General features: G+C 72.2%; 45 protein-coding genes (1 of these 45 running past the window's edge). 34 read left to right on the top strand and 11 right to left on the bottom strand.

Translation table 11 applies throughout. From position 1 onward, the window contains the following. Positions 1–427: the 5' end (the start) of a glycoside hydrolase family 3 C-terminal domain-containing protein gene (locus tag F1615_RS17260; protein ID WP_149549887.1), read on the bottom strand. It extends 2,414 nt beyond the left edge of the window; 427 of the gene's 2,841 nt are visible here — the first part of the coding sequence; the start codon lies at positions 425–427; the stop codon falls past the left edge of the window. A 359-nt stretch (positions 428–786) separates the two neighbouring features. Between F1615_RS17260 and F1615_RS17250 the strand changes: the two genes are divergently transcribed. The 8 genes from F1615_RS17250 (at position 787) to F1615_RS17215 (ending at position 12,757) form a co-directional block, all read left to right on the top strand. Beyond that, positions 787–2,472 carry an extracellular solute-binding protein gene (locus F1615_RS17250; RefSeq protein ID WP_149549886.1) on the top strand — a complete coding sequence of 562 codons (1,686 nt, stop codon included), beginning with the start codon at positions 787–789 and terminating at the stop codon, positions 2,470–2,472. Between the two features lie 26 nt (positions 2,473–2,498). Next, positions 2,499–3,554: an ABC transporter permease gene (locus F1615_RS17245; protein ID WP_149549885.1), complete on the top strand. Its 1,056-nt coding sequence runs from the start codon at positions 2,499–2,501 to the stop codon at positions 3,552–3,554. Beyond that, positions 3,551–4,510, top strand: coding sequence for a carbohydrate ABC transporter permease (locus F1615_RS17240; RefSeq protein ID WP_149549884.1), 960 nt, complete (start codon positions 3,551–3,553; stop codon positions 4,508–4,510). Before F1615_RS17245 ends, F1615_RS17240 begins: the two co-directional genes overlap by 4 nt. Before the next feature lie 70 nt (positions 4,511–4,580). Further along, positions 4,581–6,776 carry a sialidase family protein gene (locus F1615_RS17235; RefSeq protein WP_149549883.1) on the top strand — a complete coding sequence of 732 codons (2,196 nt, stop codon included), beginning with the start codon at positions 4,581–4,583 and terminating at the stop codon, positions 6,774–6,776. Continuing rightward, positions 6,776–8,761 carry a beta-galactosidase gene (locus F1615_RS17230; protein WP_149549882.1) on the top strand — a complete coding sequence of 662 codons (1,986 nt, stop codon included), beginning with the start codon at positions 6,776–6,778 and terminating at the stop codon, positions 8,759–8,761. Before F1615_RS17235 ends, F1615_RS17230 begins: the two co-directional genes overlap by 1 nt. Then, entirely contained in the window at positions 8,758–10,977 is a 2,220-nt protein-coding gene (locus tag F1615_RS17225) for a glycosyl hydrolase family 95 catalytic domain-containing protein (RefSeq protein WP_149549881.1), read from the top strand. Before F1615_RS17230 ends, F1615_RS17225 begins: the two co-directional genes overlap by 4 nt. A 35-nt stretch (positions 10,978–11,012) precedes the next feature. Continuing rightward, on the top strand, positions 11,013–11,726 hold the full coding sequence (locus F1615_RS17220; RefSeq protein ID WP_149549880.1) for a glycoside hydrolase family 12 protein: 714 nt from the start codon (positions 11,013–11,015) through the stop codon (positions 11,724–11,726). 185 nt (positions 11,727–11,911) lie between these two features. After that, positions 11,912–12,757, top strand: a complete 846-nt coding sequence (locus tag F1615_RS17215; protein ID WP_149549879.1) for a carbohydrate-binding protein — start codon at positions 11,912–11,914, stop codon at positions 12,755–12,757. A gap of 70 nt (positions 12,758–12,827) precedes the next feature. On the opposite strand, the gene F1615_RS17210 is transcribed toward F1615_RS17215, so the two are convergent. The 3 genes from F1615_RS17210 to F1615_RS17200 form a co-directional block, all read right to left on the bottom strand. Continuing rightward, positions 12,828–13,841: a LacI family DNA-binding transcriptional regulator gene (locus tag F1615_RS17210; RefSeq protein WP_149549878.1), complete on the bottom strand. Its 1,014-nt coding sequence runs from the start codon at positions 13,839–13,841 to the stop codon at positions 12,828–12,830. A gap of 173 nt (positions 13,842–14,014) precedes the next feature. Beyond that, positions 14,015–14,650, bottom strand: coding sequence for a response regulator (locus F1615_RS17205; protein WP_149549877.1), 636 nt, complete (start codon positions 14,648–14,650; stop codon positions 14,015–14,017). Beyond that, positions 14,651–15,889, bottom strand: coding sequence for a sensor histidine kinase (locus F1615_RS17200; protein ID WP_244328773.1), 1,239 nt, complete (start codon positions 15,887–15,889; stop codon positions 14,651–14,653). Positions 15,890–16,059: 170 nt separating this feature from the next. On the opposite strand from F1615_RS17200, the gene F1615_RS17195 reads away from it, so the two are divergent. From F1615_RS17195 to F1615_RS17155, 9 genes are all read left to right on the top strand, one after another. After that, a complete protein-coding gene (locus F1615_RS17195) occupies positions 16,060–17,151 on the top strand; it encodes an ABC transporter permease (protein ID WP_149549876.1) in 1,092 nt (363 codons plus the stop codon). Next, positions 17,148–17,831 (top strand): ABC transporter ATP-binding protein, encoded by a 684-nt coding sequence (locus F1615_RS17190; protein WP_149549875.1) that lies wholly within the window; start codon positions 17,148–17,150, stop codon positions 17,829–17,831. Before F1615_RS17195 ends, F1615_RS17190 begins: the two co-directional genes overlap by 4 nt. A gap of 124 nt (positions 17,832–17,955) precedes the next feature. Then, on the top strand, positions 17,956–19,896 hold the full coding sequence (locus F1615_RS17185; RefSeq protein WP_149549874.1) for an acyl-CoA dehydrogenase family protein: 1,941 nt from the start codon (positions 17,956–17,958) through the stop codon (positions 19,894–19,896). Between the two features lie 125 nt (positions 19,897–20,021). Beyond that, the gene (gene dxr, locus F1615_RS17180) at positions 20,022–21,284 is read left to right on the top strand and encodes a 1-deoxy-D-xylulose-5-phosphate reductoisomerase (RefSeq protein WP_149549873.1); all 1,263 of its coding nucleotides are present in this window, start codon (positions 20,022–20,024) and stop codon (positions 21,282–21,284) included. Between the two features lie 8 nt (positions 21,285–21,292). Next, on the top strand, positions 21,293–22,585 hold the full coding sequence (locus tag F1615_RS17175; RefSeq protein WP_149550051.1) for a M50 family metallopeptidase: 1,293 nt from the start codon (positions 21,293–21,295) through the stop codon (positions 22,583–22,585). Between the two features lie 191 nt (positions 22,586–22,776). Next, positions 22,777–23,934 (top strand): flavodoxin-dependent (E)-4-hydroxy-3-methylbut-2-enyl-diphosphate synthase, encoded by a 1,158-nt coding sequence (ispG, locus tag F1615_RS17170; protein WP_149549872.1) that lies wholly within the window; start codon positions 22,777–22,779, stop codon positions 23,932–23,934. A 158-nt stretch (positions 23,935–24,092) separates the two neighbouring features. After that, positions 24,093–24,941: a GNAT family N-acetyltransferase gene (locus F1615_RS17165; protein ID WP_167533780.1), complete on the top strand. Its 849-nt coding sequence runs from the start codon at positions 24,093–24,095 to the stop codon at positions 24,939–24,941. A gap of 27 nt (positions 24,942–24,968) precedes the next feature. After that, entirely contained in the window at positions 24,969–25,535 is a 567-nt protein-coding gene (locus tag F1615_RS17160; protein ID WP_149549870.1) for a GNAT family N-acetyltransferase, read from the top strand. Between the two features lie 78 nt (positions 25,536–25,613). Then, a complete protein-coding gene (locus tag F1615_RS17155) occupies positions 25,614–27,314 on the top strand; it encodes a proline--tRNA ligase (RefSeq protein WP_149549869.1) in 1,701 nt (566 codons plus the stop codon). 219 nt (positions 27,315–27,533) lie between these two features. Here the strand turns inward: F1615_RS17155 and F1615_RS17150 are convergent, their stop codons facing one another. From F1615_RS17150 to F1615_RS17140, 3 genes are read right to left on the bottom strand one after another with little or no spacing between them, the layout of a single operon-like run. Continuing rightward, a complete protein-coding gene (locus F1615_RS17150; protein ID WP_149549868.1) occupies positions 27,534–28,442 on the bottom strand; it encodes an aminoglycoside phosphotransferase family protein in 909 nt (302 codons plus the stop codon). Positions 28,443–28,493: 51 nt separating this feature from the next. Then, on the bottom strand, positions 28,494–28,967 hold the full coding sequence (locus tag F1615_RS17145) for a ferritin-like domain-containing protein (RefSeq protein WP_149549867.1): 474 nt from the start codon (positions 28,965–28,967) through the stop codon (positions 28,494–28,496). Next, positions 28,964–29,509: a hypothetical protein gene (locus F1615_RS17140; protein WP_149549866.1), complete on the bottom strand. Its 546-nt coding sequence runs from the start codon at positions 29,507–29,509 to the stop codon at positions 28,964–28,966. Before F1615_RS17140 ends, F1615_RS17145 begins: the two co-directional genes overlap by 4 nt. Before the next feature lie 211 nt (positions 29,510–29,720). On the opposite strand from F1615_RS17140, the gene rimP reads away from it, so the two are divergent. The 9 genes from rimP to F1615_RS17095 all read left to right on the top strand — a co-directional run bounded on the left by rimP (position 29,721) and on the right by F1615_RS17095 (position 41,951). Beyond that, complete coding sequence (gene rimP / locus F1615_RS17135; RefSeq protein WP_149549865.1) at positions 29,721–30,242, top strand: ribosome maturation factor RimP; 522 nt, start codon at positions 29,721–29,723, stop codon at positions 30,240–30,242. Between the two features lie 2 nt (positions 30,243–30,244). Beyond that, positions 30,245–31,231 (top strand): transcription termination factor NusA, encoded by a 987-nt coding sequence (nusA, locus tag F1615_RS17130; RefSeq protein ID WP_037861923.1) that lies wholly within the window; start codon positions 30,245–30,247, stop codon positions 31,229–31,231. 102 nt (positions 31,232–31,333) lie between these two features. Then, positions 31,334–31,615 carry a YlxR family protein gene (locus F1615_RS17125; RefSeq protein WP_149549864.1) on the top strand — a complete coding sequence of 94 codons (282 nt, stop codon included), beginning with the start codon at positions 31,334–31,336 and terminating at the stop codon, positions 31,613–31,615. 184 nt (positions 31,616–31,799) lie between these two features. Further along, entirely contained in the window at positions 31,800–34,874 is a 3,075-nt protein-coding gene (infB, locus tag F1615_RS17120; protein WP_149549863.1) for a translation initiation factor IF-2, read from the top strand. Positions 34,875–35,069: 195 nt separating this feature from the next. Beyond that, positions 35,070–35,363 carry a DUF503 domain-containing protein gene (locus F1615_RS17115; protein WP_149549862.1) on the top strand — a complete coding sequence of 98 codons (294 nt, stop codon included), beginning with the start codon at positions 35,070–35,072 and terminating at the stop codon, positions 35,361–35,363. 47 nt (positions 35,364–35,410) lie between these two features. Further along, entirely contained in the window at positions 35,411–35,860 is a 450-nt protein-coding gene (gene rbfA, locus F1615_RS17110; RefSeq protein ID WP_149549861.1) for a 30S ribosome-binding factor RbfA, read from the top strand. Next, positions 35,857–36,762 (top strand): tRNA pseudouridine(55) synthase TruB, encoded by a 906-nt coding sequence (gene truB, locus F1615_RS17105; RefSeq protein WP_149549860.1) that lies wholly within the window; start codon positions 35,857–35,859, stop codon positions 36,760–36,762. The genes rbfA and truB overlap by 4 nt, the downstream gene beginning before the upstream one ends. A 296-nt stretch (positions 36,763–37,058) precedes the next feature. Beyond that, a complete protein-coding gene (locus F1615_RS17100) occupies positions 37,059–40,856 on the top strand; it encodes a trypsin-like peptidase domain-containing protein (protein WP_149549859.1) in 3,798 nt (1,265 codons plus the stop codon). Positions 40,857–40,997: 141 nt separating this feature from the next. Then, a complete protein-coding gene (locus tag F1615_RS17095; RefSeq protein ID WP_149549858.1) occupies positions 40,998–41,951 on the top strand; it encodes a bifunctional riboflavin kinase/FAD synthetase in 954 nt (317 codons plus the stop codon). 63 nt (positions 41,952–42,014) lie between these two features. Here the strand turns inward: F1615_RS17095 and F1615_RS17090 are convergent, their stop codons facing one another. Together F1615_RS17090 and F1615_RS17085 are read right to left on the bottom strand one after the other, a co-directional pair. After that, a complete protein-coding gene (locus tag F1615_RS17090) occupies positions 42,015–45,413 on the bottom strand; it encodes an SCO5717 family growth-regulating ATPase (protein WP_149549857.1) in 3,399 nt (1,132 codons plus the stop codon). Between the two features lie 684 nt (positions 45,414–46,097). Continuing rightward, positions 46,098–46,409, bottom strand: coding sequence for a DUF397 domain-containing protein (locus F1615_RS17085; RefSeq protein WP_149549856.1), 312 nt, complete (start codon positions 46,407–46,409; stop codon positions 46,098–46,100). A 464-nt stretch (positions 46,410–46,873) separates the two neighbouring features. On the opposite strand from F1615_RS17085, the gene rpsO reads away from it, so the two are divergent. From rpsO to F1615_RS17060, 5 genes are all read left to right on the top strand, one after another. Continuing rightward, the gene (gene rpsO, locus F1615_RS17080) at positions 46,874–47,161 is read left to right on the top strand and encodes a 30S ribosomal protein S15 (RefSeq protein WP_004924725.1); all 288 of its coding nucleotides are present in this window, start codon (positions 46,874–46,876) and stop codon (positions 47,159–47,161) included. A gap of 362 nt (positions 47,162–47,523) precedes the next feature. Then, entirely contained in the window at positions 47,524–49,743 is a 2,220-nt protein-coding gene (locus tag F1615_RS17075; protein WP_149549855.1) for a polyribonucleotide nucleotidyltransferase, read from the top strand. Then, the gene (locus F1615_RS17070; RefSeq protein ID WP_149549854.1) at positions 49,740–51,119 is read left to right on the top strand and encodes a M16 family metallopeptidase; all 1,380 of its coding nucleotides are present in this window, start codon (positions 49,740–49,742) and stop codon (positions 51,117–51,119) included. Before F1615_RS17075 ends, F1615_RS17070 begins: the two co-directional genes overlap by 4 nt. Positions 51,120–51,145: 26 nt before the next feature. Further along, positions 51,146–51,898, top strand: a complete 753-nt coding sequence (gene dapB / locus F1615_RS17065) for a 4-hydroxy-tetrahydrodipicolinate reductase (RefSeq protein ID WP_149549853.1) — start codon at positions 51,146–51,148, stop codon at positions 51,896–51,898. A 14-nt stretch (positions 51,899–51,912) separates the two neighbouring features. Further along, positions 51,913–52,356, top strand: coding sequence for a hypothetical protein (locus F1615_RS17060; protein ID WP_149549852.1), 444 nt, complete (start codon positions 51,913–51,915; stop codon positions 52,354–52,356). Positions 52,357–52,377: 21 nt separating this feature from the next. Here the strand turns inward: F1615_RS17060 and F1615_RS17055 are convergent, their stop codons facing one another. Continuing rightward, complete coding sequence (locus tag F1615_RS17055) at positions 52,378–52,932, bottom strand: hypothetical protein (protein WP_149549851.1); 555 nt, start codon at positions 52,930–52,932, stop codon at positions 52,378–52,380. 104 nt (positions 52,933–53,036) lie between these two features. Continuing rightward, entirely contained in the window at positions 53,037–53,276 is a 240-nt protein-coding gene (locus tag F1615_RS17050; protein ID WP_149549850.1) for a hypothetical protein, read from the bottom strand. Between the two features lie 173 nt (positions 53,277–53,449). On the opposite strand from F1615_RS17050, the gene thyX reads away from it, so the two are divergent. The 3 genes from thyX to F1615_RS17035 all read left to right on the top strand — a co-directional run bounded on the left by thyX (position 53,450) and on the right by F1615_RS17035 (position 57,154). After that, positions 53,450–54,202, top strand: coding sequence for an FAD-dependent thymidylate synthase (gene thyX, locus F1615_RS17045; RefSeq protein WP_425385649.1), 753 nt, complete (start codon positions 53,450–53,452; stop codon positions 54,200–54,202). A 211-nt stretch (positions 54,203–54,413) separates the two neighbouring features. Continuing rightward, positions 54,414–55,316, top strand: a complete 903-nt coding sequence (dapA, locus tag F1615_RS17040) for a 4-hydroxy-tetrahydrodipicolinate synthase (RefSeq protein ID WP_149549848.1) — start codon at positions 54,414–54,416, stop codon at positions 55,314–55,316. Between the two features lie 152 nt (positions 55,317–55,468). Beyond that, on the top strand, positions 55,469–57,154 hold the full coding sequence (locus tag F1615_RS17035; protein WP_149549847.1) for a ribonuclease J: 1,686 nt from the start codon (positions 55,469–55,471) through the stop codon (positions 57,152–57,154). Positions 57,155–57,671: the final 517 nt, after the last annotated feature.

Raw genomic sequence — 57,671 nt, 5'->3', positions numbered from 1 at the left:
CGATCGCCGACGTGAGTCGCGGGTCCTCCGAGTAGCCCTCCTCGTTGCGGCCCCACAGCGGGTGGCGCAGCAGGTTGACGGTCGGGGACCAGACGTTGAGGCCGACGCGCTCGTCCCGGACGCGCATCGCGCGCGTCTCCCGGGACACCGCCTCGCCCACCCGGCGCACCAGCTCCTGGTTCCAGGTCGCGCCCAGGCCGACGGCCTGGGGGAACACCGTCGCCGGGCCCATCCAGGCGACGCCGTGCAGGGCCTCCTGGCCGGTGCGGAAGGCGGCGACGCCCAGACGCTCCACGGCAGGCGCGAACTGGTGCAGGAACCCGGTCTTCTCCTCGAGGGTGAGCCGCGACAGAAGGTCGTCGATGCGCTTCGCGAACGGCAGGTCCGTATCGCGGAAGGGCAGTGCGGGCGGCGTTTGTGCGGTCACGTCGGGTTCCCCTCGGGATGGAGCGGCGAGGCGCTTTCGAAGCGCTTCGATGCTCATTCGAGGCAGGGGTGGGTGTCAAGGGATCCGTGCGCATCGGTCGGACGCTTCTCCGCCGCACCATGGATGCTGCACCCGCCTCAGGCCGGCGCAGGTAACCGAGGAATCTTGGAAGTGACCCTTGTGTGCCCCTGGGTGTTCACTTAACCTCGCAGCAACATCGAAGCGCTTCGACAGCGAGGTCCGCCCTCTGCGGCACAGCCGACGCCGGACGACCGCTTCGGCTCAGCCAGTTCCACTGAAGACACCGCAGCCGACGGCCACCTGCCGGGTGTCCTGGTGCGCCATGAAGGGTTGACGCAATGACGCCGAACGCCTCCCACTCCTCCGGACCCAGCCGGAGAAGCTTCCTCGCCTCCACCGCGGTCGCCACCGCGGCGGTGGCCGGAGGGATTCCGCTGCTCGCCGCCTGCGGAGGTGAGCAGGAGGGCCGCAAGGAGGGCACCACCTCCGGCAAGGACGCCGAGAAGCTCCTCCCGGCGTTCGTGGCGTCGGGCGTCGTCACCCCGGACATCCCGGCGAAGAACGGATCGGCGGCCGGCTTCACCAAGGCGATACCGACGGCCGAGCTGAAGACCTCGGTGCCGAAGACGCTGGGCAGCGGCGGCAAGCTGAAGATCATGTCCCCGTTCTGGGGCACCCCGCCCAAGGGCGACAACCCGTACTACACGGCGATGAACAAGGCCGCGGGCGTCCAGGTCACCTGGCAGAACCAGGACGGCGTCACCTACGACCAGAAGCTCGGCGCGGTCCTCGCCTCCAGCGACATCCCGGACGTCGTGGTGGTCCCCGGCTGGAACCTGATGGGCCGCATCCCCAGCGCCGTCAACGCCAAGTTCGCCGACCTCGGCCCCTACCTCGCCGGTGACAAGGTCAAGGCCTACCCCAACCTCGCGGCCGTCCCCACCGAGGCCTGGCAGCGCGGCATCTTCGGCGGACAGCTCCGGGGCGTCCCGATGCCCGCCCCGTACGTCACCGACATCGCGCCCCTGTACCGCAAGGACCTCTTCGCCAAGAAGGGCTACGACGTCCCGAAGAGCCCCGACGCGTTCCTGTCCTGGGCCAAGGAGGCCACCGACGCCAAGTCCAAGCTGTGGGCCTGCGACGACATGAAGTGGACGGCGTTCAACATCTTCGGCGTCCTCTCCGGCAGCGACAAGGCGCTCTGGTGGAACCTGGAGGGCGACAAGCTGGTCAACCGCGTCGAGACCGAGCAGTACCTCGAGGCCCTGGAGTGGACCCGCAAGCTCTACGCCGCCGAGGTGGTCCACCCCGACGCGGTCCAGGGCAAGGCGGGCGGCAACGCGGGCAACCGCTTCACCGCCGGCGAGGTGCTGGTCTACAACCAGAACATCTCCGACTGGTGGGGCAAGACCGCCGAACAGCGCACGCAGAACGCCGACTTCGAGATGGAGGCGTTCGACATCTTCGGCCCCGACGGCGGCGACCCGACGCTGTGGGCGGTCCAGCCGGCCAACATCTTCACGTTCGTCTCCAAGAAGGCGACCGAGCAGCAGATCAAGGACTTCCTCGCCCTCTGCAACTTCTGCGCCGCTCCCTACGGCACCAAGGAGTTCATGCTCACCGCCTACGGCGTCGAGGGCACCGACTACGAGTTCGAGGACGGTCTGCCGGTCAAGACCCAGCAGGGCGTCAACGAGGTCAACGGCGCCTACGACTACACCGGCAACCCGGCCCCCTACATCGCCTACCCCGACCTCCCGGAGGTCACGAAGGGGATGGTCGAGTGGCAGCAGCGCATGGGCGCCTTCACCAGGAAGTCCTCCTTCTTCGGTCTCACCGTCACCGAGCCCAACCGCTGGTCCAACCTCGCCGACGACTTCGAGCAGCTCGAGGACGACGTGGTGCGCGGCCGCAAGAAGATCAGCGACGTGCAGCAGGCCGTGTCCGACTGGAAGAGCAGGGGCGGCGACGGACTGCGCGACTGGTACAGGAAGCTGCTCGACGACAACGGCTCGGCGAAGTGACCCGGGGCTGACGCAAGGAGAAGGCCGTGTCGCACAGCACGGTGCCCCGGGACACGACCGGGGCACAGACACCCGAGAAGCCCCCGGAGGGCGGCGGTGACGCCGCCGGTCCCGGGAAGGGCGGGGACTCCGGCAGGCCCGGGAAGGCTCCGGGCCGGCTGAGTCCGCGGATCAGGTTCCGGCGTGACCGCACGCTGATCCTGATGACCGTGCCGGCCCTGCTGCTGATCGTGGTCTTCAACTACATACCGATCCTCGGCAACGTGGTCGCCTTCCAGGACTACGACCCGTATCTCAGCGAGAACGGCTTCGTCGCCATCCTCGAGAGCCCGTGGATCGGCTTCGAGCAGTTCGAGCGGATCTTCGCCGACTCGGCGTTCTGGCACGCGGTGCGGAACACCTTCGTCCTGTTCTTCCTCCAGCTGGTGCTCTACTTCCCGATCCCGATCCTGCTCGCGCTGCTCATCAACAGCGTGGTCCGGCCCCGGGTGCGGGCGGTCGCCCAGGCGGTCATGTACCTCCCGCACTTCTTCTCCTGGGTCCTCGTCGTCACCGTCTTCATGCAGATCTTCGGCGGCGCGGGCATCATCGCGCAGACCCTCCGCCGGCACGGATACGAGGGCTTCGACCTGATGACCGACCCGGAGCTCTTCAAGTACCTGGTGACGGCGGAGACCATCTGGAAGGACGCCGGCTGGGGCATCATCGTCTTCCTCGCCGCGCTCTCGTCGGTCTCCAACGACCTGTACGAGGCCGCCGCCATGGACGGCGCCGGACGCTGGCGGCGCATGTGGCACATCACGCTGCCCGCACTGCGCCCGGTGATCGCCCTGCTGCTGGTGCTGCGCGTCGGTGACGCCCTCACCGTCGGCTTCGAACAACTGCTGCTGCAACGACAAGCGGTGGGTGTCGACGCGTCCGAGGTCCTCGACACCTACGTGTGGTGGAACGGCATCCGCAACCAGGACTTCAGCTACGCGGCCGCCGCGGGCCTCGTCAAGGGTGTGGTGGGCCTCGGCCTTGTGCTGGCCGCCAACAGGGTGGCCCACCTCATGGGCGAGCAGGGGGTGTACAAGAAGTGACCACCGTCCTCGGGACACCGGCAGGTCGACGGCCGACGCGGAAGGCGAGGAAGCCGAGCCCCTGGGCCGCGCCGCCGCGCCCCGCCTGGGAGGAGGAGCCGTCCAGGGCCGGACAGGCGGGCAAGGGCCTCGCCCTGGGCCTGGCCTGCCTCGGCATCCTCTTCCCGCTGTGGATCGTCGTCGTCACCAGTCTCCAGACCAAGCAGACCATCGACGAGGCGGGCGGTCTTGTGGTGATCCCCAAGAGCGTCACCTTCGTCGCCTACCAGGAACTCCTCACCGGCGGCCAGGTGCAGCGCGCCACCCTGGTCAGCATCGGCGTCACCGTCGTCGGCACGCTGTTCAGCATGGCCGTGTCGGTGCTGTGCGCCTACGGTCTCTCGCGGAGCGGATCGCTGGGGCACCGCTGGATCCTGATGACCCTGCTGGCGACGATGTTCTTCGGCGCGGGGCTGATTCCGACGTATCTGCTGGTGCAGGCGCTCGGCCTGACCGACACCTACCTCGCGCTGATCCTGCCCAGCGCGGTGAGCGTCTTCAACATCCTGGTGCTGCGCGCGTTCTTCATGAACATCTCCCAGGAACTCGTCGACAGCGCGCGCATCGACGGGGCCGGTGACTGGCGGATCCTGTTCCGGATCGTGATGCCCCTGTCCCGGGCGGTCATCGCGGTGATCTCGCTGTTCTACGCGGTGGGGTACTGGAGCGCCTGGTTCAACGCGTCGATCTACCTGACGGACCAGGACATGATGCCGCTGCAGAACGTGATGATCCAGCTCGTGCAGAAGCAGGAACGCCCGGTGGGGTTGTCCGCGCAGATCAACACGGGGCAACTGTCGCCGCTGGCCATCCAGATGGCGGTGATGGTGCTGGCGTTGCTGCCGGTGGCCGTGCTGTCGCCCTTTGTCCAGAAGCACTTCAAGAAGGGGATGCTCACGGGGGCCGTGAAGGGCTAGCGCCCGTGCACGCCCCGAGCCCCGCGCCCGTGAGGTTTCTCCGCTCACCCCCGTTACGAGGTCCTCTGTCATGTTCGTGTCCTCCGTCGGCCGGCGTGCCGTTCTCGCCGGAGCCGCGGCCGTCGCCGCCGCCGGTGTTCCCGCCCTCGCCGGGCGGGCCCGGGCCGCCGGCTCCCCCGCCTACCGCTGGCGCAACGTCGTCATCGGCGGGACCGGGTTCATCACCGGCGTGCTGTTCCACCCCCGCGAGCGCGGGCTCGCCTACGCCCGCACCGACATCGGCGGCGCCTACCGCTGGGACGACCGGACCGACCGGTGGATCCCCTTGCTGGACCACATCGGGTGGGACGACTGGAACCTGCTCGGTGTCGAGGCGATGGCCGTCGACCCCGCCCACCCGGACCGGCTCTACCTCGCCTGCGGCACCTACGCCCAGGCATGGGCGGGCAGCGGCGCGGTCCTGCGCTCGGACGACCGCGGCGCCACCTGGCAGCGCACCGACCTCACGGTGAAGCTGGGTGCCAACGAGGACGGCCGGGGCACCGGCGAGCGGCTGCTCGTCGACCCGCGGGACGGCGACACCCTGTGGCTGGGCACCCGGCACGACGGGCTGCTCAAGTCCACCGACCGGGGCGCGACCTGGGCCCCGGCGAGCGGATTCCCGGCCGTCCCGTCCGCCACCGGCCAGGGCGTCACCCTCCTTGTGGCCGCCGGGCGCGCCGTCTACGCCGGCTGGGGCGACGGCGGTGACGCGAACCTGTTCCGCACGTCCGACGGCACCACCTGGGAAGCGGTCCCCGGGCAGCCGTCCGGCACCGCGGCGCGCGTGCCGGTGCGCGCCGCGTACGACCGGCACACCCGCGAGCTGTACGTGACGTACGCCGACGGACCCGGCCCGAACGGCCAGTCCGACGGCAGCGTGCACAGGCTGCGCACCGGCGGCGGCGAGTGGACCGAGGTCACGCCGGTGAGGCCGGGCGGGACCACCGGCGAAGGCGGCGCCGACACCTTCGGGTACGGCGGGGTCGCCGTCGACGCCCGCCGTCCCGGCACCGTCGTCGTCTCCACCAACAACCGCTGGGCCGAGGTCGACACGCTGTACCGGTCCACCGACGGCGGACGCAGCTGGCGGTCGCTGAAGGACTCCGCCGTGCTCGACGTGTCCGAGACCCCGTACCTCAACTGGGGTGAGAACAGGCCCAAGTTCGGCTGGTGGATCCAGGCGCTCGCCCTCGACCCCTTCGACTCGCGGCACCTCGTGTACGGCACCGGCGCCACCCTCTACGGCACCCGTGACCTGAAGCACTGGACCCCGCGGGTCCGCGGCCTGGAGGAGGCGTCCGTGACCCAGCTGGTCTCGCCCCCGGCCGGGAGGGCGCACCTGATCAGCGGGTCCCGGGACATCGGCGTGATGTACCACGAGCGGCTCACGTCGTCCCCGGCGCACGGCATGGCCACGAACCCCGTGACCGGGTCGGCGACGGGACTCGCGCAGGCGGCGCGCAGACCGGCGTACGTCGTCCGGACGGGCTGGGGCGACCAACGCAACGGCGCCCACTCCCACGACGGCGGGCGGACCTGGGCGCCCTTCGCGGCCCAGCCCGACATCGCCAGGGACGCGCCGGGGCCGATCGCCACCAACGCCGACGGCAGCGTGCTGCTGTGGTCCTTCGTGCACTGGGACGGCACCGGGCACCCGGCGTACCGCTCCGCGGACAACGGCACCACCTGGTCCCGGGTCCCCTCCTTCCCCGAGGGCGCCACGCCCGTCGCCGACCCGGCCGACCCGACGCGCTTCTACGCGTACGACACCGGCACGGGAACGCTGCTCGCCAGCACCGACGGCGGCCGCTCCTTCACCGTCCGTGCGACCGGGCTGCCCTCGGGGGACAGCCAGTTCAAGCTGGCCGCGGCCCCCGGCCGCACCGGTGACCTCTGGCTGAGCGCCAAGGGGAACGGGCTGTACCGCTCCACCGACGGCGGCGCGCACTTCAGCCGGGTCGAGAGCTGCCGGGCCTCGTACACCCTCGGCTTCGGCAAGGCAGCCGAGGGCGCCGGCTACCCGGCCCTCTACCAGGTCGGCTCCACCGGGGCGATCACCGCGGTGTACCGCTCCGACGACGAGGCCGGGACCTGGGTGCGGATCAACGACGACGACCACCAGTGGGGCTGGACCGGCGAGACCGTCACCGGCGACCCGCGGGTGTACGGCCGCGTCTACCTCGCCACCAACGGGCGCGGCATCCAGTACGGGAAGCCCGTCTGATGCCGCGGCGCGAAGGACCCACGCTCGCCGACGCCACCCGCGGCCGCATCCTCTACGGCGGCGACTACAACCCGGAGCAGTGGCCCGAGGAGGTCTGGCACGAGGACGTCCGCCTGATGAAGCAGGCCGGCGTCAACTCCGTCACCCTCGGCGTCTTCTCCTGGGCGAAGCTCGAACCCCGCCCGGGCGAGCGGGACTTCGGCTGGCTTGACCGGCTGATGGACCTGATGCACGAGAACGGCGTCTCCGTCGTCCTCGCCACCCCGACCGCCTCCCCGCCGCCCTGGATGGGCCACCTCCACCCCGACACCCTGCCCCGCGACGAGGACGGCCGCACCGAGTGGTGGGGCGGACGCCAGCACTTCTCGCACTCCAGCGCCACCTACCGCCGCTACGCCGCCGCCATCACCGAGGACCTGGCCGCCCGCTACGGCGGCCACCCGGCTCTCAGGCTGTGGCACATCAACAACGAGTACTGCACCTACGACTGGGGCGACGAGGCCGCCGCCCGCTTCCGCACCTGGCTGCGCCACCGCTACGGCACCCTCGACGCGCTCAACACCGCCTGGGGCACCGCCTTCTGGAGCCAGGGCTACGGCGACTGGGCCGAGGTGCTGCCGCCCCGGCACGCGCACTACCGGAAGAACCCCACCCAGGTGCTCGACTTCAAGCGCTTCACGTCCGACATGCTCCTGGAGTGCTACACCGCCGAACGCGACATCGTCCGCCGGCACAGCCCCCGTCTCCCGGTCACCACCAACTTCATGCCGCTGTGGGCCGGCCAGGACGCCTGGCGCTGGGCCGAGGAGGAGGACGTCGTCTCCGTCGACCTCTACCCCGACCCGCGCGACCCCCTCGGCGCCCAGAGCGGGGCGCTGGTGCAGGACATGACCCGCTCCCAGGCCCGCGGCCCGTGGATGCTCATGGAGCAGGCGGCCGGGCCGGTCAACTGGCGCGGGGTGAACCACCCCAAGCCGCGCGGCCTCAACCGTCTGTGGTCGCTCCAGGCCGTCGCCCGCGGCGCCGACGCCGTCTGCTACTTCCAGTGGCGCCAGTCCCGGCAGGGCGCGGAGAAGTTCCACTCCGGGATGGTCGGCCACGCGGGCGAGCAGGGACGGACGTACCGGGAGGTCGAGCGGCTCGGCGCGGACCTGGCCCGGATCGCCCCGCACGTCACCGGGACCCGCCCGCACGCCGACGTCGCCGTGCTGCACGACTGGCACTCCTGGTGGGCGGGCGACCAGGAGGGCCGCCCGTCCCTCGCGGTCGACTACCCGCAGGTCCTCGCCGCCTGGCACCGGGCGTTGTGGCAGGCCCACCTCGCCACCGACTTCGCCCACCCCGCACACGACCTGTCCCGCTACCGGCTGGTCGTCGTCCCGCAGCTCTACCTCCTCACGGACACGGCCGTCGACAACCTCCTGGCGTACGTGCGCGGCGGCGGCACCCTCGTCTGCGGGTTCCTCACCGGCGTCGCCGACCAGGACGACCGGGTGCGGCCCGGCGGCATGGACGCCCGGCTGCGCGAACTCTTCGGCATCCGCACCCTGCACGAGTGGTGGCCGCTGGAGCCGGGGGAGACCGCCGGGTACGGGGGCGGCCTGCGCGGCACCCTGTGGTCCGAGGAACTCGAGCCCGACGGCACCGCCGACGAGACCGTCCCCTACGAGGGCGGGGAACTCGACGGACTGCCCGCCGTGCTGCGCAAGGGCCGTGCCTGGTACGTCTCGACGCTCCCCGAGCCGGAGGCGCTGCGCGCGCTGCTGACCCGCGTCGCCGAGGGCGCGGAGGTACGGCCGGTGCTCGACGGGCTGCCGGAAGGCGTCGAGGCGGTGCGCCGCGGTGAGCTGCTGTTCCTGCTCAACCACGGCCGTGAGCCGGTCACCGTGGACGTCCCGGGCAGCCACCGCGACCTCCTCACGGACACGACCGCGACCGACCGGATCACCCTCGGCCGCTACGGCGTGGCGGTGCTGGCGTCATGAGCGCCGCGCCCGTCCACGGAACCTGGGAGCCGCGGCCGGCCGCCCGCTGGGAGGACGCCTTCCTCAGCGGCAACGGCCACCACGGCGCCCTGGTGTTCGGCGATCCGGACGACGACCGGACCGTCGTCACCCATCACACCCTGGTCCGCCCGAACGGCGACGGCGACGGCCGGCACCGCCTGCCGCCCCGCCTGGCCGACGGGCTCGCCGGCCTCCAGGACCGGCTGCTCGCCGGCGACGCGACCGCCGCCGAGGACTTCACCGACGGGCGCCCCCTGCAGTGGGTGCGGCCCTTCCACCCGGCCTTCCAGATCCGCCTGGGCCGCCCGGACGGCGCCGGCGACCGGACGGGATACCGCCGTACGGTCGACTTCGCCACCGGCGTCGCGGAGGCGTCCCGCGCCGGCTGGACCAGCCGCGTCTTCGTCTCGCGCGCCGACGACGTGGTCGTCCAGCACGTCACAGGACCGGGACTCACCCTCGGCATCGCCCTGGACCACCGGCTTCCCGGCGCCCCCACCGGACTGGGCGTCGGTCACGGAGCCGTCCTCACCCCCGAGGGCGCGCTGCTGAGCCTGCGCGCCCGCTACCCGGGCACCGACCGCGCCTACACGGGCGTCACCCTGGTCGCCGTGACCGGCGGCGCGGTGACCCTCGCGCCGCCGGGCGTGCGCATCGCGGGCGCGCGGTCGGTGCTGCTCCTCACCCGGGTGCGACGGCACACCGGGGAGGCGGACGTGGCCGCCGAGGGCCGCGCGCTGCGCGATCTGCTCGACGACGGCCGACGCGCCTACGACGACCTCCTCGCCCGGCACCTCCCCCTCCACCGCACGGCCTACGCGCGCGTCACCCTCGATCTGGCCGCCGACCCGCACGAACGTGAACTGCCGGGCTCCGAGCTGCTCGCCCGCCCACGCAGCGCCGCCCTGCTCGAACGGCTCTTCGCCGCCGGCCGCTACCACCTGCTGTCGTCCAGCGGTCTGTGCCCGCCCCGGCTCACCGGGCTGTGGACCGGTGACTGGGACACCGCATGGTCCGGAGCCTTCACCAACGACGCCAACCTCAACCTGCAGACCGCCTCCGCGGCCGCCGCGGCCCTCCCCGAGGTGACCGGGGCGCTGGCCGCCCTGATCCGGCGCCAGTTGCCGGACTGGCGGGACAACGCCCGGGCGGTCTTCGGAACCCGGGGCGTGGTCGCGCCCGCGCACACCGACGGCGAGTCGGGGCACTCCTACCACTTCAGCCGCGAATACCCCCTCCACCTGTGGACGGCGGGCGCGGACTGGCTGCTCAAGCCGCTCGTCGACCACGACGAGACACGCGGCGAACAGGACCCCCGCACCGCCGCCGCGCTCGCCGAAGTCGCCCTCTTCTACGAGGACTTCCTCACCCGGACCGGCCCCGGCCCCGACGGCCCGCTCGTCGTCGTCCCCTCCTACTCGCCCGAGAACCGGCCCGCCAACGCGAGCTGGGGCGCGCTCAACGCGGCCATGGACCTCTCCGCCGCCCGCCACGCCCTGCTGACCGCCGCCGCGTACCACCCCGAGCACGCCGACCGCTGGCGGAGCCTCGCCGAGCGGCTCCCGCCGCACCGGATCAACGCCGACGGCGCGCTCGCCGAATGGGCGTGGCCCGGCCTGGACGACTCCTACGACCACCGCCACCTCAGCCACCTCTACGGCGTCTGGCCGCTGGACGAGATCACCCCCTACGACACCCCGGAGCTGGCCGCCGCCGCCCACCGCGCCCTCGAACTGCGCGGCGCCGAGAACGACTCCGCCCACGGGCATCTGCACCACGCGCTGATCGCGGCCCGCCTCCGGGACGGCGAGCGGGTCGCCCACGCACTCGGCCAGGTCCTCGACGGCGACTTCTTCCACGCCTCCCTCATGAGTGCGCACTACCCGCGCCGCGACGTCTACAACGCCGACGCCGCGCACACCCTGCCCGCCGTGCTGATCGAGGCGCTCGTGCAGTCCACGCCCGACCGGCTGGTGCTGCTGCCGGCCCCGCCCCCGGCCCTGCCGAGCGGGCAACTGTGCGGGATCCGCACCCGGTTCGGCGCCGGTGTCGACCTCACCTGGTCCCCGGACGGTGCCACCGCCGTCGTCCGGCCGACCCGGACCCACCGCATCCACCTGTGGACTTCCGCCGGCGCCGAGCCGCTCGACCTGGTCGCCGGAGAGGACCGCGTCCTCGCGCTGAAGACGCGGTGACTCCCGCAATTCCCCCCACCCATGGAAGGAACACCATGGCACCCAGCACCTTGCGCAGGACCACCAAGGCCCTGCTGGCCCCCGCCCTCGCGCTCGGCGTGACGGCCGGCCTGGCCTCCGCCCCCGCGCACGCCGCCGTCTGGAGCTCCTGCGACCAGTGGGGCAACACGAGCCTGAACGGCTACACGCTCTACAACAACATCTGGGGCTCCGGCGCCGGCGCCCAGTGCGTCTGGGCCAACTCCGGCACCGACTGGGGCGTGTGGGCCGACCACCCGAACACGGGCGGCATCAAGTCCTACCCGAACGCCAAGAAGGTGATCAACAAGTCGATCACCTCCCTCGGTTCGCTCACCAGCAGTTACAACGTCACCGTCCCGTCCTCGGGCGCGTACAACACCTCGTACGACATCTGGGACACGGACCACGACTACGAGATCATGCTCTGGGTCAACCACAACGGCGCCGTCGGCCCGCTCGGTACCCCGCAGGGCACGGTGAGTCTCGGCGGCCACACCTGGAACGTCCACAAGGGGAACAACGGCGCCAACGAGGTCTTCTCGTTCCTGCGTACCTCGGACTCGGACTCCGGCACCGTCGACATCCTCCCGGTCCTGAAGTGGATCAAGGACACCAAGGGCTGGATGGGCAACGAGACCATCGGCGACGTGCAGTTCGGCTTCGAGATCACCTCGTCCTCGGGCGGGCTGGACTTCCGTACCAACAGCCTGACCGTGTCGGGCGGTTAGACACCGCGCCGGCTCACCGCCCGCCCCGTGGCCCGGGGCGGGCGGCCTCGGCCTGCCCGGCGACGCGCGCCTCCCATAACGCCGTACAGGGGCCGGAACGGGAGCTGCCCGGCCGCTCGCCGGCGCGGCTACGTTGTCCGGCGTTCACCCGGCACGCCCCCACCGAGAAGCCCGAGGAACCCGCCATGACACCCTCCCCGCCCCCCGCTCCCGACGCGTCCGGCGCCGGACGCCCGATCAGCCGCAAGAGCCTGCTCAGAGCGGCCGTCGCCGCCGGTGCCGCCGCCCCGCTGATCGCCACGGGCACGGTGGCCCTCGCCAGGGACACCGGCGCCCGGGGACAGGACCTCGCACCGACACCGTTCTGCGACGACGGCGACGACCCCACGATTCCCCAGATGGAGGGCCCCTACTTCAAGCCGAACTCCCCACTGCGCGCCAATCTGGTGACCCCGGGCACCCCGGGCACCCCGCTCACCGTCAGCGGCTACGTCTTCGGCCGGAACTGCGTCCCGCTGCGCGGGGTCCTGCTCGACTTCTGGCAGGCGGACAACGCGGGCGCCTACGACAACGCCGGATACACCTTCCGCGGACACCAGTTCACCGACGCCTCAGGCGCCTTCACCCTGCGGACGATCGTGCCCGGCCTCTACCCGGGCCGCACCCGGCACATTCATGTCAAGGCCCAGGCACCCGGTGAGCCCGTCCTGACCACCCAGCTGTACTTCCCGGGCGAGCCCCGCAACAGCACGGACACCATCTTCGACCCGGCGTTGCTGATGAACGTCCGCAGCGTCGGCGGCGGCAAGGAAGCCACCTTCGACTTCGTGCTCGATGTGCAGGGCGACCCCACCGACCCGCCCACCGATCCGCCGACCGACCCGCCGAGCGGCAGCTGGGCGCCCGGCCGCGCCTACCGCGCGGGCGACAGGGTCACCCACAGCGGCGCCGGATACCGCTGCCTCCAGGCGCACACGTCCATGACGGGCTGGGAGCCCTCCAACGTTCCCGCCCTGTGGCGCCGCGAGTAGGAGGCCGCCGGCGGGGCGGGCCCTGCGGTTACCGGACCGGCAGGCTCGCCCCGTCCCGCTGGAACAGGGGTTACGGCTGCAGGGGTGCCGGGCCCGAGCTCGCCCGGACGGTCAGCTCGGGCGCGAGCAGGACGACCTCGTCGCCGCCCCGCCCGTCGAGCTTGGCGACGAGCTGTTCCACGGCGTGCCTGCCCATCTCCTGCGCCGGGATGGCGACGGACGTCAGCCGCACCGAGGCCTGGACGGCGACCTGCTCGGGGCAGATCGCGACCACGGAGACGTCCTCGGGCACGGCACGGCCCTGCTGCCGCAGCAGGGCCAGCAGCGGTTCGACCGCCGACTCGTTCTGCACGACGAAGCCGGTGGTGCCGGGACGTTCGTCGAGGATCCGGGCCAGCGTCACGGCCATCGCGTCGTACCCGCCCTCGCACGGCCGGTGCAGCAGCCGCAGCCCCAGCTCCCGCGCGCGGGTGCGCAGTCCGTCCAGGGTGCGCTCGGCGAAGCCGGTGTGCCGTTCGTAGACCGCCGGGGCCTCGCCGATGACGGCGACGTCCCGGTGCCCCCGCTCGGCCAGGTGCTCCACGCACAGCGCACCGGTGGCCCTGAAGTCCAGGTCGACGCAGGTCAGTCCGGTGGTGTCGGCGGGCAGCCCGATCAGCACCGCCGGCTGGTCGGTCTCGCGGAGCAGGGGCAGCCGCTCGTCGTCGAGTTCGACGTCCATGAGGATCATGCCGTCGGCGAGTCCGCTGCCCGCGACGCGGCGCACCGCGTCCGGGCCCTCCTCGCCGGTGAGCAGCAGCACGTCGTACCCGTGGGTGCGGGCGGTGGTGGCCACCGCGATGGCGATCTCCATCATCACCGGCACGTAGATGTCCGTACGCAGGGGGATCATCAGCGCGATGATGTTGGACCTGCTGCTGGCCAGGGCACGGGCCCCGGCGTTCGGGTGGTACCCGAGCTCGCGGATGCTGCGCTCGACCCGCTGCCGGGTGGTGGCGGAGATGGACCGCTTGCCGCTGAGGACATAGCTCACCGTGCTCGCCGAGACTCCGGCGTGCTGGGCGACCTCGGCGAGGGTGACCATCCACGTTCTCCCAGTTGTGAAGCGCTTCGACAATGCGCGAACGTACAAGGGCGGGTGAGGACGGTTCGACAGTAGCCTCAGAGGATGACGGGTGTCCATAGGCTGTCGAAGCGCTTCGACAGCTTTCTTCGGCGCCCGGGCGGACCAGTGAGGGGCGCCCGCTGGATCGTCCCTCAGCGGCGGATGATGCCGAGCCCCAGGGCCGCGGCGACCGCGGCGGTGCGCGAGTCGACGCCGAGTTTGGCGTAGATGTGCGCCAGGTGCGACTTGACCGTGGCCTGGGTGAGGTGCAGCCGCTCGCTGACGCGCTGGTTCGACAGCCCTTCGGCGACCAGGGTGAGCACCTCCGTCTCGCGCCGGGTCAGCGAGGTGTGCGGTGCGCGCAGGCGGTTCATCAGCCGGTCGGCGACCGCCGGCGCGAGGGTGGTGCGTCCCGCGGCGGCGGTGCGTACGGCGGCGGCCAGATCCTCCGGCGGTGCGTCCTTGAGCAGGTACCCGGTGGCCCCGGCCTCGATGGCCGGGAGGGTGTCCGCGTCGGTGTCGTACGTGGTGACGATCAGCACCCGGGGCGCGCCCGGGCGGGCGGTGATGGCCGCGGTGGCCTGCGACCCGTTCATGCCGCCGCCGAACTGCAGGTCCATCAGCACGACGTCGGTCCCGCCGGCCGCGGCGAGTTCCACCGCCCGCTCGGCGGTGGCGGCCTCGGCGACGATGGAGAAGCCGGGCTCGGTCTCCAGCACCGCGCGCAGCCCGGCCCGCACCACCGGGTGGTCGTCGGCGATCAGGATGCGGATGGGGAGGTCGTTCACTCAGGCCTCGTTCTCGTGCGGGGTGACGATGTCGCCGTCAGGGGCGCCGGCGTCCTGGTCCGGCGCGTCGACGGGAAACCGTGCCGACAGGGCGGTGCCGCGGCCCGGGGACGACTCCAGGACGAGAGTGCCGCCGAGGGAGCGGGCCCGTGCCCGCATCGCGGCGATGCCGAACCCGCCGGCGGCCGGGTCCGGCGCCGGAAGCCGCCCGGGGTCGAACCCGGTGCCGTCGTCGACCACATCGAGCCGCACGCCGCCGTCGGCGTGGCTCAGGGTGACCTCGCCGGTGGTGGCGCGGGCGTGGCGGACGGTGTTGGACAGGGCGGACTGGGCGATGCGCAGCAGGGCCACCTCGACGGCGGTCGGCAGTGAACGGGGCGGGCCGGTGCGGTGGAAGCGGACGGCGACGGGGTGCTGGGCGCTCGTGGTGGCGCACAGCCGCTCCAGGGCGCCCGCCAGCGTGGTGCCCTCCAGCGCGGGCGGGGTGAGGGCGGCGACGAACCGGCGGGCCTCGGCGAGATTACCGACGGCCGCCTGCCGGGCCTGCACGACATGCGCGGCGGCGGCCTCGGGGCGGCCGGGCAGGGCGCGTTCGGCGGCGCGCAGCAGCAACTGGATGCTCGACAGACCCTGGGCGAGGGTGTCGTGGATCTCGCGGGCCAGTCGCTCACGCTCGGCCAGCACGCCCGCGGTGTGCTGCGCGGCGGCCAGATCGGCGCGGGTGACGGTGAGCTCCTCGATCAGCCGGCGGCGCCCCTCGCTCTCCCGGTACAGGGCCTGGTAACCCCACACCACCGCCACGGCGACGGCCGCGCCGAGCGCGGGCCCGACGGCCAGGGCGGGGGAGAACCCGCCCCGGTGCGCGGCGAACGCGGTGATCGCGGCGACGGCCGTGCCCGCGACCGCGAGCAGCCCGCCGCGCCGCGACAGCAGGTGCAGCTGGAGGAAGTACAGCGGGAACGCCAGCCACACCCCGTCCGGGGTCAGCGCCAGCAACAGCAGCCAGACCGAGCCGAGCGCCGCCAGCCACCACGCGGCGGCGCGGCGGGAGGCGGAAACGGCCGGGGTGAGCGGCCCGACCGCGTAGACCCCCGCCATGGCGGCACACACGCCGGCCACGGCACCCGCGTGCGCCGTGTCCCCGGTCAGTGCCCGCACGGCGGCCGGCGCGAGCAGGCCGGCCACGAGCAGGTGCAGACACCGGGCCAGGGCCCGGGTGGTCGGAGTGAGGCTGTTCATCACCCCCCACCCTACGGAAAAATGTGCATACCGGGCATCGATCAAAAGGTGGAGACGCCCACCGATCCTTCGATTCCCAAAGTCCCCTCCTGGGCGCGATGCCCGCTGCCCGTGCCGGGCGCGACGGTGGGAGCACACCGTTTCCACCGATCGCAGGGGCAGGTCAGGACATGTTCGTCGCCTGGAGGGATCTCACGTTCGCCAAGGGGCGATTCGCCTTGATGGGCACCGTCGTCGTCCTGATCACCCTGCTGGTCGGCCTCCTGTCCGGTCTGACCGCCGGGCTCGCCCGGCAGAACGTCTCCGCCGTCACCGGGCTGCCCGCCGACCGGATCGCCTTCGCCGCTCCCGCCGCCGGCCAGGACCTCTCGTACGCCGACTCCGCCGTCACCGAACAGCAGTGGCGGCTGTGGGCGAACACCCCCGGTGTCACCGGCGCCGAGCCGCTCGGCATCACCACCACCAGGGCGAACGCCGGTGAGCGCGCCACCGGCGTCTCCGTCTTCGGCGTCCTGCCGGGCTCCTCGCTGGCCCCCGACGGCGACCGGATCGAGGACGGCACGGTGGTCATGTCGACCGCCGCGGCCGAGGGACTCGGCGTCGGCGCGGGCGACTCCGTCACCCTCGCCGGCCGGGAGCTGACCGTCGCCGCGACGCGCGGGGACGCCTCCTTCAGCCACACCCCCGTCGTCTGGGCCTCTCTGGACACCTGGAACTCCCTCGCCCCGCCCACCGGTGCCCGCGGAGGCGGTCCCGTCGCCACCGTCATCGCCCTCGACACCGCCCCGGGCGCCGACCTCGCGGCCGGCGACCGAGCCGCCGGCACCAGGACCGTCACCAAGGACGCGTCCCTCTCCGCGATCGGCTCCTACACCTCCGAGAACGGCTCCCTGCAGCTCATGCGCGGCTTCCTGTTCGCCATCTCCGCCCTGGTCGTCGGCGCCTTCTTCACTGTGTGGACCATCCAGCGCAGCGGTGACGTCGCCGTACTGAAGGCACTGGGCGCCCCCACGCGCCGCCTGCTGGCGGACGCCCTCGGCCAGGCACTGGTGCTGCTGACCGGCGGGACCCTGGCCGGCACCGCCGTCGCCGCCGCGATCGGCGCCGCCGTCTCCGGCTCCGACATCCCCTTCGCACTGACCCCCGCGACCGTCCTGGCCCCCGCCGCCGTGATGATCGTCCTCGGCGCGCTCGGGGCCGCCCTGTCCATCCGCCGCATCACCTCCGTCGACCCGCTGACCGCCCTGGGGAGCGCCCGATGAGCCTCGAACTGACCGACGTCACCCTCACCTACCCCGACGGCGGCACCCGTCTGACCGCCCTCGACCGGGTCACCCTCGACGTCCCCCGGGGCACCGTCACGGCCGTCGTCGGGCCCTCCGGTTCCGGCAAGTCCAGCCTGCTCGCCGTCGCCGCGACCCTCGTCACCCCCGACTCCGGCACCGTCACCGTCGACGGCACCCCGACGGCCGGCCTGAGCCGGGGCGACCTCACCGAACTGCGCCGCCGCAGCATCGGCATCGTCTTCCAGCAGCCCAACCTGCTGCCCTCCCTCACCGCCGCCGAACAGCTCCAGGTCATGGCCGGGATCGACGGCCGCTCGCCGGGGAGGGCCCGCGGCCGGGCCCTGGAACTGCTCGACGCGGTCGGCCTCGCCGGCCAGGCGGGCCGCCGCCCCCACCAGCTCTCCGGCGGCCAGCGCCAACGGGTGAACATCGCCCGCGCCCTGATGAACGACCCCACCGTCCTGCTGGTCGACGAACCCACGAGCGCCCTCGACCACGAACGCGGCGCCGCCGTGATGGACCTGCTCACCCGGCTCACCCACCGGCGCGCCACCGCCACCGTCCTGGTCACCCACGACCGCGCCCTGCTCACCGCCGTCGACCGGATCGCCGAGGTCCACGACGGCCGCCTCACCCTGCCGGCGCCCGCCCGCTGAGGCGGGCGTGTCGGCCGAACGGCCGCACGAAGGGTGGCAGGGTCGCTACGAATCGGGTACATACGAACGGGTAGCACCAGTCAGTAACGAACGACTCCCACCTATTCGCGGCGAGGTGAGCCTCATGTCCGCAGTACCCGAGTCTCCGTCCCGGCCCACGGTCACCGAACGGGAGGCCCGTGAGGTCGCGGAGGCCGCCCGGGAACAGGACTGGCGCAAGCCCAGCTTCGCCAAGGAACTGTTCCTCGGCCGCTTCCGGCTCGACCTGATCCACCCCCACCCCCTCCCCGCCGACGAGGACGCCCAGCGCGGTGAGGAGTTCCTCGCCAAACTCCGCGACTTCTGCGAGACGAAGATCGACGGGGCCGTGATCGAACGCGAGGCGCGCATCCCCGACGAGGTCATCACCGGGCTCAAGGAGCTCGGCGCCCTCGGCATGAAGATCGACACCAAGTACGGCGGCCTCGGCCTCACCCAGGTCTACTACAACAAGGCCCTCGCCCTGGTCGGCTCCGCCAGCCCGGCGATCGGCGCCCTGCTCTCCGCGCACCAGTCGATCGGCGTCCCGCAGCCACTGAAGATCTTCGGCACGCGGGAGCAGAAGGAGACCTTCCTGCCGCGCTGCGCCCGCACCGACATCTCCGCCTTCCTGCTCACCGAGCCCGACGTGGGCTCCGACCCGGCCCGGCTCGCCACCACCGCCGTCCCCGACGGCGACGAGTACGTGCTCGACGGCGTGAAGCTGTGGACCACCAACGGCGTGGTCGCCGACCTCCTCGTGGTCATGGCGCGGGTGCCGAGGTCCGAGGGCCACCGCGGCGGCATCACCGCCTTCGTCGTGGAGGCCGGCTCCGAGGGCATCACCGTCGAGAATCGCAACGCCTTCATGGGCCTGCGCGGACTCGAGAACGGTGTCACCCGCTTCCACCGGGTCCGCGTCCCCGCCGCCCACCGCATCGGCGAGGAGGGCCAGGGCCTCAAGATCGCCCTCACCACGCTCAACACCGGACGGCTGTCGCTGCCCGCGATGTGCGTCGGCTCCGGCAAGTGGTGCCTGAAGATCGCCCGCGAGTGGTCGGCGGCCCGCGAGCAGTGGGGCAAGCCCGTCGCGCTGCACGAGGCCGTCGGCTCCAAGATCGCGTTCATCGCGGCGACCACCTTCGCGCTGGAGGCCGTGGTCGACCTGTCCTCGCAGATGGCCGACGAGAACCGCAACGACATCCGCATCGAGGCCGCCCTCGCCAAGCTGTACGGCTCGGAGATGGCCTGCCTGATGGCCGACGAACTGGTCCAGATCCGCGGCGGACGCGGCTTCGAGACCGCCGACTCCCTCCGCGCGCGCGGCGAACGCGCGGTCCCGGCCGAGCAGATGCTGCGTGACCTGCGCATCAACCGGATCTTCGAGGGCTCCACCGAGATCATGCACCTGCTGATCGCGCGCGAGGCCGTCGACGCCCACCTCTCGGTCGCCGGCGACCTGATCGACCCGGAGAAGACCCTCGGCGAAAAGGCGAAGGCAGGGGCGGGCGCGGGCGTCTTCTACGCCAAGTGGCTGCCGAAACTCGTCGCAGGACCGGGACAGCTCCCCGGCTCCTACAACGAGTTCAGGCACGGGGTCGACCTGTCCCCGCATCTGCGCTACGTCGAGCGCACCTCCCGCAAGCTGGCCCGCTCCACCTTCTACGCCATGTCCCGCTGGCAGGGGAGGATGGAGACCAAGCAGGGCTTCCTGGGCCGCATCGTCGACATCGGCGCCGAGCTGTTCGCGATGAGCGCCGCCTGCGTCCGCGCGGAACTCCTGCGCCGCCGCGGCGACCACGGCCGCGAGGCCTACCAGCTCGCCGACGCCTTCTGCCGCCAGGCCCGCATCCGCGTCGAGGAGCTCTTCGGCCGGCTGTGGACCAACACCGACGACCTCGACCGCAAGGTCGTCAAGGGCGTGCTCTCCGGCACCTACGAATGGCTCGAGCAGGGCGTCGTCGACCCCTCCGACGACGGTCCCTGGATCGCCGACGCCACCCCGGGTCCGTCGCAGCGGGAGAACGTGCACCGCCCGGTCCGCTGACCCGCCGGGACGCGAGGGGGCGGACGGCCGGGCGCTCCGGCCGCCGCCCTCCACGCGGAAGAACACACGCCCCGGTGGCCGGGGCGGGGCCCCGGCGGTGGCCGGGACCCGACACAATGGGGTCCATGACCGACGCTCCAGCCCCGCTCGCCGATCCGCACCTGGTGTTCGACCCCCTGGTGGGAGACGGCCCGAAGGACGTGGTGATCCTCGGCTCCACCGGGTCGATCGGCACCCAGGCCATCGACCTCGTGCTGCGCAACCCCGACCGCTTCCGGGTCACCGCCCTGTCCGCCAACGGCGGCCGGGTCGCCCTCCTCGCCGAGCAGGCCCGCCGGCTGCGGGTGCGCACGGTCGCCGTCGCCCGCGAGGACGTCGTACCGGCGCTGCGCGAGGCGCTGTCCGCGCAGTACGACGCGGGGGAGCCGCTGCCCGAGATCCTGGCCGGACCCGACGCGGCCACACAGCTCGCCGCCTCCGACTGCCACACCGTCCTCAACGGCATCACCGGCTCCATCGGACTCGCCCCGACCCTCGCCGCCCTGGAGGCGGGCCGCACCCTCGCGCTCGCCAACAAGGAGTCGCTCATCGTCGGCGGCCCGCTGGTCAAGGCGATCGCCGAGCCGGGCCAGATCATCCCGGTCGACTCCGAGCACGCCGCACTCTTCCAGGCGCTGGCCGCCGGCACCCGCGCCGATGTCCAGAGGCTCGTCGTCACCGCCTCCGGCGGCCCCTTCCGCGGCCGCACCAGGGAGCAGCTGGCGGACGTCACCGTCGAGGACGCCCTCGCGCACCCCACCTGGGCCATGGGCCCGGTCATCACGATCAACTCCGCGACCCTCGTCAACAAGGGCCTCGAGGTCATCGAGGCGCACCTGCTCTACGACATTCCCTTCGACCGCATTGAGGTCGTCGTGCACCCGCAGTCGTATGTCCACTCGATGGTTGAGTTCACGGACGGATCGACACTGGCCCAGGCGACGCCCCCCGACATGCGCGGGCCCATCGCCATCGGCCTCGGCTGGCCCGAACGGGTCCCCGGCGCCGCCCCGGTCTTCGACTGGAGCAAGGCGTCCACCTGGGAGTTCTTCCCCCTCGACAACGAGGCGTTCCCCTCGGTGAACCTCGCCCGGCACGTCGGTGAGCTCGCGGGCACCGCCCCGGCGGTGTTCAATGCCGCGAACGAGGAGTGCGTCGAGGCCTTCCGCGCCGGCGCGCTGCCGTACCTCGGGATCATGGAGACGGTCACCCGGGTGGTCGAGGAACACGGCACCCCGGCGACGGGAACCTCACTGACCGTTCCGGACGTCCTCGAAGCGGAGACATGGGCCCGCCGAAGGGCCCGGGAACTGACAGTCCGGACGGCGAGCGCGGAGGCGCGTGCATGACGACCCTGATGTTCATCCTCGGCATAGTCGTCTTCGCGGCCGGCCTGCTGTTCTCGATCGCCTGGCACGAGCTGGGACACCTGTCCACCGCCAAGATGTTCGGCATCCGTGTACCGCAGTACATGGTCGGCTTCGGCCCGACCCTCTGGTCGCGGAACCGGGGCGAGACCGAGTACGGCGTCAAGGCGATCCCCTTCGGCGGCTACATCCGCATGATCGGCATGTTCCCGCCCGGCCCCGACGGCCGGCTGGAGGCCCGCTCCACCTCGCCGTGGCGCGGCATGATCGAGGACGCCCGCTCCGCCGCCTTCGAGGAGCTCAGGCCCGGCGACGAGAAGCGCCTGTTCTACACGCGCAAGCCGTGGAAACGGGTCGTCGTGATGTTCGCGGGCCCGTTCATGAACCTGATCCTCGCGGTCGTGCTGTTCCTGATCGTGCTGATGGGCTTCGGCATCCAGCAGCAGACCACGACGGTGAGCTCGGTCTCGCAGTGCGTGATCTCGCAGACCGAGAACCGCGACGAGTGCAGGAAGTCCGACCCCCGGTCCCCGGCCGAGGCCGCCGGCCTGAAGGCCGGCGACAGGATCGTCGCCTTCGCGGGCGTGCGCACCGACGACTGGGGCGTCCTCTCCGACCTGATCCGCGACAGCGCCGGCAAGAGCGTGCCGATCGTCGTCGACCGCGACGGTCAGGAGGTGACCCTCCAGGCGGAGATCGCCACCAACATGGTCGCCAGGAAGGACGGCAGCGGCGCCTACGTCGAGGGCGAGTACGTCAAGGCCGGCTTCCTCGGCTTCAGCGCGGCCACCGGCGTGGTCAAACAGGACTTCGGGGACTCCGTGGTCTGGATGACCGACCGGGTCGGCGACGCCGTCGACTCCCTCGCCGCCCTGCCGTCCAAGATCCCCGCCCTGTGGGACGCCGCCTTCGGAGACGGCCCGCGCGAACCCGACTCCCCGATGGGCGTCGTCGGCGCGGCCCGGGTCGGCGGCGAGATCGCCACCCTCGAGATCCCCGCCTCACAGCAGATGGCCATGTTCGTGATGCTGCTCGCGGGCTTCAACCTCTCCCTGTTCCTGTTCAACATGCTTCCGCTGCTGCCGCTCGACGGCGGGCACATCGCGGGCGCGCTGTGGGAGTCGCTGCGCCGCAACCTCGCCAGGGTGCTGCGCAGGCCCGACCCGGGACCGTTCGACGTGGCGAAACTGATGCCGGTGGCCTACGTGGTGGCCGGGATCTTCGTCTGCTTCACCATCCTCGTCCTGATCGCGGACGTGGTGAACCCGGTGCGGATCTCGTAGCCCTCGCCCACCCGGCACCCGCTGTTCACGACGGCCCGGAACCCTTGCGTTCCGGGCCGTCGTCCGTCGGGCGGGTTCACGGGCACGATGTGCCCGGGCGTCGGCCATTGCCGTAATCTCGGAGCCCGGAGCCCGGAGCCCGCTGCTCACGGGAGCCGGACCTTGATCCACGACTTGGGGTTGCACAGCAGATGACTGCGATTTCTCTCGGCATGCCGTCCGTTCCGACCAGGCTCGCCGAGCGCCGGAAGAGCCGGCAGATCCAGGTCGGATCCGTGGCGGTGGGCGGTGACGCCCCCGTCTCCGTGCAGTCGATGACGACCACGCGTACGTCCGACATCGGCGCGACCCTCCAGCAGATCGCCGAACTCACCGCGTCCGGCTGCCAGATCGTCCGCGTGGCCTGCCCCACCCAGGACGACGCCGACGCGCTCGCGACCATCGCCCGCAAGTCGCAGATCCCGGTCATCGCCGACATCCACTTCCAGCCCAAGTACGTCTTCGCCGCCATCGAGGCGGGCTGCGCGGCCGTCCGCGTGAACCCGGGCAACATCAAGAAGTTCGACGACCAGGTCAAGGAGATCGCCAAGGCGGCCAAGGACCACGGCACCCCGATCCGCATCGGCGTGAACGCCGGCTCGCTGGACCGGCGCCTGCTCCAGAAGTACGGCAAGGCGACCCCCGAGGCGCTGGCCGAGTCCGCCCTGTGGGAGGCGTCCCTCTTCGAGGAGCACGACTTCCGGGACATCAAGATCTCCGTCAAGCACAACGACCCGGTGATCATGGTCGAGGCGTACCGCCAGCTCGCCGCCCAGTGCGACTACCCGCTCCACCTCGGCGTCACCGAGGCCGGCCCCGCCTTCCAGGGCACCATCAAGTCGGCCGTCGCCTTCGGCGCCCTCCTCTCCCAGGGGATCGGCGACACCATCCGTGTCTCCCTGTCGGCCCCGCCGGTCGAGGAGATCAAGGTCGGCATCCAGATCCTCGAGTCGCTGAACCTGCGCCAGCGCGGCCTGGAGATCGTCTCCTGCCCCTCCTGCGGACGCGCCCAGGTCGACGTCTACAAGCTCGCCGAGGAGGTCACCGCGGGCCTCACCGGCATGGACGTCCCGCTGCGCGTCGCCGTCATGGGCTGCGTCGTCAACGGCCCGGGCGAGGCCCGCGAGGCCGACCTCGGTGTCGCCTCCGGCAACGGCAAGGGCCAGATCTTCGTGAAGGGCGAGGTCATCAAGACCGTCCCCGAGTCGAAGATCGTCGAGACGCTGATCGAAGAGGCGATGAAGATCGCCGAGGCGATGGAGAAGGACGGCGTGGCGTCGGGCGAGCCGCAGGTCTCGGTGGCCGGCTGACGGAAACCCCCTGGGCGCCGGACGGCGACTCGCCGCGTCCGGCGCCGGGGACGAGGCCCCCGACCGGGGCCGAGGCGGGGGTCTGGGGGCGGCAGTCCCCAGGATCCGCGGGTACAGTGCGGAGATCAGGCAGACCCCGTTGTGTGAGGCCCCCGCACTTGTTGACGCAGACCACCTCCCGGGTCCTCGAACCGAGCGACCTGGACGCCGCACTCGCCGTACTCGACCGTGAGCCGGTCGCGAACGCCTTCGTGGCGGCCCGGGTCCAGATCGCCGGCCTCGACCCGTGGCGGCTCGGCGGCGAGATGTGGGGCTGGTACGAGGGGGGCGTCCTGACGTCCCTGTGCTACGCCGGCGCCAACCTGGTGCCCATCTGCGCCACCCCCCGGGCCGTCCGTGCCTTCGCCGACCGCGCCCGCCGGGCCGGCCGCCGCTGTTCCTCCGTCGTCGGCCCCGCCGGTCCCACCGCGGCCCTGTGGCGGCTGCTCGAACCCCAGTGGGGCCCGGCGCGCGAGGTCCGCACCCACCAGCCGCTCATGGTCACCGACCGCATGCCCGCCACCACGGCCCCGGACCCGCACGTCCGCCGCGTCCGCAAGGACGAACTGGAGACGATCATGCCGGCGTGCGTCGCGATGTTCACCGAGGAGGTCGGCGTCTCCCCGCTGGCCGGCGACGGCGGACTGCTCTACCAGGCCCGGGTCGCCGAACTCGTCGGCGCGGGCCGCTCCTTCGCCCGCTTCGACGCCGACGGCAGGGTCGTCTTCAAGGCGGAGATCGGCGCCGCGACCGACCGCGCGTGCCAGATACAGGGCGTCTGGGTGGCCCCCGAACACCGGGGCACGGGCGTCGCGGCGCCCGGCATGGCGGCGGTCCTGCGCTACGCCCTGAGGGACGTCGCCCCGGTGGCGAGCCTCTACGTCAACGACTTCAACACCCCCGCCCGCAGGACGTACGAGAGGGTCGGCTTCCAGGAGGTCGGGGCCTTCATGAGCGTGCTGTTCTGACGCGCGCGCCCCTGTAGTCTCCCCGGCATGCTGCGCTTTCCGGGTCACGGCCACTCCCACCCCGACGACATCGTGATCGCCCCCCTCGACCTCCCCGGCCACGTCGACGAGGCGCTGGAGGTGCAGGCGGTGGCCTTCGGGCTCGGCCCCGACGAGGTGGCCGTACGCCGGCAGATCGTGCTGCGCCACATGACCTTCCCCGGTGCCAGGGCGTTCGGCGCCACCGCCCAGGGCCGCCTGGCCGGCTTCGTCTACGGCATGCCCAACGACCGCACCCACTGGTGGTCCACCGTCGTCGAGCCCTATCTGCGCGCCCGGGGCAACGACGACTGGCTCGACGACTCCTTCGTCATCACCGAGCTGCACGTCCACCCCCGGTACCAGAAGCACGGCGTCGGCCGCGCCCTGATCACCACGATCACCGACGGCGCCGGCCGGCCCCGCTCGATCCTCTCCGCGATCGACACCGAGAGCCCCGCCCGCCATCTGTACCGCTCGCTCGGCTACCAGGACCTCGCCCGCCAGGTCCGCTTCCCGAGCGCCGACAAGCCGTACGCCGTCATGGGCGCCCCGCTGCCCCTCCTGCGCCGGTAGGGACAATGGATTTCCGCCGTCCCGTCCCGCCCGGCTAACCTCCAGTCATCACCCAGACGCAGCAGGAGTACGAGAACCATGGCGAACGCACCGGTCCAGCGCATGTCCCAGTTGATGGCGAAGACGCTGCGCGACGACCCGGCGGACGCCGAGGTCCTCAGCCACAAGCTGCTGGTCCGCGCCGGCTACGTGCGCCGTACCGCCGCCGGCATCTGGACGTGGCTGCCCCTCGGCAAGAAGGTCCTGGCCAACGTCGAGCGCGTCGTGCGCGAGGAGATGGACGCCATCGGCGCCCAGGAGGTGCTGCTCCCCGCCCTGCTGCCGCGTGAGCCCTACGACGCCACCGGCCGCTGGGACGAGTACGGCCCCGAGCTGTTCCGCCTCCAGGACCGCAAGGGCGGCGACTACCTCCTCGGCCCCACCCACGAGGAGATCTTCACCCTGATGGTGAAGGACCAGGCGTCCTCCTACAAGGACCTCCCGGTGATCCTCTACCAGATCCAGTCCAAGTTCCGGGACGAGGCCCGCCCCCGCGCCGGCATCCTGCGCGGCCGCGAGTTCCTGATGAAGGACTCCTACTCCTTCGACCTGGAGGACGAGGGACTGGCCCGGTCGTACGCCCTGCACCGCCAGGCCTACCAGAAGGTGTTCGAGCGCCTCGGCCTCGACTACCGGATCTGCGCGGCCACCGCCGGCGCGATGGGCGGCTCCAAGTCCGAGGAGTTCCTCGCTCCCGCCGAGGCCGGCGAGGACACCTTCGCGGACTGCCCGAACTGCGACTTCGCCGCCAACACCGAGGCGATCTCCTACGAGTTGAAGCCGGTCGACGCCGCGGGCGTCCCGGCCGCCGAGGACATTCCCACTCCCGACACCCCGACCATCGAGACCCTCGCCGCGTCGCTCGGCGTCGAGGCCTCGGCCACGCTGAAGAACCTGCTGGTCAAGGTCGACGGCGAGATCGTCGCCGTGGGCGTGCCCGGTGACCGCGAGGTCGACATGGGCAAGGTCGAGGCGCACTTCGCCCCGGCCGCGGTGGAACTGGTCACCGAGGCGGACTTCGCCGCCCGCCCCGACCTCGTGCGCGGCTACGTCGGCCCGCAGGGCCTGGACAAGGTGACGTACATCGCCGACCCCCGCGTGGCACCCGGCACCGCCTGGATCACGGGCGCCAACAGGGCCGACACCCACGCGAAGAACGTGGTCGCCGGGCGCGACTTCGAGGTCGACGCCCACGTGGACGTCGTGGTGGTGCAGGAGGGCGACCCGTGCCCCAAGTGCGGCACGGGTCTGCGCCTGGACCGCGCCATCGAGATCGGCCACATCTTCCAGCTGGGCCGCAAGTACGCCGACGCCCTCAAGCTCGACGTCCTCGGCCAGAACGGCAAGCCCGTCCGCGTCACCATGGGCTCCTACGGCATCGGCGTCTCCCGCGCGGTGGCCGCCCTCGCCGAGCAGACGGCCGACGACAAGGGCCTGTGCTGGCCCGCGGAGGTCGCCCCGGCCGACGTCCACGTGGTCGCCGCGGGCAAGGCCCTCCAGACCGAGGTCGCCCTCGACGTCTCCGAGAAGCTGTCCGCCGCCGGCGTCCGGGTCCTGGTCGACGACCGTCCCGGCGTCTCCCCGGGCGTGAAGTTCACCGACTCGGAGCTGATCGGCGTCCCGCAGATCCTGGTCGCGGGCCGCCGCGCCGCCGAGGGCATCGTCGAACTCAAGAACCGCCGCACGGGCGACCGCGAGGAACTCACCATCGACGAGGCAGTCGCCCGCCTGACGGCCTGACGAGCCACACCGCCCGCAGCTGCGGTCACCCGCACTCCCGCGGCTGCGGGCAGTCGTGCCTCCCCCAGTGCCTCAAGGGCCTGGGAGGTACCCCCAGGGCGGCACGGGCGGGCGCTGGGGGGGGGACCCCTCCGGGGGAGGCACCCCGTGAGCGCCGGGCTGCGCGAACACCCCCCCCGGCCACCACCGACGCGTCCCCGATGCCCGCGCGCGCCTGCGTCAGAGCCAGCTCGCGAACTCCAGCAACAGTTCCGCGTCCCCCGCGCGCCCCACCCGCCGCGCCCGCACCCCCGACTCCACCGCCCGGAACAGCGTCCAGCCCCGCAGCCGCTCCCGGTCCACCTCCAGCGACTCCGCGAGCCGCTTCACCCGCCGCCGTGTCGTCGTCGCGCCGGACGGCTGCGCGATCAGGTCCTCCACCCGGTCACGCACCAGCCGCGCCAGATCGAACGCGCACTCCCCGACCACCGGGTCCGGCCCGACCGCCAGCCACGGCGTCCGCTCCCCGGCGAGCACCTTGCTCTGCCGGAACGTGCCGTGCAGCAGTTTGTGCTCCGGCGGCGCGGCGAGCAGCTCCTCGCGTGCCCCGAGCGCCGCCTCCACCAGAGGCGCGACCTCCGGATCGCCGGCACCGCTCGCCCGCATGGCCCGCGCCTGCCGCCCCGTCCGCCCGGCCACCGTCTCGAAGCCGTGCCCCTCCGGCGGGTCCACCCAGAGCCGGCGCAGCGTCCCCGCCGCCTCCAGCAGCGCCTTGGCCTCCGGCAGCGTCCGCACCGACACGTCCGGCTGCAACCGCTCCAGCAGCAGGACGCCCTCCGCCCCGGAGACGGACGACGGCTCCAGCAACTGGACGGCACCCCGGCCGTCCCAGTGGGCGAGCGCGGCCCGCTCGCTCTCCGGACGCGCCCGGCCTGGCGCCAGCTTCAGCACGGCGGGCGTGCCGTCGGCCGTGCGCACCAGCACGACCAGGCTGCTGCGCCCGCCCGGCACCTGCACCCGCTCCACGGTCAACTCGCGCTGTGCGACGGCCTCGCGCGCCGCCTCCGGCAGCCTCTCCAGCCAGTCGTCGCCCTCGGGCGCCGTCTCACCGAGCGCCCTCACCAGACGCTGCGGCGGTTCGAAAACCATGCGCGAGTCGTTCCCTTCCTGCTGTACGCGGTGCCTGCCGCCCCCGTCACGTCACGCCGTCGGCGCCGGGGTCCCCGAAGCCGTACCGCCCCGCTCGGCGAGCCCAGGGAAGGCTACGCTCTCCCCGCTCCAGCGCACCGACCGCACCGCCGCCTCCCGCATCGCCCCGGCGGCCCCCCGCCGCCGCTCACCGGTGCTCGCGCGCACCAGGTCGGCGTACACCCCCGCCACCCGGTCCTCCAGCTCCGCCGCCAGCCGGACCGCCGCGGCCGCGTCCGGCACCGGGAACGGCAGCGCGTATCCCGCCGCGGCGGCGACCGGCGCGCCCCCCGCGTCCTTCACCGCGCGCACCAGTGCATCCCTGCGCGCCCGGTGCGCGTCGTACGCCGTCCGTGCCTCGGTGCGCCGCTCCTTGCCGATCCGCCCGCCGACGACCCCGTAGCCGTACACCGCCGCGTGCTCCGCGGCCAGCGCCGCCTGAAGAGCGCGCAGCTCCCCGTCCTTCGCCTCGCCCGCCCGATTCACCGGCCCGCCTCCGTCAGCAGATACGCATGCGCCGCGCCGGCCGCCGCCACCGAGGCCAGCAGCCGGGCCAGCTCTCCCGGCGCGTCCAGCAGCGCCGTGGTCCGCCGCTCGGCGATCTCCCGCTCCGCGGCGGCCAGTTCGGCCAGGGCGTCCTTCTCCTTCGCGGGCACGGCGGCCGACGGGGAGGCCGAGGGCGAGGCCGGACCGGAAGGCGAGGGCGACGGCGAGGACGACGGCGGGGGCGACGCCGTACGGCCGAACGCCTCCGCGTGCCGCACGACCTCCGCGCGCAGCGGACGCAGCCGCTCCGCCAGCTTCGGATGCGCGGCGACGACCGCGTCGTACCGCGCGGCCAGCGCCGTGCTGTCCCGGGCCGCACGCGCGCGTGCCCGGTCGGCGGCGGAGGGACGGCTGCCGCCGGTGGTGTCGGAGTCCTCGGACCCGGCGGTACAGCCCGCCGTCAGCAGGGCCGCCGGGGCGACGGCGAGCAGGCTCCTTCTGCGCGGCCCCGAACAGGCGCGCGGAGACGAGGGGAACGGCACGGCAGACGTCCTCGGGGGCTCGTACGAACGTGGCGACGATAAGCGAAGCGGGCCGCTGGCCCGTGATCACGGTACCCGGGCGCCCGCCCCGCGGCGGTCAGCGGCACCCTCCGTGACCGGGGTGGACGGCAACACCCTCCGCGACCGGATACCCTTTGACCAGACACGCGCACCGTCCCACAACAGCACACGCGGCCGAGGAGTCACCCGGATGAGCACCACCCAGAGCGAGAGGCTTCGAGAACTTCTGGAGCCGCTCGTCAGCTCCCAGGGCCTGGATCTCGAGGAGATCGCCGTGGACTCGGTCGGCCGCAAGCGTGTGCTGCGCGTCGTCGTCGACTCCGACACCGGAGCGGACCTCGACCGGATCGCCGATGTGAGCCGCGCGCTCTCGGCGAAGCTCGACGAGACGGACGCGATGGGCAGCGCCGAGTACACCCTCGAGGTCGGCACCCCGGGCGCGGAGCGCCTGCTCACCGAGCACCGCCACTACGTGCGCGCCACCGGCCGCCTGGTGCGGTTCCAGCTCGCCGAGGGCGGCGAACTGACCGCCAGGATCCTGGGCGCCGACGACGAGGGTCTCGACCTCGAGGTGCCCGGGGTGAAGGGCCGCAGGGCCACCGCGCGCAGACTCGCCTTCGACGACATCACCAGGGCGCGCGTCCAGGTCGAGTTCAACCGCAAGGACGACGCGTCCGACAAGAACAACGACAAGAAGGAAGAGGAGGCGTAGCCGTGGACATCGACATGAGCGCCCTGCGGGGCTTGGTACGGGAGAAGGAGATCTCCTTCGACCTGCTGGTCGAGGCGATCGAGTCGGCCCTCCTCATCGCCTACCACCGCACCGAGGGAAGCCGCCGGCACGCGCGCGTGGAGCTCAACCGGGAGACCGGACATGTGACCGTGTGGGCGAAGGAGGACCCCGAGGACCTCGAGGAGGGCCAGGAGGCCCGCGAGTTCGACGACACCCCGTCCGGCTTCGGCCGTATCGCCGCCACCACGGCCAAGCAGGTCATCCTGCAGCGCCTGCGCGACGCCGAGGACGACGCGACGCTCGGCGAGTACGCGGGCCGCGAGGGCGACATCGTCACCGGCGTGGTCCAGCAGGGCCGCGACCCGAAGAACGTGCTGGTCGACATCGGCAAGCTGGAGGCCATCCTGCCGGTGCAGGAGCAGGTCCCCGGCGAGACCTACCCGCACGGCATGCGGCTGCGCAGCTACGTGGTCCGGGTGGCCAAGGGCGTGCGGGGCCCGTCCGTCACCCTGTCACGCACGCATCCCAATCTGGTGAAGAAACTGTTCGCCCTGGAGGTGCCGGAGATCGCCGACGGCTCCGTGGAGATCGCCGCGATCGCCCGTGAGGCGGGTCACCGTACGAAGATCGCCGTCCGGTCCACGCGCTCCGGACTGAACGCCAAGGGTGCCTGCATCGGCCCCATGGGCGGCCGGGTGCGCAATGTCATGGGCGAGCTGAACGGCGAGAAGATCGACATCGTCGACTGGTCCGACGACCCGGCCGAGATGGTGGCGAACGCGCTGTCGCCGGCCCGGGTCTCCAAGGTGGACGTCGTCGATCTGGCCGCCCGGTCCGCACGGGTCACCGTGCCGGACTACCAACTCTCCCTGGCGATCGGCAAGGAGGGGCAGAACGCCCGTCTCGCCGCCCGTCTGACCGGCTGGCGGATCGACATCCGGCCGGACACGGAACAGGCCGGGGAATAGATCCAAGCCGCGGGACGCTGAGTTCACGACAGCTTCGCCCGCGGCAACTGTTCGATTCTTGCCCCAAAGGGGTGAGGTCGGTCGGGGGAGGTAGACTGAGGAGTGTCTGGCCGGACACGGGCTGGCGTATGCCCTGAGCGCACCTGCGTGGGGTGCCGGGAACGAGCGGTCAAGAACGAGCTGCTGCGGATCGTGGTGATCGAGGACGCGTGCGTCCCGGATCCTCGCGGTACGCTGCCCGGCCGGGGTGCTTACGTGCATCCCGCCCCGGTCTGTGTCGACCAGGCGGTGCGCCGCAGGGCGTTTCCGAGGGCGCTGCGCGTCCCGGGACCGCTCGACGTAAAGGCGTTGCGCCACTACGTCGAGCAGGCACAAGGTTGCTGAGCAGCGGCTCCGAGCCGGCTGGGCAGGCAACACGGCAGGAACGCCGCACGGAACCCCCCGTGCGGCCTGGTACCTCGCGAGTCGAAAGCAGGTCGAGATTGCGATGAGCACTCGATGAGTACGCGATGAGTACGCCCATGAACTAGCGACGGTCCGGACGCAACCCGGACCTCAAAGGAGCGAAGTGGCTAAGGTCCGGGTCTACGAACTCGCCAAGGAGTTCGGTGTGGAGAGCAAGGTCGTCATGGCCAAGCTCCAGGAACTCGGTGAATTCGTCCGTTCGGCGTCTTCAACCATCGAAGCGCCCGTAGTACGCAAGCTGACAGACGCCTTCCAGCAGGGCGGTGGCAACGGCAAGTCCGCCGCCAAGCCCGGCGCGCCCAGGAAGGCGGCCCCCAGGCCCGCCGCGCCCTCTCCGGCGCAGACGGGGGGCCCCACCCGCGCCGCCAGGGCAGCGGGGGACCGTCCGGCTGCCCCGAAGCCGCCGGCGGCGCCCAAGCCCGCCGCGGCCCAGCAGCCCGCGGCCCCGTCGGCGCCCTCGCCGGCGGCTCCCGGTTCGCGTCCGACGCCGGGCCCGCGGCCCGCGCCGCGTCCGGCTCCGGCGGCCCCGGAGTTCCAGGCCCCGCCCGCGGCGGCGGCCCCGGCTCCGTCCGGGCCGAAGCCCGGCGGTGCGCGTCCCGGCGCCCCCAAGCCCGGCGGTCGTACCGCCGGTCCGGGTCAGGGACAGGGCGGCCAGGGTCGTCCGGCAGGGCAGGGTCAGCGCCCCGGTGGCGGCGCTCCGCGTCCGGGCGGTCGCCCGGCCGGTCCCCGTCCCGGTAACAATCCCTTCACCTCCGGTGGTTCCACCGGCATGGCCCGTCCGCAGGCCCCGCGCCCGCAGGGCCAGCGTCCCGGCGGTCCCGGTGCCCCCGGTGCAGGTCCGCGTCCCCAGGCCCCCGGCGGCCAGGGCGGCGGTCCGCGTCCGCAGGCTCCCGGCGGGCAGCGCCCGACCCCGGGCTCGATGCCGCGTCCGCAGGGCGGTCCCCGTCCCGGCGGCGGCCCCGGCGGTCCGCGTCCGAACCCCGGCATGATGCCGCAGCGTCCCGCTGCCGGCCCGCGTCCCGGCCCCGGTGGCCGTGGTCCGGGCGGTGCGGGCCGTCCCGGCGGTGGCGGTGGCGGTCGTCCCGGTGGCGGCGGCGGTTTCGCCGGCCGTCCGGGCGGCGGTGGCGGTGCCGGTCGTCCCGGTGGCGGCGGCGGTTTCGCCGGTCGTCCCGGCGGCGGTGGCGGCTTCGGCGGCGGCGGTGGCCGTCCCGGCTTCGGTGGCCGTCCCGGCGGTCCCGGTGGCCGCGGTGGCACGCAGGGCGCCTTCGGCCGTCCCGGCGGTCCCGCGCGTCGTGGCCGCAAGTCGAAGCGGCAGAGGCGCCAGGAGTACGAGGCCATGCAGGCCCCGTCGGTCGGCGGTGTGATGCTGCCTCGCGGCAACGGCGAGACCATTCGCCTGTCGCGCGGTGCCTCGCTCACCGACTTCGCGGAGAAGATCAACGCCAACCCGGCGTCGCTCGTCGCGGTCATGATGAACCTCGGCGAGATGGTCACCGCGACCCAGTCCGTCTCCGACGAGACGCTCCAGCTCCTCGCGGACGAGATGAACTACACCGTTCAGATCGTCAGCCCGGAGGAGGAGGACCGCGAGCTGCTCGAGTCCTTCGACCTGGAGTTCGGCGAGGACGAGGGCGACGAGGAGGACCTGGTGGTCCGTCCGCCGGTCGTCACCGTCATGGGTCACGTCGACCACGGAAAGACCCGCCTCCTCGACGCCATCCGCAAGACCAACGTCATCGCGGGCGAGGCCGGCGGCATCACCCAGCACATCGGTGCCTACCAGGTCACGACCGAGGTCAACGAAGAGGATCGCAAGATCACCTTCATCGACACCCCGGGTCACGAGGCGTTCACCGCCATGCGTGCCCGCGGTGCCAAGTCGACCGACATCGCGATCCTGGTCGTCGCGGCCAACGACGGCGTCATGCCGCAGACGGTCGAGGCGCTCAACCACGCCAAGGCGGCCGAGGTCCCGATCGTCGTCGCGGTCAACAAGATCGACGTCGAGGGTGCCGACCCGACCAAGGTGCGCGGTCAGCTGACCGAGTACGGCCTGGTGGCCGAGGAGTACGGCGGCGACACGATGTTCGTCGACATCTCCGCCAAGCAGGGTCTGCACATCGACAGCCTCCTCGAGGCCGTCATCCTCACCGCCGACGCCTCGCTCGACCTGCGGGCCAACCCCACGCAGGACGCGCAGGGCATCTCGATCGAGTCCCGGCTCGACCGCGGCCGCGGTGCCGTGGCGACCGTGCTCGTCCAGCGAGGCACGCTGCGGGTCGGCGACACGATGGTGGTGGGCGACGCGTACGGCCGTGTCCGTGCCATGCACGACGACAACGGCAACAACGTGCTCGAGGCCGGCCCGGCCACGCCGGTCCAGGTCCTGGGCCTGACCAACGTCCCGGGTGCGGGCGACAACTTCATCGTCGTGGACGAGGACCGTACGGCCCGTCAGATCGCCGAGAAGCGCGCCGCCCGTGAGCGCAACGCCGCGTTCGCCAAGCGCACGCGCCGCGTGTCGCTGGAGGACCTGGACAAGGTGCTCAAGGCCGGCGAGGTCCAGCAGCTGAACCTGATCATCAAGGGTGACGCTTCCGGTTCGGTCGAGGCCCTCGAGTCCTCGCTGCTCCAGCTGGACGTCGGCGAAGAGGTCGACATCCGCGTCCTGCACCGCGGCGTCGGTGCGGTCACGGAGTCCGACATCGACCTGGCGATGGGCTCGGACGCCATCGTGATCGGCTTCAACGTGCGCGCCGCCGGGCGGGCACAGCAGATGGCCGAGCGCGAGGGCGTGGACGTCCGCTACTACTCGGTCATCTACCAGGCGATCGAGGAGATCGAGGCGGCCCTCAAGGGCATGCTCAAGCCGGAGTACGAAGAGGTCGAGCTCGGCACGGCGGAGATCCGCGAGGTCTTCCGCTCGTCCAAGCTGGGCAACATCGCGGGTGTTCTCATCCGCTCCGGCGAGGTCAGGCGCAACACCAAGGCGCGCCTGCTGCGCGATGGCAAGGTCATCGCGGAGAACCTCAACATCGAGGGTCTGCGTCGCTTCAAGGACGACGTCACCGAGATCCGCGAAGGCTTCGAGGGCGGTATCAACCTCGGAAACTTCAACGACATCAAGGTCGACGACGTCATCGCGACGTACGAGATGCGCGAGAAGCCGCGGGTGTAACACCCCACGGTGCGTACCGGCCGGCGGGACCGTGGTCCCGCCGGCCGGCTCGTGTGTGCGGGGCCGGCGGCGCGGTCCGGTGAGCGTAATATCCGTCGATCGCCGCGCCCCCTTCGTTGTACGGTTCTGGTGTCCCTGCCCGAGTCGGATGGCGGGGCCATCGATCCCGTACCGGCGGGTGAACCGGTTTCACACATGTATGTGGGGACGCTGTCCTTCGACCTCCTCCTCGGCGACGTACGGTCGCTGAAGGAGAAGCGCTCCGTCGTCCGCCCGATCGTCGCCGATCTGCAGCGCAAGTACGCGGTGAGCGCGGCCGAGGTGGATCACATGGATCTCCATCGCAGGGCGGTCATCGGCCTTGCCATGGTGTCCGGCGACGCGGGGCACCTGAGTGACGTACTGGACCGGTGCGAGCGGCTGGTCGCCGGGCGCCCCGAGGTGGAGCTGCTGTCCGTCAGGCGGCGCTTCCACGGTGAAGACGACTGACGACCACAGCCACAGAACGCAGACAGGAAAGAACGGGAGACGGACCAGTGGCCGACAACGCGCGGGCGAAAAGGCTGGCGGACCTCATCCGAGAGGTGGTGGCCCAGAAGCTGCAGCGCGGGATCAAGGACCCGCGGCTCGGCTCGCACGTCACCATCACGGACACCCGGGTCACGGGTGACCTCAGGGAGGCGACCGTCTTCTACACCGTGTACGGGGACGACGAGGAGCGGAAGGCCGCCGCGGCGGGCCTGGAGAGCGCCAAGGGCATCCTGCGCTCCGAGGTGGGCCGGGCGGCCGGGGTCAAGTTCACGCCGACCCTGGCCTTCGTCATGGACGCGCTGCCGGACACCGCGCGCACCATCGAGGACCTCCTCGACAAGGCGCGCGAGTCCGACGCGAAGGTGCGCGAGGCGTCCGCGGGCGCCACGTACGCCGGCGGGGCGGACCCGTACCGCAAGCCGGAGGACGACGAGACGGACGACACCGCCGAATGACCCAGAAGCACACCACGCCCGACGGCCTTGTCATCGTCGACAAGCCGTCGGGCTTCACTTCGCACGACGTGGTCGCCAAGATGCGCGGCATCGCGCGCACCCGACGCGTCGGCCACGCCGGCACCCTCGACCCGATGGCGACGGGCGTCCTCGTCCTCGGCGTCGAGAAGGCGACCAAGCTCCTCGGCCACCTGGCGCTGACCGAGAAGGAGTACCTCGGCACCGTCCGGCTCGGACAGAACACGCTCACCGACGACGCCGAGGGGGAGATCATCTCCTCCACCGACGCCTCCGGGGTCACCCGCGAGGCCGTCGACGCCGGTGTCGCCAAGCTGACCGGCGACATCATGCAGGTGCCGTCCAAGGTCAGCGCCATCAAGATCAACGGGGTGCGCTCCTACAAGCGCGCGCGGGAGGGCGAGGAGTTCGACATCCCGGCCCGGCCGGTCACCGTCTCGTCCTTCTCCCTGTACGACGTACGGGAGGCGGTCGCCGAGGACGGCACCCCCGTGCTCGACCTCGTGGTGTCGGTCGTCTGCTCCTCCGGCACCTACATCCGCGCCCTCGCCCGTGACCTGGGCGCCGGCCTGGGCGTGGGCGGCCACCTCACCGCGCTGCGCCGCACCCGCGTCGGCCCGTACAAGCTGGACTCCGCGAGGACGCTGGACCAGCTCCAGCAGGAGCTGACGGTGATGCCGATCGCCGAGGCGGCCGCCGCCGCGTTCCCCCGCTGGGACGTCGACGAACGCCGGGCCAGGCTGCTGACCAACGGCGTGCGGCTGGACATGCCCGAGGAGTACGCGGGCTCCGGAGCCGTGGCCGTGTTCAACCCCGAGGGCCGGTTCCTGGCGCTCGTCGAGGCGCACCGGGGCAAGGCCAAGAGCCTGGCCGTCTTCGGCTGACGGGGCGACCGCTCGCCCGGGCGGCGGATCGGAGGAACGACGGAGGGACCGGACCGCGGGTCCGCCCGCGGAGCGGCGTCACGGGGATGGACATGCCGCCGCTCCACGGTCCCCCTCGGTTCCCCCACCCCTAGGGTGTATCCATCCACCCCTGCCTGTTCACCCGTAGGTGCGGGCGCTCGGAGTGAACCGGGGGAGCGGAAGGGGGCGCGTTCGCCGACCGATCTGTCCCGCTGATCATTCCGGCCCTACTGTCGCGAGTAGAGGGGCACGGAGGTACGGCGGGAGGCTCGAGGATGCCGTCACACAACGGATCCCGCCGCGAGCGGGACCGGACCGCCTGCGACGGCCTCGTCCGGCTCCACGATCTCGCCGGCCGCCCGCGCGGTACCGGGTTCGTGGCCGATCACCACGGCACGGTGATCACCAGTCACGAGGCCGTCGACGGCCTGCCCCGGCTGGTGCTGTACGCGGCCGGGGGCCGCCACTGCGTGGTGACCGCCGACGCCGTGACCCCGCTGCCCGAGCTCGGTCTGGCCCTGGTGCGCGGCGAGGGGCTCGCCGTGGCGCCCCTGCCGGTCTCCGCACGGCAGGGCGTCGAGATCGGCGCCTATGTGCGGATCGCCGCCGGGGGATGGCGCGAGGCCCGGGTACTGGGGACGACCGCCGTGACCTACACCGCCACCGACCGCCCGTACGCCCTCGACAACGCCCTGGAGCTGGCGGTCGGCACCGCGGGCCGGGACGCGCTGCGCCTCGGTGGGGGAGCGGCCGGCGGCCCCGTGCTCGACGCCCGTACCGGCACGGTGCTCGGCGTCCTCGGCACCGCGCTCCGGTCGGCCGCCGGCGACGTCGGCTTCGCCGTGCCGCTCCCCTCGACGGCCCCCGCCCTCGCCGGACTGCTCGCCGAGAACGCGGCGACGGTCCCGGCGTACGGCGCCGACCTCAATCTCGCGGCGCTGGTGGAACTCACGGCGACTTCGGCGGGGCTCACCGCTGTCTCGGTGGGGCAGGTGGGCGCCCCGCTCGGGCTCACGGGCCCGTGGACGGGAGTCACGGCCGCCGTGGCCGGGCACGCGGCCACGGCGGCGGGGCCCGCGGGCCTTCCGGCCGGGCATGCCGCGGCCTCGCGAAGGCTCACGGCGGCCACGGCGGGGCGTACGGCAGCCTGGGCGGAACCCACCGATGCCTCGGCGGTGCCGGCGGGCACTTCGGCGGGGCCCGCCGAGGCCTCCTCAGGCCTCACAGCAACCCCTGTGGCACGCGCGGCCACTTCGGCGCCGCCCACCGCCGCCCCGGCGGACCACGCGGGTCCCTCGGGGTGGTTCACCGCCGCCCCGGCGGAACTCACAGCCGCTGTCCGGCAGTTCCCGCCCCACGCGGCAGGGCGAAGCGGGCCGCCGGGGACCGTGGACCCCGTGGAACGGTCCGCCGTGGTCGCGGAGTTCGCCGCGTTCGAGCGGGACGGGGCCGCCGTGCTGGGCCTCGTCGGGCCGCCCGGCAGTGGCCGCACCACCGAGCTCGTGGAGCTCGCCGCCCGCCGTCACCGGGCCGGGCGGCCCACGCTGTGGCTGCGCGGCGCCGATCTGCGCGAGGACGACCGTTCGGTCGCCGACGCCGCCCGCCGCGCTCTGGACCGGGCCGCCGCAGCCGTCGCCGCGTCCCGCGTCCCGTTCCCGGCCGCCCCGGACGCCCTCGGCGAGGTGGGCCCCGACCGCCTGGCCGTTCTCGCCGTCACCACCGGCCACCACCCCCTCCTGGTGCTCCTCGACGACCCCGAGCAGATGCCGCCCGGCCTGTTCCACCGCCGCGCCGAGTGGACGGCCGGAACCACGCGATGGCTGGCGGCGACGGGAGCACGGCTGGTGGTGGCGTGCCGGGCGGAGTACTGGGAGGAGGCCGGGTTCCCGACGGAGGTGCTGCACGCCGGCGGACCCCGCCCCGAAGGGCTCCCGCCGTGCGTGGTCCTCGACGGCCTCACCCCCGAGGAGGCCCGGGAAGCGCGTGCCCGCCACGGCATCCCCGAGGGAGCGGTGACCGACGCCGACGCCCGCCACCCCCTCACCCTGCGACTGCTCTCCGAGGTCCGCGCCGCCCTCGCCGACGCGGCCCCCGACGTCCCGGTCGACCGCGACGACGTGCTCGCGGCCCACCTGGACCTGATGTGCCTGCGCATCGCCACCCGCCTCGCCACCGGGAACGGACTCCGCGGCACCGCCGTGCGCCGGCTGGCGGCCAGGGTGGCCGGACGGGTGCACGAGGCCGCCCGCCGCGGTCTCGGTACCGGGCACGGCGCGCTGGACCCGGACGCGTTCGAGGCCGTGTTCCCGGCGGGGCCCGCCCCGGACCGGTTCGGCGGGGTCACCGGCTGGGCCGCGGCCGTACTCGCCGAGGGCCTCCTCGTCCCGGCCGGGACCGGCTACCGGTTCGCCCACGACGAGCTCGCCGACTGGCTGCACGGAGCCCACCTCGACCTGGACGGTGCCCTGCGCGCCCTGGTCCACGACCGACGCGTCCCCCAGGGACCCGACGCGGTGCCCCACCACCGCGTCGGCCCCGTCGTCCAGGCCCTGCTGCTCCTCGCCCGCCGGCACGGCACCGGCCGTCTCGCCTCACGCCTCGCGGACCTCACTCACGCCCTCGACGCCGAAACCGGCTCGTGGTGGGCCGCCCGCCTGCTCACCGGGGCCCTCGCGCGCGTACCCGACGCGACCCCGTACACGGACGTGCTGCGCCTGCTGGCCGACCGCGTCGTGGCGTGGCGGGAACAGCGGCGGGCCGTGCCGCCCGAACTGGGCCCCGCGTTCTGGACAGCGCTCCGGCTGCCGCTGGAGGCGCGGTGCGCCCTGCTGCGCCGGCTGGTGCACGCCGACGGCCCCCCGTGCGAGAGCGGCCCCCGCTTCCTCGACGCCGCCGCCCGTCTGCTCGCCGCCGACCCCGTCGCCGTACTGCCGTACCTGGTCCGCTGGTTCGAGGACGAGCGGCCGCTGCCCGCCACCCCGCACGCCACCGTCGCGACGGCCGCGCAGGCCCTGCTGCACACCCATCGGCACCAGGCCCTGGACACGCTGGCGGACGCCCTCGCGGACAGCGGGCACCGACGGGCCGCCCAACTGCTCACCGTGCTGACGGAGGAGGAGCCCGCCGCGATGTGCCGGGCCGTCGACCGGTGGGCGAAGGACGACCGCCCCGCTCGCCGTGCCGCGGCGGTCGCCCACGGCCTGCGGGTCGCGCCGCACGCGCGCGAGGGCACCGACCGCACCCTGCTGAGGTACGCGGCCCTCGCCGTGCTCGTCCGCAGCGCCGACCGCGAGCTGCACGGCGGCGCGCTCGCCCTCCTCGTCCGCGACCCCGACAGCAGGGACCGGCACCTCCCGCGGGCCCTGGCGCACTTCGCGGACGGTGACCCCCACCTCCCGCCGAGCGTGCTGACCGACGCCTTCGCGACCCACCCGGAGCCGGTGCTCGACGCCTTCCGTACGAGGCTGGAGCGGGCGGCGGACCCGGCCGACACCCTCCGCGCCCTCGCCGACGCCGCCACACCCGCCCTGGCCCGGCGGGTCGCCGCGGTCGTACGGGAGACCGTGGAACGCCGGCCCGAGCTGACCGGGCACGTGGCCGCGTACGCCGACCGCCGCCTGGACGAGGGCGGCCCCGCCGGCCGTGCCGTACTCCGGGCCCTGCTCACCGGCCTGCTGGACGACGGCCCGCAGCCGCTCCGGGTGGTCCTCGCCGGTGTCCTCGCCGCCCCGGGAACACCCGCCTCCCGCCCGCTGCGCCGCGAACTGCTGGACGCCCTGTTCGCCCGCGAGTGCGACCCGGCCGTTCTGGAGGCGGTGCTGCGGGCCGCCGCCCGCAACCCCGGCCCCGAGCCGCGGGTCCTCATCCACCGCACCGGTCTGCTCCTCGGCCGCACCCCGGCGGGTGCCGCCCGCTTCGACCGCTGCCTGACCGACCTGTGCCGGCACGTCCCGGGCTTCGCCACCGCCGTGGCCGGCTGGCTGGCCGGCGCCCCGCGCGAATGGGCCGGGCTCGTGGGGGCCGACGCCCGCCGGACGATCGAGAGCCTGGCGGGCCCGGGCGTCCCCGTCTGAGCCCGGCCGGCACGTGCACCCGGTCACACAGCCACCATGCCGATGCCGGCCACCTTGATGCGGCATGGCACCCTTAGAGCTGCGCAGAGAAGTCCACGGACTCGGGTTCGTTCGACAAGGTTTCGACAAGGAGCAGGCACAGTGCAGCGCTGGCGTGGCTTGGAGGACATCCCCCAGGACTGGGGGCGCAGCGTCGTCACCATCGGCTCCTACGACGGAGTCCACCGCGGGCACCAGCTGATCATCCGGCATGCCGTGGACCGCGCCCGCGAACTGGGCGTCCCGGCGGTCGTCGTCACCTTCGATCCGCACCCCAGCGAGGTCGTCCGCCCCGGCAGCCACCCCCCGCTGCTCGCCCCGCACCACCGGCGCGCCGAACTCATGGCCGACCTCGGGGTGGACGCGGTCCTGATCCTGCCCTTCACCACCGAGTTCTCGAAGCTGTCCGCGGCCGACTTCGTGGTGAAGGTCCTGGTCGACAAGCTGCACGCCAAGGCGGTCGTCGAGGGCCCCAACTTCCGCTTCGGCCACAAGGCCGCCGGCACCGTGGCGTTCCTCGCCGAGCAGGGCGAGGTCTACGACTTCGACGTCGAGATCGTCGATCTGTACGTGACCGGTGAGGCGGGCGGCGGCGAGCCGTTCTCCTCGACGCTCACCCGCCGCCTCGTCGTCGAGGGCGAGGTCGAGGGCGCCGCCGAGATCCTGGGCCGTCCGCACCGGGTGGAGGGCGTCGTCGTGCGCGGTGCCCAGCGCGGCCGCGACCTGGGCTTCCCCACGGCCAACGTGGAGACGCTCCCGCACACCGCGATCCCCGCCGACGGCGTCTACGCCGGCTGGCTGCACGCCCAGGGCGAGGCCATGCCGGCCGCGATCTCCGTCGGCACCAACCCGCAGTTCGACGGCACCGAGCGCACGGTCGAGGCGTACGCCATCGACCGCGTCGGCCTCGACCTGTACGGCCTCCACGTCGCGGTCGACTTCCTGGCCTTCGTACGCGGCCAGGCCAAGTTCGACACGCTCGAGGCGCTGCTGGAGCAGATGGCCGTGGACGTCAAGCGCTGCAAGGAACTCGTGGCCGCGGCGGAGAAGGCGTAGCCGGACCGCACACGGAGAGCGGCCCCTCGCGAGGGGCCGCTCTCGTGTTCTGCGGGTCAGGCCCTACTGCTGGCCGGGCTGGGGAGGCCAGGGCCGGCCCGGTGCCTGGGGGTACGGCTGTCCCGGCTGCGCGGGGGGCTGCCCCGGATGGGCGTAGTGCTGCCCGGGCTGCGGCTGCTGAGGATGCTGCGGCTGCTGGGGATACGGATACGGCGCCGGCTGACCCGGCACGGGCTGACCGGGGACCGGCGGCTGACCGGGAACCGGCTGGCCCGGCAGCGGAGGGGCGGCGACCGGCGGCGGGTTGCCGTCGGACGTCCACAGACCGTGCGACTGCTGGTGCCGGACGAAGTCCTCGGCGACCAGCGCCGCGAGGTTGAAGTACGCCTCCCGCACCTTCGGCCGCATCATGTCGAGGTCGACCTCCGCCCCGGCGGCCAGATGCTCGTCGAACGGTACGACGAGCACGCCCCGGCACCGGGTCTGGAAGTGGGCCACGATGTCGTCGACCTTGATCATCTTGCCGGTCTCACGCACCCCCGAGATGACGGTGAGGGACCGCGAGACGAGGTCCGCGTACCCGTGCGCGGACAGCCAGTCCAGCGTCGTACTGGCGCTGCTCGCACCGTCCACGGACGGCGTGGAGATGATGATGAGCTGGTCGGCGAGGTCCAGGACCCCGCGCATCGCGCTGTAGAGCAGCCCCGTACCCGAGTCGGTGAGGATGATCGGGTACTGCTTGCCGAGCACGTCGATCGCGCGCCGGTAGTCCTCGTCGTTGAACGTCGTGGACACGGCCGGGTCGACGTCGTTGGCGATGATCTCCAGACCGGAGGACGCCTGCGAGGTGAACCGCCGGATGTCCATGTACGAGTTGAGGTACGGGATCGCCTGGACGAGGTCACGGATGGTGGCCCCGGTCTCGCGCCGCACACGGCGGCCGAGCGTACCGGCGTCCGGGTTGGCGTCGATCGCGAGGATCTTGTCCTGCCGCTCGGTGGCGAGGGTGGAGCCGAGCGCGGTGGTGGTGGTCGTCTTGCCGACGCCGCCCTTGAGGCTGATGACGGCGATGCGGTAACAGGACAGCACCGGCGTACGGATGAGCTCCAGCTTCCGCTGCCGCTCGGCCTCCTCCTTCTTCCCGCCCAGCTTGAAACGCGATCCGCCGGACGCGGGGCGGCTGCTCTTCGCCTTCTGCTTCTTGTTGTTGAGGAGCCGGTCCGACGACAGCTCCACGGCCGCGGTGTAACCGAGCGGGGCGGCACCGGGGTTGGTGGGCTGGCGCTGGTCGTGCTGGATGGGCTGCGGCCAGGCGGCCCCGGCCCGGGGATCGACGGGCTGCTGCGGCACCTGCCCGGCGTGCGGGGGCTGGGCCTGCTGCGGCACCCCGGGGTGCTGCGGCTGCACGGAACCGTGACCGCCGGGCTGTGCCTCGGGCTGCTGCGCGGGCGGCTGCTGCGCCGGGGGAGCCGGGGCGGTCCCGGCGGGCGGGAAGCCGTATCCGGCGGGCGGGGTCTCGGCGGGTGGCTGGGCCGCGGGGGCGGGCTGCTGGGGGAGGCCGTATCCGGCCTGCGGGCTGGGCGCGGGCTGCTGTGCGGGCGGCTGCTGAGCCGGGCCGGTCTGCTGGAAGCCGTAGCCCGCCTGCGGCGGGGCGGCGGGGCTTGGGGCGCCCTGCTGCGGGAAGCCGTAACCGGCCTGGGGAGCGGACGGTGGAGCGGTGTTCGGCGTGCCCTGCTGGGGGAGGCCGTATCCGGCCTGCGGACCGGGCGCGGGCGCAGCCTCCTGATGCTGCTGTGCGGGCGGCTGCTGAGCCGGGCCGGTCTGCGGGAAGCCGTAGCCCGCCTGCGGCGGGGCTGCGGGCGCCGGGGCGCCCTGCTGCGGGAAGCCGTACCCGGCCTGCGGGTCGGGCGTGGGAGCGGGGTGCTGCTGTGCCGCCGGGCCGGGCTGCGGGAACCCGTACCCCGGCTGAGGGGCGGGCTGCTGCGCGGGCTGGGCAGGAGGTGCGGGCGGAGGGTTCCAGGCGGCCGGCGCGGGCTGCGGGGCCTGCGGCTGGAACGGCGGCTGCTGAGCAGGCACGGCAGGCTGGTCCTGCGCCGCCGCCGGCTGCGGCTGGGCAGCGGGCGCCTGCGGCGGCTGTACGGGCCACTCGCTCGCGGGCGCGGGGGCGGCAGGATACGCCGACGGGGCCGGGGGCACCTGCGGCGCCGGGGGAGTCCAGGCGGGCGGGGCGTCCGCCGGGGCCGGGACGGCGTCCTGGGGCGCGTCGTCCTTGTCGTCGGGGTCGGGGTCGGGGTCGGGGTCGGCGTCGGCGGGAGGCTCGTCCGCGGGCACCGCGTCGTTCACGGGCCTGGCGTCCTCGGGCTCGGCGGCCGCCGGTGCGTCCTCGTCGGGCGTCGCGTCCGCGGGCTCGGCCTCCGTTTCCGTCGGCGCGGCGGCCTCTTCCCTGTCGGCCGGTGAGGACACGGCCTCCCCGGTGTCCGCGTCCGCAGCCGGGGTGTCATCCCCGGCGGTGACGTCCTCGGAGCGGGAAACTCCGCCGAGTTCACCTTCGCCGGACTCACCGGAAGCGTCCTCGTCGTCGGCTGTGTCCGGTGATTCCACCGCACCCTCGGAGGCATCGGCGGCGTTCCCGCCGGCCTCGACGTCGGGGGACCCCGCCGGTGCCTCCACATCGTCGTCGGCCGTGACTTCGGCGTCAGCGGCAGCCTCGGCCGCAGCCACGGCGTCAGCGGCGACCTCGGCCGCAACCGTGACGTCGGCCGCGGCCGCGCCCTTGCCCTCGGCCTCCGCCTCGCGCTCCGCGATCTCCCGCTTCAACGCGGCGGCGGAGAAGCGAATCGTGGCCCCGCTCTCCAGATCACCGCTGTCGGTCTGTTCGTCCGTCCGGTCCGGCGGCGCCGGCTTCTCCGACCGGGCCTCCGGCGCGGACCACTGCGACTGGAACCCTCCGACCGGAATGTTCGGCACGGCCGCCGGCGACGCCGCACCGGTGTCCGATCGCTCCTCCTCCGCTGCCGCTTCCGGGCGCTGCGGCTCGAATCCGCTCCCCACCGGAAGCCGGGGCACGGCCACCGGCGGCCCGGAAGGCGGCGGAGGCGGCGTGAACGGCCCGGGCGCCGGAACGGAGGACGCCCCCACCGCGTGCGGCGGCGGAGTCAGCCCGGGCAGCGGCGGAACGGGTCCGCCGAGGGGAGGAGCCGAAGCAGGCGGCGGAGAAGGGGCGGGTGAGGGGCCGGAAGCGGGCAGAGCCGAAGAACCGTCCGAAAGCGGGGAGTCGGAGGAACCGGAGGAGGAGGACGACGCCCCCGGGTCCGAACTCCCCGAAGCGTTCTGCGTGTACCAGGCCGGCGGCGCGTAGTCGATGGTGAACTCGCCCGTCGTCTCGATGGCGGACTCCGCGTCGGGCTGGTCATCGCCGGGTGTCGCCCAGCCCCCGCGCGTCCCGTCCCGATCGCTGCTCACAGTTCCTCCTGGTTGGTCGTGCACCCTCATGCCACGCTGGGGCGACCGGTTCGTCGTCCGAAGTGCTTCGCAGTGGTCCGAAGCCGCTCGAGGTCGTGCGAGATCCTCCGGCTTCACCGGTTTCCCCCGCTCTCCCCCGGGACGCCGCCGCCCGGGTCACGGGTTCCGACGTCACGCCCACTCCCAGCCTAATCACCACACGCCCCACATCGGCAGGGCCGTCCGACCACCACCCTCACTCCTTCGAGGCGGGCAACGGAACACAACTGACGGCCAGTCGGCCGACATCCGCAGGCAAACCGGGCAAGAGTGGCGCCCATGTGGGCATGAAGTGAACACCGGGTGAGGGGATGGCGCCCTGGTCGGTGAGGGGGCCCATGGCACGGCCCGGTTCGGCGGCCTCGTCGTGAGAGGCCCGCCGGATGCCTGCCGGAGGAGCCCCGGAGCGACACGGCCTGGGCGACGGCCGTGCCCCCTGCGTCAGCGGCGACCGCCAGGGCCTCGATCCGCTCGTGCGGCGGTGCGTGGCCGGCGAGGGCCAGGGACGGCCGGGAAGGGAATCGGGGGGAGCGGGCCAGGTGGCACCGCGGTCCGCTCGCCGTCACAGCCGGTACGGCCGTGGCGCCGCGCGACCTTCGCCGCCGAGGGAGGCGAGGAGTGCGACGCCCCCGGCCCGCACCGGCGTCACTCGGAGGGTGCGGCGGCCCCCGGTGACGGCTCCAGATCGAACTCCCCGTCGCGGGCCCCGAGGACGAACGCCCGCCACTCCGCCTCCGTGTACCGCAGCACGGTCCCCGGATCCAGCGACGACCGCATGGCCACCGCTCCGGCGGGCAGATAGGCGATCTCCACCCGCTCCTCGTGCTCCTCCGTACCCGGAGCGGAGTGCCACTCGACGCCGGAGATGTCCAGTGCGTACAGTTCGTCCCGCTCGCGCTCCTTGCGCGCCTTGATTTCCTCGGGCGTCTCGCGCTCCCGGTCCGGCAGATCAGCCATGGCGGAACGGTGTCCTTTCGTGACGTGCGAACGATCCACGGTCACAGTACTGGGCACCCCCCACGGGGAGTGTCCGGCCGGTGACCGGATCATGCGGATGTGCGGCGGACAGTACCCGCCCTGAACTGGCCTGTGTCCGCTTTGCAGTTGGCACACCCGCAGCACGTGAACGAAGTGGCCGCGCGTGCACGGAGTGTGGTAACGCGCCAGGGCTCCGGACTCCGAGGTGCTCCTGTCCGGGCCATGACCGGCCGGGGCGGGCGGTGCCCGGCGGGCAGGGGCCGGGCGGAGGCCGGCCGATGCCCTGGTACCCTGAGTGACGGCCGTTTGTGTACGCACCCCCGGAGCGGGTTCTCGCTCTGGAGGCCGCGCCCAGCGGATCCCCGCCTTCCGAGTCATGGAAGACCCCCCGAGACGCAGACCGGGGGCACTCGGTGGCCACTCACAGACTATGAGGAGTACGCGTGTCGCTCGACGCCGCAGTGAAGAAGCAGATCATCTCCGAGTTCGGTACCAAGGAGGGTGACACCGGCTCCCCCGAGGTCCAGGTCGCTCTGCTGTCCCGTCGGATCTCCGACCTGACGGAGCACCTCAAGACCCACAAGCACGACCACCACTCCCGCCGTGGTCTGCTGATCCTGGTCGGTCAGCGCCGCCGGCTGCTGCAGTACCTCGCCAAGAAGGACATCCAGCGCTTCCGTGCGCTGGTCGACCGCCTCGGCATCCGCCGCGGTGCGGCGGGCGCCAAGTAGGACGCCGTGAAGGGAGCGGTTCCCTGGGACAAGGGGGCCGCTCCCTTTGCTGTACGTGCGGACTGTCACCGCGCCTTTGTAGTGTGGTAGCACAACGCAAGAGAGACGACTCAGTGTGATGACCCGGGCCGCATCGGGTATGCGGCCCCACGGGGCACCACCACCGACATCATCGGACGTCACCACGCACGAGGAGAAGCGCACCTCGCCGCCGCCGGTCCTCGGTAGTGGCCCCCGGGAGAGTGAACCCCGGGTGCTTCGATCGAAGACCGGCCCGCACCAGTGGAGCGCTTCTCCGCCACCGTCCCCCCGCCACACGGGCGAGCAGGGACGAAAGACGACAAGTAACGGAGAAAACGCTAGTGGAGAACGAGACCCACTACGCCGAGGCCGTCATCGACAACGGCTCCTTCGGCACCCGCACCATCCGCTTCGAGACGGGCCGCCTGGCCAAGCAGGCCGCCGGCTCCGCCGTGGCGTACCTGGACGACGACACCATGGTGCTGTCGGCCACCACCGCCTCCAAGAACCCCAAGGACCAGCTCGACTTCTTCCCTCTGACGGTGGACGTCGAGGAGCGGATGTACGCCGCGGGCAAGATCCCCGGTTCCTTCTTCCGCCGTGAGGGCCGGCCCTCCGAGGACGCCATCCTCACCTGCCGCCTCATCGACCGCCCGCTGCGCCCGTCCTTCAAGAAGGGCCTGCGCAACGAGATCCAGGTCGTCGCCACGATCATGGCGCTCAACCCCGACCACCTGTACGACGTCGTGGCGATCAACGCCGCCTCCGCGTCCACGCAGCTGGCCGGTCTGCCCTTCTCGGGCCCGATCGGCGGCGTCCGCGTCGCGCTGATCAACAACCAGTGGGTGGCCTTCCCGACGCACTCCGAGCTCGAGGACGCCGTCTTCGACATGGTCGTCGCGGGCCGCACCCTGGAGGACGGCGACGTCGCGATCATGATGGTCGAGGCCGAGGCCACCGAGAAGACCATCCAGCTGGTCAAGGGCGGCGCCGAGGCGCCCACCGAAGAGGTCGTCGCCGCCGGTCTCGAGGCCGCGAAGCCCTTCATCAAGGTGCTCTGCAAGGCCCAGGCCGACCTCGCCTCGAAGGCCGCCAAGCCGACCGGTGAGTTCCCGATCTTCCTGGACTACCAGGACGACGTCCTGGAGGCGCTGACCGCGGCCGTCCGGCCCGAGCTCGCCCAGGCGCTCACCATCGGCGGCAAGCAGGAGCGCGAGGCCGAGCTGGACCGCGTCAAGCAGCTCGCCGCCGAGAAGCTCCTGCCGGAGTTCGAGGGCCGCGAGAAGGAGATCTCCGCCGCGTACCGCTCGCTGACCAAGTCCCTGGTCCGTGAGCGCGTCATCAAGGAGAAGAAGCGCATCGACGGCCGCGGGGTCACCGACATCCGCACCCTGGCCGCCGAGGTCGAGGCCATCCCGCGCGTGCACGGCTCCGCCGTGTTCGAGCGTGGCGAGACCCAGATCCTGGGCGTCACCACCCTCAACATGCTCCGCATGGAGCAGCAGCTGGACACCCTCTCGCCGGTGACCCGCAAGCGCTACATGCACAACTACAACTTCCCGCCGTACTCCACCGGCGAGACCGGCCGCGTCGGCTCCCCGAAGCGCCGCGAGATCGGTCACGGCGCCCTCGCCGAGCGCGCCCTGATCCCGGTCCTGCCGACCCGCGAGGAGTTCCCCTACGCGATCCGCCAGGTCTCCGAGGCGCTCAGCTCGAACGGCTCGACCTCCATGGGCTCGGTCTGCGCCTCCACCATGTCGCTGCTGAACGCCGGTGTGCCGCTGAAGGCCCCCGTCGCCGGTATCGCCATGGGCCTGATCTCGCAGGAGATCGAGGGCGAGACGCACTACGTCACCCTCACCGACATCCTCGGTGCGGAGGACGCCTTCGGCGACATGGACTTCAAGGTCGCCGGCACCAAGGAGTTCGTGACCGCCCTCCAGCTCGACACCAAGCTGGACGGCATCCCGGCCTCCGTCCTGGCCGCCGCCCTCAAGCAGGCCCGTGACGCCCGCCTCCACATCCTCGACGTGATGATGGAAGCGATCGACACGCCGGACGAGATGTCCCCGAACGCCCCGCGGATCATCACCGTGAAGATCCCCGTGGACAAGATCGGCGAGGTCATCGGCCCCAAGGGCAAGATGATCAACCAGATCCAGGAGGACACCGGCGCCGACATCACGATCGAGGACGACGGCACGATCTACATCGGCGCGGTCGACGGACCGTCCGCCGAGGCCGCCCGCACCACGATCAACGGCATCGCCAACCCGACGATGCCCGAGGTCGGCGAGCGCTACCTGGGTACGGTCGTGAAGACGACCACCTTCGGCGCGTTCGTCTCCCTGCTCCCCGGCAAGGACGGTCTGCTGCACATCTCGCAGATCCGCAAGCTCGCCGGCGGCAAGCGCGTGGAGAACGTCGAGGACGTCCTCGGCGTGGGCCAGAAGGTCCAGGTCGAGATCGCCGAGATCGACTCCCGCGGCAAGCTCTCCCTCATCCCCGTGATCGAGGGCGAAGAGGGCGACGAGACGAAGAAGGACGACGCCGACAAGTGACGTCCCGTAGCGCCAAGGCGACGGCCCGCACCTCCTCGGAGGCGCGGGCCGTCGCCCGTACCCAAACCCTGATCAAGGGCGAGAACGGCATCGGTACGGTCCGCAGGACCACCCTCCCCGGCGGCCTGCGCATCGTCACCGAGACGCTGCCCTCGGTCCGCTCGGCGACCTTCGGCATCTGGGCCCACGTCGGCTCCCGCGACGAGACCCCGGCCCTGAACGGCGCCACCCACTACCTGGAGCACCTGCTCTTCAAGGGCACCTCCCGCCGGTCCGCCCTGGACATCTCCTCCGCCCTCGACGCCGTCGGCGGCGAGATGAACGCGTTCACGGCCAAGGAGTACACGTGCTACTACGCGCGCGTGCTCGACACCGACCTGCCGCTCGCCATCGACGTGGTGTGCGACATGCTCACCGGCTCGGTGATCCGCCAGGAGGACGTCGACGTCGAGCGCGGCGCCATCCTCGAAGAGATCGCCATGACCGAGGACGACCCGGGCGACTGCGTGCACGACCTCTTCGCGCACACCATGTTCGGCGACAACCCCCTCGGCCGCCCGGTCCTCGGCACGGTCGACACGGTCAACGCCCTCACCGCGGACCGCATCCGCCGCTTCTACAAGAAGCACTACGACCCGACCCACCTCGTGGTCGCCTGCGCCGGCAACGTCGACCACAACAAGGTCGTACGCCAGGTCCGCGCCGCCTTCGAGAGGGCCGGCGCGCTCCAGAACCACGACGTCGAGCCGATCGCCCCGCGTGGCGGCCGGCGCGCCCTGCGCACCGCCGGCCGCGTCGAGCTCGTCGGCCGCAAGACCGAGCAGGCGCACATCGTCCTCGGCATGCCGGGCCTGGCCCGCACCGACGAGCGCCGCTGGGCCCTCGGCGTGCTCAACACCGCCCTCGGCGGCGGCATGTCCTCGCGCCTGTTCCAGGAGGTCCGCGAGAAGCGCGGCCTGGCCTACAGCGTGTACTCGTACACTTCCGGCTTCGCCGACTGCGGCCTGTTCGGCGTGTACGCGGGCTGCAGGCCCTCGCAGGTGCACGACGTGCTGAAGATCTGCCGCGACGAACTCGACCAGGTCGCCGAGCACGGACTGCCCGACGACGAGATCGAGCGCGCCATCGGCCAGCTCCGGGGCTCCACGGTCCTCGGCCTGGAGGACACCGGCGCGCTGATGAACCGTATCGGCAAGAGCGAACTGTGCTGGGGCGAGCAGATGTCCGTCGACGACATGCTGGCCCGGATAGCCTCGGTCACCCCGGACGACGTCCGCTCGGTCGCCCGCGACATCCTGGGACGGCGGCCCTCCCTGTCGGTCATCGGCCCGCTCAAGGACAAGCAGGCGTCCCGACTGCACGACGCCGTCGCCTGACGATCACCCGTAAGGAAGCAACGAACATGAGCAAGCTGCGCGTGGCGGTCCTCGGAGCCAAGGGCCGGATCGGATCCGAGGCGGTACGGGCGGTCGAGGCCGCCGACGACATGGAGCTGGTGGCCGCCCTCGGCCGGGACGACAAGCTGGAGACCCTGGCCGAGCAGGGCGCCCAGGTCGCCGTCGAGCTGACCACCCCCGCCTCGGTCATGGGCAACCTCGACTTCTGCGTACGCCACGGCATCCACGCCGTCGTCGGCACCACCGGCTGGACCGACGACCGCCTCGCGCAGCTCAGGGGCTGGCTCGACCGGTCCCCGGAGACGGGCGTGCTCATCGCGCCGAACTTCTCCATCGGCGCCGTCCTCACCATGAAGTTCGCGCAGATCGCCGCCCCGTACTTCGAGTCCGTCGAGGTCGTCGAGCTGCACCACCCGAACAAGGTGGACGCTCCCAGCGGCACCGCCACGCGCACCGCCCAGCTCATCGCCGAGGCCCGCCGTCAGGCCGGCAGCGCGCCCGCGCCGGACGCCACCACCACCGCCCTCGACGGCGCCCGCGGCGCCGACGTCGACGGGATCCCGGTGCACGCGATCCGGCTGCGCGGACTCCTCGCCCACCAGGAGGTCCTGCTCGGCGGCGAGGGCGAGACCCTCACCGTCCGCCACGACTCCCTGCACCACAGCAGCTTCATGCCGGGCATCCTGCTCGGCGTCCGCCGCGTGGTGACCACTCCCGGCCTGACCTTCGGCCTGGAACACTTCCTCGACCTGAACTGAGCCCGAGCCGACCCATGCGCGCGAAGATCTCCTACGCCATCACGGCCGCCGTCCTGGTCGTCTACTTCGTCCTCGTCGGCAGCCGCGGCGTGCTGCTCATCCAGGCCGGTACGCCCCTCACCGTCACCTTCGGCGCCGCGGTGCTGATCCTGCCGGTCATCGGCGTGTGGTTTCTGTGGAAGAACACCGAGTTCGTCCGCGACGCCAACCGGCTCGCCGCCGAACTCGACGCGGAGGGCGGCCTGCCCGTCGACGAGCTGAAGCGCCTGCCCAGCGGCCGGGTCGACCGGGACTCGGCCGACGAGGTCTTCGCCCGGCGCAAGGCCGAGACGGAGGACGCCCCCGACGACTGGCGCAGCTGGTTCCGGCTCGCCGTCGCCTACCACGACGCCCGCGACACCCCACGCGCCCGCAAGGCCATGCAGCGGGCGATCACGCTGCACAAGACCTCCTCCTGAGCGCGCGGGGGAGTGGGCCGGTCAGCCGCCGCGGTACTCGGCGGCCCAGGCCTCCACGGTGTCGGCCGCCCGGTCGAAGGCCAGCTGGTCACGCCCCAGGAAGTCCGCGTTGTGCGAGGTCAGCAGCGGCGGCACCTCCCCCGAGCGCCCGCGCCGGGCGAGGACCAGCGCCTGCCCCTGCACCGTCCGCGGCAGCCCCAGCCAGCGCACCGGCTGCTGCACCGTGCGCACTGAGACGACCTGCTGCCAGGCCGTCGTACGCGTACGGACGAAGGCCACGTGGCGCAGGCCACGGGCGCTCACCCACACGCCCATGCGCAGCATGCGCAGCGCGCAGGCGACGACGGCCAGGGCGATGCCGAAGACCGTCCCGGCGGACGCCGGCGTCCCCGTCGCCGCGATGATCACCCCGGCGAACAGCACGAACGAGGCGAGCAGCAGCAGGAGCGCCGAGGCCCCCACCCGCCAGGGCCCGGGACGGTACGGGCGCCGCCAGCGGTCCCGGTCGTCGTACGGCAGGGCGACTTCGTCCGCCGTGTCGAACGCGCGGTCGGCCGTCAGGAAGGGCAGGGGCACGGCTGGTCCTCACTCGATCCATGCGTGGGCAGTGCCCGGTGAGGCTATCGATCTGTGTCTCCGGTCACCACCCTCGGGGGCCGGATGGCGCCGGCCGTGGCGGCTCAGCGCCCGTCGGAGGCCTGCGACCGCTGGGTGTCCGCGCCGGAGGGACCGGTGGAGAGCGAGGGCATCCCTATGACCAGGGAACCCACCAGGCCGGCGACCAGGGTGAGTCCCAGCAGCCAGCGCCCGGCCATCTGGCCGACGGAGGCCCGCTCACGGGGTGGTGGGGTGACATTGCTGCGGAACCTGTCGGCCTCGGCGACGAAGGCGAACGGTACGGGTTCGCGTCGACCGGACATCTGGGGCGCGTCTCCCTTCGGGATCGAACGAATCACTGTCACCAACACAGACGAACGGATGCCCCATATGGTGCCCACATCGGCACATCTCGTCCCGGCAGGGCACTTCCCTCACCGTCGCGGGTGCCCCGTAGAGTGGGCGCCGCACAGCAGCCGCGATGGGAAGGACCCCCTTGACCTCCGCCGACGATCCCAAGCCGTCAACGAGCACCGACGTCACCTTGCGGAGTGACGTCACGGTCGAGCTGGTGAAGTCCAGCGCCTCGGACTCCGACGTCCTGTTCGCCGCCCGTGTCTCGACGCTGGGGGAGCAGTCCATCGAGGAGCTGCAGAAGGACCCGGAGCGCTCCAAGGGCCTCATCAACTACCTGATGCGGGATCGGCACGGCAGCCCTTTCGAGCACAACTCGATGACCTTCCTGGTCAGCGCGCCGATCTTCGTGTTCCGCGAGTTCATGCGCCACCGGGTCGGCTGGTCGTACAACGAGGAGTCCGGGCGCTACCGCGAGCTGCAGCCCGTCTTCTACGTCCCCGACGCCTCCCGCAAGCTCGTGCAGGAGGGCCGCCCGGGCAAGTACGTCTTCGTCGAAGGCACCCCGGCACAGCACTCGACCGTCCAGAACGTGCTGGGTGACTCGTACCACCAGGCGTACGAGGCCTACCAGAAGCTGCTGGCCGAGGGCGTCGCCCGCGAGGTCGCCCGCGCGGCGCTTCCCGTCGGCCTGTACTCCTCCATGTACGCCACCTGCAACGCCCGCTCGCTGATGCACTTCCTCGGGCTGCGCACCCAGCACGAACTGGCCAAGGTCCCGTCCTTCCCGCAGCGGGAGATCGAGATGGTCGGCGAGAAGATGGAGGCCGAGTGGGCCCGGCTCATGCCGCTCACCTACGCCGCGTTCAACGCCAACGGACGCGTGGCCCCGTAACGGGCTTCGTTCCCACAGACGAGCACGCATGTACGGATCAGCCGCACGAAGTGTCCGTATTGCGGCATTTCATGAAGTTCATCTAGCCTGATCAAACGGGCCCGGCACTGCCTGAACCCCCGAGCAGGCAGTGCCGGGCTCCCCCTTTGCCCCACCTTGTCGCCTCCCCCGAGGGAAGACCCCGACCTGAGCAACGAGTAGCGTGTAACCCATGGCTCCGACCTCCACTCCGCAGACCCCCTTCGGGCGGGTCCTCACCGCCATGGTCACGCCCTTCACGGCGGACGGCGCACTCGACCTCGACGGCGCACAGCGGCTCGCCACCCACCTGGTGGACGCAGGCAACGACGGCCTGATCATCAACGGGACCACCGGCGAGTCCCCCACCACCAGCGACGCGGAGAAATCGGATCTCGTACGGGCCGTCGTGGAGGCCGTCGGTGACCGGGCCCACGTCGTGGCCGGGGTCGGCACCAACGACACCCACCACAGCATCGAACTGACGCGCGCCGCGGAGCGCGCCGGCGCACACGGCCTGCTGGTCGTCACCCCGTACTACAACAAGCCCCCGCAGGAGGGCCTCTACCGGCACTTCACGGCCGTCGCCGACGCCGCCGAGCTGCCGGTCATGCTCTACGACATCCCCGGCCGCAGCGGCGTCCCGATCAGTACGGAGACGATCGTCCGCCTCGCCGAGCACCCGCGCATCGTCGCCAACAAGGACGCCAAGGGCGACCTCGGCCGGGCAGGCTGGGCCATCGCCCGCTCCGGCCTCGCCTGGTACTCCGGCGACGACATGCTCAACCTGCCCCTGCTCTCCATCGGAGCGGTCGGCTTCGTCTCGGTCGTCGGCCACCTCGTCACCCCCGAGCTGCGCGCCCTGGTCGAGGCGTACACCTCCGGAGACGTCCAGAAGGCCACCGAGATCCACCAGAAGCTGCTCCCCGTCTACACGGGCATGTTCCGCACCCAGGGCGTGATGACCACCAAGGCGGCGCTCGCCCTCAAGGGCCTCCCCGCAGGACCCCTGCGCGCCCCCATGGCCGAGTGCACGCCCGAAGAGATCGAGCAGCTCAAGATCGATCTTGCCGCCGGCGGGGTACAACTCCGGTAATCAGACTTGGCGCGCCCGCTCGCGCAGACGTACTTCACAACTGAATACGCGGGCCACCGGTGCCCGCACCCCATACGACAACTGCTTCTGCACGAACGTCATGCGCGCCACGTGCCCCACCGGTACGTGGCGTGTGTGGTGAGGAGAGTCTTTTGAGTCATCCGCATCCTGAACTCGGCGCGCCCCCGCCGCTCCCGGAGGGTGGCCTGCGTGTCACCCCGCTCGGCGGCCTCGGCGAGATCGGCCGCAACATGACGGTCTTCGAGTACGGAGGCCGACTGCTGATCGTCGACTGCGGAGTGCTCTTCCCCGAGGAGGAGCAGCCCGGAATCGACCTGATCCTGCCGGACTTCTCGTCCATCAGGGACCGCCTCGACGACATCGAGGGCATCGTCCTCACCCACGGCCACGAGGACCACATCGGCGGCGTCCCCTTCCTCCTCCGCGAGAAGCCGGACATCCCGCTCATCGGCTCCAAGCTGACCCTCGCCCTCATCGAGGCGAAGCTCCAGGAGCACCGCATCCGTCCGTACACCCTCCAGGTGGCGGAAGGACAGCGCGAGCGCATCGGCCCCTTCGACTGCGAGTTCGTAGCGGTCAACCACTCCATCCCCGACGCCCTCGCCGTGGCCATCCGGACCCCCGCCGGCATGGTGGTCCACACCGGCGACTTCAAGATGGACCAGCTTCCGCTGGACAACCGCCTCACGGATCTGCACGCGTTCGCCAGGCTCAGCGAGGAAGGCATCGACCTCCTGCTCGCCGACTCCACGAACGCCGAGGTACCGGGCTTCGTCCCGCCCGAGCGTGACATCTCGGGCGTCTTGCGCCAGGTCTTCGCCGGTGCCCGCAAGCGGATCATCGTGGCCAGCTTCGCCAGCCACGTCCACCGCATCCAGCAGATCCTGGACGCGGCGCACGAGTACGGCCGCCGGGTCGCCTTCGTCGGCCGGTCCATGGTCCGCAACATGGGCATCGCCCGCGACCTGGGATATCTCAAGGTCCCGCCGGGTCTGGTCGTGGACGTCAGGACCCTGGACGACCTGCCGGACAGCGAAGTCGTCCTGGTCTGCACGGGCTCCCAGGGCGAACCGATGGCCGCCCTGTCCCGCATGGCCAACCGCGACCACCAGATCCGCATCGTCGACGGCGACACGGTGATCCTGGCGTCGTCGCTCATCCCCGGCAACGAGAATGCGGTCTACCGCGTGATCAACGGCCTGACCCGCTGGGGCGCCGACGTCATCCACAAGGGCAACGCCAAGGTGCACGTCTCCGGTCACGCGTCCGCGGGCGAGCTGCTGTACTTCTACAACATCTGCCGCCCGAAGAACCTGATGCCGGTGCACGGCGAATGGCGTCACCTGCGCGCCAACGCCGAACTGGGCGCCCTGACCGGCGTCCCGCACGACCGCATCGTCATCGCGGAGGACGGCGTCGCCGTCGACCTCGTCGAAGGCAAGGCCAAGATCTCCGGCAAGGTCCAGGCAGGCTACGTCTACGTCGACGGCCTCTCCGTCGGTGACGTCGGCGAGCCGGCCCTCAAGGACCGCAAGATCCTCGGTGACGAGGGCATCATCTCGGTCTTCGTCGTCATGGACTCGTCCACCGGCAAGATCACGGGCGGTCCCCATGTCCAGGCCCGCGGCTCCGGCATCGAGGACTCCGCCTTCGGTGACGTGATCCCGAAGATCAAGGAGGTCCTGGAGCGTTCGGCCCAGGACGGGGTCGTCGAACCCCACCAGATGCAGCAGCTCATCCGACGCACGCTGGGCAAGTGGGTCTCCGACACCTACCGGCGCCGGCCGATGATCCTGCCCGTGGTGGTCGAGGTCTGACGGTCCGTCGGACGCCGCGTACGAGCGAACCAGGAGCGGGGCGCCTCGATTTGCATCGAGGCGCCCCGCTCCAGTACGTTTACAGCTCCCCCCGATCGGGCACCCGGCCACTTCATGTGACGGAAGCGTGTCCGGAAGGGGCGGGAAAACCGACTCAGAATCTCTGATAAAGTCGGGTCCGCCGGAAAGGGAAACGCGAAAGCGTGAACCTGGAAAGCACCGAGGAAATCGGATCGAAAAGATCTGATAGAGTCGGAAACATCGAAGGGAAGCGCCCGGAGGAAAGCCCGAGAGGGTGAGTACGAAGGAAGCGTCCGTTCCTTGAGAACTCAACAGCGTGCCAAAAGTCAACGCCAGATATGTTGATACCCCGTCCATCCGGGCAATCGGATGGACGTGGTTCCTTTGAAAAACACAGCGAGGACGCTGTGAACCATCGGATTATTCCTCCGGTGGTTCCGCTCTCGTGGTGCATCACCGGATTACCGGTATACATTCACGGAGAGTTTGATCCTGG

It is taken from the genome of Streptomyces marokkonensis (genome assembly GCF_008312835.1).
In the GTDB taxonomy this organism is placed as follows: domain Bacteria; phylum Actinomycetota; class Actinomycetes; order Streptomycetales; family Streptomycetaceae; genus Streptomyces; species Streptomyces marokkonensis_A.
This window is presented reverse-complemented; position numbering and strand designations above follow the sequence as displayed.

Bases quoted from the DNA above. Each gene is read 5' to 3' on its own strand.
- F1615_RS17060 (WP_149549852.1), top strand. From the start codon at position 51,913: ATGCGCGCGAAGATCTCCTACGCCATCACGGCCGCCGTCCTGGTCGTC.
- F1615_RS17215 (WP_149549879.1), top strand. From the start codon at position 11,912: ATGACACCCTCCCCGCCCCCCGCTCCCGACGCGTCCGGCGCCGGACGC.
- F1615_RS17225 (WP_149549881.1), top strand. From the start codon at position 8,758: ATGAGCGCCGCGCCCGTCCACGGAACCTGGGAGCCGCGGCCGGCCGCC.
- F1615_RS17195 (WP_149549876.1), top strand. From the start codon at position 16,060: ATGTTCGTCGCCTGGAGGGATCTCACGTTCGCCAAGGGGCGATTCGCC.
- F1615_RS17220 (WP_149549880.1), top strand. From the start codon at position 11,013: ATGGCACCCAGCACCTTGCGCAGGACCACCAAGGCCCTGCTGGCCCCC.
- F1615_RS17175 (WP_149550051.1), top strand. From the start codon at position 21,293: ATGTTCATCCTCGGCATAGTCGTCTTCGCGGCCGGCCTGCTGTTCTCG.
- F1615_RS17230 (WP_149549882.1), top strand. From the start codon at position 6,776: ATGCCGCGGCGCGAAGGACCCACGCTCGCCGACGCCACCCGCGGCCGC.
- F1615_RS17050 (WP_149549850.1), bottom strand. From the start codon at position 53,276: ATGTCCGGTCGACGCGAACCCGTACCGTTCGCCTTCGTCGCCGAGGCC.
- dapA (WP_149549848.1), top strand. From the start codon at position 54,414: ATGGCTCCGACCTCCACTCCGCAGACCCCCTTCGGGCGGGTCCTCACC.
- F1615_RS17115 (WP_149549862.1), top strand. From the start codon at position 35,070: ATGTATGTGGGGACGCTGTCCTTCGACCTCCTCCTCGGCGACGTACGG.
- ispG (WP_149549872.1), top strand. From the start codon at position 22,777: ATGACTGCGATTTCTCTCGGCATGCCGTCCGTTCCGACCAGGCTCGCC.
- F1615_RS17160 (WP_149549870.1), top strand. From the start codon at position 24,969: ATGCTGCGCTTTCCGGGTCACGGCCACTCCCACCCCGACGACATCGTG.
- dapB (WP_149549853.1), top strand. From the start codon at position 51,146: ATGAGCAAGCTGCGCGTGGCGGTCCTCGGAGCCAAGGGCCGGATCGGA.
- dxr (WP_149549873.1), top strand. From the start codon at position 20,022: ATGACCGACGCTCCAGCCCCGCTCGCCGATCCGCACCTGGTGTTCGAC.
- F1615_RS17190 (WP_149549875.1), top strand. From the start codon at position 17,148: ATGAGCCTCGAACTGACCGACGTCACCCTCACCTACCCCGACGGCGGC.
- F1615_RS17150 (WP_149549868.1), bottom strand. From the start codon at position 28,442: ATGGTTTTCGAACCGCCGCAGCGTCTGGTGAGGGCGCTCGGTGAGACG.
- F1615_RS17235 (WP_149549883.1), top strand. From the start codon at position 4,581: ATGTTCGTGTCCTCCGTCGGCCGGCGTGCCGTTCTCGCCGGAGCCGCG.
- F1615_RS17155 (WP_149549869.1), top strand. From the start codon at position 25,614: ATGGCGAACGCACCGGTCCAGCGCATGTCCCAGTTGATGGCGAAGACG.
- F1615_RS17100 (WP_149549859.1), top strand. From the start codon at position 37,059: ATGCCGTCACACAACGGATCCCGCCGCGAGCGGGACCGGACCGCCTGC.
- F1615_RS17085 (WP_149549856.1), bottom strand. From the start codon at position 46,409: ATGGCTGATCTGCCGGACCGGGAGCGCGAGACGCCCGAGGAAATCAAG.
- F1615_RS17250 (WP_149549886.1), top strand. From the start codon at position 787: ATGACGCCGAACGCCTCCCACTCCTCCGGACCCAGCCGGAGAAGCTTC.
- F1615_RS17185 (WP_149549874.1), top strand. From the start codon at position 17,956: ATGTCCGCAGTACCCGAGTCTCCGTCCCGGCCCACGGTCACCGAACGG.
- truB (WP_149549860.1), top strand. From the start codon at position 35,857: ATGACCCAGAAGCACACCACGCCCGACGGCCTTGTCATCGTCGACAAG.
- F1615_RS17200 (WP_244328773.1), bottom strand. From the start codon at position 15,889: ATGAACAGCCTCACTCCGACCACCCGGGCCCTGGCCCGGTGTCTGCAC.
- F1615_RS17210 (WP_149549878.1), bottom strand. From the start codon at position 13,841: ATGGTCACCCTCGCCGAGGTCGCCCAGCACGCCGGAGTCTCGGCGAGC.
- rimP (WP_149549865.1), top strand. From the start codon at position 29,721: ATGAGCACCACCCAGAGCGAGAGGCTTCGAGAACTTCTGGAGCCGCTC.